General features: G+C 48.8%; 50 protein-coding genes, 7 pseudogenes and 1 riboswitch (1 of these 58 running past the window's edge). Of the genes and pseudogenes, 7 read left to right on the top strand and 50 right to left on the bottom strand.

The genetic code is table 11. The features are described 5' to 3' along the window. The 3 genes from JCM10914_RS16775 to JCM10914_RS16765 form a co-directional block, all read right to left on the bottom strand. A protein-coding gene (locus JCM10914_RS16775) for an ABC transporter substrate-binding protein (protein ID WP_231638686.1) crosses the window boundary here: on the bottom strand, positions 1 to 1,243 show its 5' portion. The gene continues 236 nt to the left of window position 1, outside the view; 1,243 of the gene's 1,479 nt are visible here — the first part of the coding sequence; the start codon lies at positions 1,241 to 1,243; the stop codon falls past the left edge of the window. 169 nt (positions 1,244 to 1,412) lie between these two features. Then, entirely contained in the window at positions 1,413 to 2,123 is a 711-nt protein-coding gene (locus JCM10914_RS16770; protein ID WP_023963145.1) for an HAD family hydrolase, read from the bottom strand. Positions 2,124 to 2,138: 15 nt separating this feature from the next. Then, positions 2,139 to 3,860, bottom strand: coding sequence for a CocE/NonD family hydrolase (locus JCM10914_RS16765; RefSeq protein WP_023963143.1), 1,722 nt, complete (start codon positions 3,858 to 3,860; stop codon positions 2,139 to 2,141). A gap of 379 nt (positions 3,861 to 4,239) precedes the next feature. Between JCM10914_RS16765 and JCM10914_RS16760 the strand changes: the two genes are divergently transcribed. Beyond that, on the top strand, positions 4,240 to 5,586 hold the full coding sequence (locus tag JCM10914_RS16760; protein WP_023963141.1) for an LLM class flavin-dependent oxidoreductase: 1,347 nt from the start codon (positions 4,240 to 4,242) through the stop codon (positions 5,584 to 5,586). A 141-nt stretch (positions 5,587 to 5,727) separates the two neighbouring features. Here JCM10914_RS16760 and JCM10914_RS16755 read toward each other — a convergent pair whose 3' ends face one another. The 23 genes and pseudogenes from JCM10914_RS16755 to JCM10914_RS16655 all read right to left on the bottom strand — a co-directional run bounded on the left by JCM10914_RS16755 (position 5,728) and on the right by JCM10914_RS16655 (position 29,386). Further along, positions 5,728 to 7,035, bottom strand: coding sequence for an O-acetylhomoserine aminocarboxypropyltransferase/cysteine synthase family protein (locus JCM10914_RS16755; RefSeq protein ID WP_036718694.1), 1,308 nt, complete (start codon positions 7,033 to 7,035; stop codon positions 5,728 to 5,730). 223 nt (positions 7,036 to 7,258) lie between these two features. Beyond that, positions 7,259 to 7,927, bottom strand: a complete 669-nt coding sequence (locus tag JCM10914_RS16750) for a hypothetical protein (RefSeq protein ID WP_023963137.1) — start codon at positions 7,925 to 7,927, stop codon at positions 7,259 to 7,261. 133 nt (positions 7,928 to 8,060) lie between these two features. Next, positions 8,061 to 9,271 (bottom strand): annotated as a pseudogene (locus tag JCM10914_RS16745) (acyl-CoA dehydrogenase family protein). Positions 9,272 to 9,346: 75 nt separating this feature from the next. After that, positions 9,347 to 10,120, bottom strand: coding sequence for an alpha/beta fold hydrolase (locus tag JCM10914_RS16740; RefSeq protein ID WP_023963131.1), 774 nt, complete (start codon positions 10,118 to 10,120; stop codon positions 9,347 to 9,349). 12 nt (positions 10,121 to 10,132) lie between these two features. Then, complete coding sequence (locus JCM10914_RS16735; RefSeq protein ID WP_023963129.1) at positions 10,133 to 10,726, bottom strand: TetR/AcrR family transcriptional regulator; 594 nt, start codon at positions 10,724 to 10,726, stop codon at positions 10,133 to 10,135. A gap of 223 nt (positions 10,727 to 10,949) precedes the next feature. After that, on the bottom strand, positions 10,950 to 11,447 hold the full coding sequence (locus JCM10914_RS16730) for a pyridoxamine 5'-phosphate oxidase family protein (protein WP_023963128.1): 498 nt from the start codon (positions 11,445 to 11,447) through the stop codon (positions 10,950 to 10,952). Positions 11,448 to 11,514: 67 nt separating this feature from the next. Continuing rightward, positions 11,515 to 12,366, bottom strand: coding sequence for a polysaccharide deacetylase family protein (locus JCM10914_RS16725; protein ID WP_231638685.1), 852 nt, complete (start codon positions 12,364 to 12,366; stop codon positions 11,515 to 11,517). A 361-nt stretch (positions 12,367 to 12,727) separates the two neighbouring features. Next, positions 12,728 to 13,759 (bottom strand): hypothetical protein, encoded by a 1,032-nt coding sequence (locus tag JCM10914_RS16720; protein ID WP_052019846.1) that lies wholly within the window; start codon positions 13,757 to 13,759, stop codon positions 12,728 to 12,730. Then, positions 13,708 to 15,402, bottom strand: a complete 1,695-nt coding sequence (locus tag JCM10914_RS16715) for a carbohydrate-binding protein (RefSeq protein WP_158442475.1) — start codon at positions 15,400 to 15,402, stop codon at positions 13,708 to 13,710. The genes JCM10914_RS16720 and JCM10914_RS16715 overlap by 52 nt, the downstream gene beginning before the upstream one ends. A 52-nt stretch (positions 15,403 to 15,454) precedes the next feature. Then, a complete protein-coding gene (locus JCM10914_RS16710; protein ID WP_023963120.1) occupies positions 15,455 to 16,435 on the bottom strand; it encodes a carbohydrate ABC transporter permease in 981 nt (326 codons plus the stop codon). A gap of 18 nt (positions 16,436 to 16,453) precedes the next feature. Next, positions 16,454 to 16,666 carry a hypothetical protein gene (locus tag JCM10914_RS31905; RefSeq protein WP_023963118.1) on the bottom strand — a complete coding sequence of 71 codons (213 nt, stop codon included), beginning with the start codon at positions 16,664 to 16,666 and terminating at the stop codon, positions 16,454 to 16,456. After that, a complete protein-coding gene (locus JCM10914_RS16705) occupies positions 16,663 to 17,301 on the bottom strand; it encodes a carbohydrate ABC transporter permease (RefSeq protein ID WP_023963116.1) in 639 nt (212 codons plus the stop codon). Before JCM10914_RS16705 ends, JCM10914_RS31905 begins: the two co-directional genes overlap by 4 nt. 46 nt (positions 17,302 to 17,347) lie before the next feature. Further along, the gene (locus tag JCM10914_RS16700; RefSeq protein ID WP_148300224.1) at positions 17,348 to 19,249 is read right to left on the bottom strand and encodes a DUF5696 domain-containing protein; all 1,902 of its coding nucleotides are present in this window, start codon (positions 19,247 to 19,249) and stop codon (positions 17,348 to 17,350) included. Further along, positions 19,189 to 19,926, bottom strand: coding sequence for a hypothetical protein (locus JCM10914_RS16695; RefSeq protein WP_023963112.1), 738 nt, complete (start codon positions 19,924 to 19,926; stop codon positions 19,189 to 19,191). The genes JCM10914_RS16700 and JCM10914_RS16695 overlap by 61 nt, the downstream gene beginning before the upstream one ends. A gap of 18 nt (positions 19,927 to 19,944) precedes the next feature. Continuing rightward, a complete protein-coding gene (locus JCM10914_RS16690; RefSeq protein ID WP_023963110.1) occupies positions 19,945 to 20,565 on the bottom strand; it encodes a Yip1 family protein in 621 nt (206 codons plus the stop codon). After that, a complete protein-coding gene (locus tag JCM10914_RS16685; RefSeq protein ID WP_052019844.1) occupies positions 20,555 to 22,003 on the bottom strand; it encodes a tetratricopeptide repeat protein in 1,449 nt (482 codons plus the stop codon). The genes JCM10914_RS16690 and JCM10914_RS16685 overlap by 11 nt, the downstream gene beginning before the upstream one ends. Before the next feature lie 18 nt (positions 22,004 to 22,021). After that, positions 22,022 to 22,890, bottom strand: a pseudogene (locus JCM10914_RS16680) (carbohydrate ABC transporter permease). A gap of 5 nt (positions 22,891 to 22,895) precedes the next feature. Beyond that, positions 22,896 to 23,810 carry a carbohydrate ABC transporter permease gene (locus tag JCM10914_RS16675; RefSeq protein ID WP_052019853.1) on the bottom strand — a complete coding sequence of 305 codons (915 nt, stop codon included), beginning with the start codon at positions 23,808 to 23,810 and terminating at the stop codon, positions 22,896 to 22,898. A 71-nt stretch (positions 23,811 to 23,881) separates the two neighbouring features. Continuing rightward, a complete protein-coding gene (locus JCM10914_RS16670; RefSeq protein WP_023963101.1) occupies positions 23,882 to 26,128 on the bottom strand; it encodes an extracellular solute-binding protein in 2,247 nt (748 codons plus the stop codon). Beyond that, a complete protein-coding gene (locus JCM10914_RS16665) occupies positions 26,125 to 26,607 on the bottom strand; it encodes an extracellular solute-binding protein family 1 (RefSeq protein WP_023963100.1) in 483 nt (160 codons plus the stop codon). The genes JCM10914_RS16670 and JCM10914_RS16665 overlap by 4 nt, the downstream gene beginning before the upstream one ends. Before the next feature lie 275 nt (positions 26,608 to 26,882). Then, positions 26,883 to 28,289 carry an ABC transporter substrate-binding protein gene (locus JCM10914_RS16660; protein WP_023963099.1) on the bottom strand — a complete coding sequence of 469 codons (1,407 nt, stop codon included), beginning with the start codon at positions 28,287 to 28,289 and terminating at the stop codon, positions 26,883 to 26,885. A gap of 72 nt (positions 28,290 to 28,361) precedes the next feature. Next, positions 28,362 to 28,508, bottom strand: coding sequence for a hypothetical protein (locus JCM10914_RS31430; RefSeq protein ID WP_269433901.1), 147 nt, complete (start codon positions 28,506 to 28,508; stop codon positions 28,362 to 28,364). Further along, a complete protein-coding gene (locus JCM10914_RS16655; RefSeq protein ID WP_023963098.1) occupies positions 28,505 to 29,386 on the bottom strand; it encodes a LacI family DNA-binding transcriptional regulator in 882 nt (293 codons plus the stop codon). The genes JCM10914_RS31430 and JCM10914_RS16655 overlap by 4 nt, the downstream gene beginning before the upstream one ends. Before the next feature lie 318 nt (positions 29,387 to 29,704). On the opposite strand from JCM10914_RS16655, the gene JCM10914_RS16650 reads away from it, so the two are divergent. Then, positions 29,705 to 31,828, top strand: a complete 2,124-nt coding sequence (locus JCM10914_RS16650) for an alpha-galactosidase (RefSeq protein ID WP_231638684.1) — start codon at positions 29,705 to 29,707, stop codon at positions 31,826 to 31,828. Positions 31,829 to 32,176: 348 nt separating this feature from the next. Here JCM10914_RS16650 and JCM10914_RS16645 read toward each other — a convergent pair whose 3' ends face one another. The 16 genes and pseudogenes from JCM10914_RS16645 to JCM10914_RS16570 form a co-directional block, all read right to left on the bottom strand. After that, positions 32,177 to 32,665 (bottom strand): small multi-drug export protein, encoded by a 489-nt coding sequence (locus JCM10914_RS16645; RefSeq protein ID WP_023963096.1) that lies wholly within the window; start codon positions 32,663 to 32,665, stop codon positions 32,177 to 32,179. Positions 32,666 to 32,694: 29 nt separating this feature from the next. Further along, a complete protein-coding gene (locus JCM10914_RS16640) occupies positions 32,695 to 34,002 on the bottom strand; it encodes an ABC transporter permease (RefSeq protein WP_023963095.1) in 1,308 nt (435 codons plus the stop codon). Next, a complete protein-coding gene (locus JCM10914_RS16635; RefSeq protein WP_023963094.1) occupies positions 33,995 to 34,897 on the bottom strand; it encodes an ABC transporter ATP-binding protein in 903 nt (300 codons plus the stop codon). The genes JCM10914_RS16640 and JCM10914_RS16635 overlap by 8 nt, the downstream gene beginning before the upstream one ends. An 18-nt stretch (positions 34,898 to 34,915) precedes the next feature. Beyond that, positions 34,916 to 35,817 (bottom strand): annotated as a pseudogene (locus JCM10914_RS16630) (ABC transporter ATP-binding protein). A gap of 5 nt (positions 35,818 to 35,822) precedes the next feature. After that, complete coding sequence (locus JCM10914_RS16625; protein WP_023963092.1) at positions 35,823 to 36,224, bottom strand: GntR family transcriptional regulator; 402 nt, start codon at positions 36,222 to 36,224, stop codon at positions 35,823 to 35,825. A 75-nt stretch (positions 36,225 to 36,299) separates the two neighbouring features. Then, positions 36,300 to 37,019: a hypothetical protein gene (locus JCM10914_RS16620; protein ID WP_023963091.1), complete on the bottom strand. Its 720-nt coding sequence runs from the start codon at positions 37,017 to 37,019 to the stop codon at positions 36,300 to 36,302. 303 nt (positions 37,020 to 37,322) lie between these two features. Beyond that, on the bottom strand, positions 37,323 to 37,574 hold the full coding sequence (locus tag JCM10914_RS16615; protein WP_036718649.1) for a hypothetical protein: 252 nt from the start codon (positions 37,572 to 37,574) through the stop codon (positions 37,323 to 37,325). Beyond that, positions 37,571 to 37,894, bottom strand: a complete 324-nt coding sequence (locus JCM10914_RS16610; protein ID WP_023963090.1) for a YbjQ family protein — start codon at positions 37,892 to 37,894, stop codon at positions 37,571 to 37,573. The genes JCM10914_RS16615 and JCM10914_RS16610 overlap by 4 nt, the downstream gene beginning before the upstream one ends. Positions 37,895 to 38,149: 255 nt before the next feature. Continuing rightward, positions 38,150 to 38,614 (bottom strand): DUF420 domain-containing protein, encoded by a 465-nt coding sequence (locus JCM10914_RS16605; RefSeq protein WP_023963089.1) that lies wholly within the window; start codon positions 38,612 to 38,614, stop codon positions 38,150 to 38,152. Positions 38,615 to 38,641: 27 nt separating this feature from the next. Then, a complete protein-coding gene (gene ctaG, locus JCM10914_RS16600; RefSeq protein ID WP_023963088.1) occupies positions 38,642 to 39,547 on the bottom strand; it encodes a cytochrome c oxidase assembly factor CtaG in 906 nt (301 codons plus the stop codon). A gap of 100 nt (positions 39,548 to 39,647) precedes the next feature. Further along, positions 39,648 to 39,971, bottom strand: a complete 324-nt coding sequence (locus JCM10914_RS16595; RefSeq protein WP_036718645.1) for a cytochrome C oxidase subunit IV family protein — start codon at positions 39,969 to 39,971, stop codon at positions 39,648 to 39,650. 3 nt (positions 39,972 to 39,974) lie between these two features. Then, positions 39,975 to 40,595: a cytochrome (ubi)quinol oxidase subunit III gene (locus tag JCM10914_RS16590; RefSeq protein ID WP_023963086.1), complete on the bottom strand. Its 621-nt coding sequence runs from the start codon at positions 40,593 to 40,595 to the stop codon at positions 39,975 to 39,977. Continuing rightward, positions 40,592 to 42,439: a cytochrome c oxidase subunit I gene (ctaD, locus tag JCM10914_RS16585; RefSeq protein ID WP_052019851.1), complete on the bottom strand. Its 1,848-nt coding sequence runs from the start codon at positions 42,437 to 42,439 to the stop codon at positions 40,592 to 40,594. Before ctaD ends, JCM10914_RS16590 begins: the two co-directional genes overlap by 4 nt. 83 nt (positions 42,440 to 42,522) lie before the next feature. Continuing rightward, complete coding sequence (gene coxB / locus JCM10914_RS16580) at positions 42,523 to 43,572, bottom strand: cytochrome c oxidase subunit II (RefSeq protein WP_023963083.1); 1,050 nt, start codon at positions 43,570 to 43,572, stop codon at positions 42,523 to 42,525. A 434-nt stretch (positions 43,573 to 44,006) separates the two neighbouring features. Next, positions 44,007 to 44,756: a type I methionyl aminopeptidase gene (map, locus tag JCM10914_RS16575; RefSeq protein ID WP_023963082.1), complete on the bottom strand. Its 750-nt coding sequence runs from the start codon at positions 44,754 to 44,756 to the stop codon at positions 44,007 to 44,009. Between the two features lie 227 nt (positions 44,757 to 44,983). Next, positions 44,984 to 45,172, bottom strand: a complete 189-nt coding sequence (locus tag JCM10914_RS16570) for a hypothetical protein (RefSeq protein WP_006208082.1) — start codon at positions 45,170 to 45,172, stop codon at positions 44,984 to 44,986. Positions 45,173 to 45,539: 367 nt separating this feature from the next. Here JCM10914_RS16570 and JCM10914_RS16565 point away from each other — a divergent pair, with 367 nt between their 5' ends. The 4 genes and pseudogenes from JCM10914_RS16565 to JCM10914_RS16550 all read left to right on the top strand — a co-directional run bounded on the left by JCM10914_RS16565 (position 45,540) and on the right by JCM10914_RS16550 (position 49,368). Continuing rightward, positions 45,540 to 46,571, top strand: coding sequence for a serine hydrolase (locus JCM10914_RS16565; RefSeq protein WP_036718642.1), 1,032 nt, complete (start codon positions 45,540 to 45,542; stop codon positions 46,569 to 46,571). 70 nt (positions 46,572 to 46,641) lie between these two features. Continuing rightward, positions 46,642 to 46,920 (top strand): hypothetical protein, encoded by a 279-nt coding sequence (locus tag JCM10914_RS16560; protein WP_023963077.1) that lies wholly within the window; start codon positions 46,642 to 46,644, stop codon positions 46,918 to 46,920. Between the two features lie 65 nt (positions 46,921 to 46,985). Then, positions 46,986 to 48,931 (top strand): annotated as a pseudogene (locus JCM10914_RS16555) (electron transport protein). A gap of 98 nt (positions 48,932 to 49,029) precedes the next feature. Then, positions 49,030 to 49,368: a DUF4870 domain-containing protein gene (locus JCM10914_RS16550; protein WP_023963073.1), complete on the top strand. Its 339-nt coding sequence runs from the start codon at positions 49,030 to 49,032 to the stop codon at positions 49,366 to 49,368. A 66-nt stretch (positions 49,369 to 49,434) separates the two neighbouring features. Here JCM10914_RS16550 and JCM10914_RS16545 read toward each other — a convergent pair. The 6 genes and pseudogenes from JCM10914_RS16545 to JCM10914_RS16520 all read right to left on the bottom strand — a co-directional run bounded on the left by JCM10914_RS16545 (position 49,435) and on the right by JCM10914_RS16520 (position 55,525). Beyond that, positions 49,435 to 50,801: pseudogene (locus JCM10914_RS16545) on the bottom strand (nucleobase:cation symporter-2 family protein). Between the two features lie 42 nt (positions 50,802 to 50,843). Continuing rightward, positions 50,844 to 51,413: a xanthine phosphoribosyltransferase gene (locus JCM10914_RS16540; protein WP_023963068.1), complete on the bottom strand. Its 570-nt coding sequence runs from the start codon at positions 51,411 to 51,413 to the stop codon at positions 50,844 to 50,846. 154 nt (positions 51,414 to 51,567) lie between these two features. After that, positions 51,568 to 51,668: riboswitch (purine riboswitch) on the bottom strand. 331 nt (positions 51,669 to 51,999) lie between these two features. Further along, the gene (locus JCM10914_RS16535) at positions 52,000 to 53,100 is read right to left on the bottom strand and encodes a metallophosphoesterase (protein WP_036718677.1); all 1,101 of its coding nucleotides are present in this window, start codon (positions 53,098 to 53,100) and stop codon (positions 52,000 to 52,002) included. 91 nt (positions 53,101 to 53,191) lie between these two features. After that, positions 53,192 to 53,497: a hypothetical protein gene (locus JCM10914_RS16530; RefSeq protein WP_023963064.1), complete on the bottom strand. Its 306-nt coding sequence runs from the start codon at positions 53,495 to 53,497 to the stop codon at positions 53,192 to 53,194. A 229-nt stretch (positions 53,498 to 53,726) separates the two neighbouring features. After that, positions 53,727 to 54,622: pseudogene (locus tag JCM10914_RS16525) on the bottom strand (TrmB family transcriptional regulator). 63 nt (positions 54,623 to 54,685) lie between these two features. Beyond that, positions 54,686 to 55,525 carry a zinc ribbon domain-containing protein gene (locus tag JCM10914_RS16520; protein WP_023963058.1) on the bottom strand — a complete coding sequence of 280 codons (840 nt, stop codon included), beginning with the start codon at positions 55,523 to 55,525 and terminating at the stop codon, positions 54,686 to 54,688. 347 nt (positions 55,526 to 55,872) lie between these two features. On the opposite strand from JCM10914_RS16520, the gene JCM10914_RS16515 reads away from it, so the two are divergent. Then, positions 55,873 to 56,241: a hypothetical protein gene (locus tag JCM10914_RS16515; RefSeq protein ID WP_023963056.1), complete on the top strand. Its 369-nt coding sequence runs from the start codon at positions 55,873 to 55,875 to the stop codon at positions 56,239 to 56,241. Between the two features lie 164 nt (positions 56,242 to 56,405). Here the strand turns inward: JCM10914_RS16515 and JCM10914_RS16510 are convergent, their stop codons facing one another. Next, entirely contained in the window at positions 56,406 to 57,266 is an 861-nt protein-coding gene (locus tag JCM10914_RS16510; protein ID WP_036718675.1) for a M15 family metallopeptidase, read from the bottom strand. A gap of 197 nt (positions 57,267 to 57,463) precedes the next feature. Continuing rightward, positions 57,464 to 57,671: pseudogene (locus tag JCM10914_RS30565) on the bottom strand (hypothetical protein); the annotation flags it as partial.

Genomic DNA, 57,671 nt, shown 5'->3' with positions numbered 1-57,671 from the left:
AGTTATTCCCGGCGTCAGAGAGGTACTTATTCAGAATCTGGTAAGGATCCAGCTTGCCGTCCAGACCGATGATGGTCAACTCGTAGTCTCGTCCTTTGTAGATCCGTTCCAGCCATACGGCCCACTCCACCGGTTCGATTTTGACCTTAACGCCGATCTGCTCCAGTTGCGCGGCGACTACCTGTGCCGTATCAACATGAAACTGGTAATTGGATGGCACCGACAGTTTCGTCTCGAACCCGTTTGGATAGCCTGCCTCCGTCAACAAGGCTTTCGCTTTATCCAAATCGGTAGCATATTGATCTTCCAAGCCCTCCTGATAATATTTCGCAAGCACTGGGCTTAGGTTGGATCCGATCTTCGTACCGTAACCGAACGCAACGCCTTGGATAATCTCATCCTTGTTAATCGCATAATTAAGCGCTTGGCGCACTTTAATGTCATTAAAGGGTTCCTTCGCGTTATTAAGAGCTACAAGCTGCACCAAATTTTGCGGCGCACTTAACGTTGTATACTCATTGGCTATTTCTTCAAGACGCTCCGTACCGATCCGCGGATACACATCCACTTCTCCCGATTTCAATGCCAGCAGTCCAGCTTCCCCATCGGTAATGATCCGGAATTCAACCTTATCCAATGAGGGAACCTCCTTTACATAGTAGTCGGGGAACTTCTCGACAACGAGCCGCTGACCCGGGAGATATTCCTTGAATTTGAATGGTCCGGTACCGATCGGATTCTTGTTGCTATCCTCGTATCTCTTCGGGATGACCGCTGAGGTTAATGCCGTCAGGAAGGACGAGCTATTCTGCTTCAACCGGATCACAACAGTGGAAGCATCCTGGGATTCAACCGCCTGCACATCCTCAAAGGCAGATTGCAGCGGTTTCCCTGTATCGAGTCCTGCCAGGCGCGAATAGGAATACACCACGTCGTCCGCGGTAAGCGGATTTCCATTATGGAATTTGACACCGTTGCGCAGTTTAAACGTATAGGTCAGCCCATCCTCCGACACGTCATAGGATTCCGCTATGGCTGGATTCAGCGCCCCCTCCTCGTCCGGCTTCAGCAGGCCTTCAAACACATTGAACAGCACCTCGTTCGTTCCTGCCGCAACGGCAAGATGCGGATCAAGATAATCCAGGTCCTGCAAAATAATAACGACCACATCCCCGCCTTCCACTTTTTCTCCTTGGGACTGCTCGGATTTGATCTCAGGTGCGGGTGAAGTTGATGTATTCACCGTACCGTCGCTTTTCCCCGCATTAGCCGCGCCTGCGGGCTGCCAGATGGAGATGCGCTATTGTTGCCGCAGGCTGATACAAGCATAAGCAACAAAGCTATAATGAGGATGCTAAGCGGGTGGTGAATATTCCGATTTTTGTTCATGGTAATGACCCTTCCTTTCTTATTTAAGAGATAATTTTGGATGATGCCGATAACAGTTGCGGAAGCTCTTGTATGGATAAAATCACATGTACGGACTCCAGTTCTTCGATGCCCAGGCTGCCGAACCGATTAATCAAGCAGCTTTGCATGCCGGCACGCTCACTCCCGATCACATCATCATAATAGTTGTCGCCGACGTACAGACACTCTTCCGGGGTCGTCCCGGCACGTTCGAGCGCCAACTGGAATATCGCCTGATCCGGCTTCTCGATCCCGACTTCAGACGAGATGACGATCTGATCCAGCAGAGGCAGTATCCCGTTTCGCTCCAGCACATCTCTTGCCGTATGATCCCAATTGCTAATCAGACCCACCCGATAGGAACGTTCTCTTAAACTCTTCAGCACCGCATGCGTAAATGGGAAGGGCTGCCACCCCCCAACCAGCTCCTGCTGGATTTCCAATATCCGGTTGCACTGCTCCGTTAAAGGGAAATGCTGACCCAATGAGTGATTGAGCACTCCGAGATACCAAGCAAAAAAAGTGTCACGTTCCTTGGCAAGCACCCCTGGATATTCCCGCATGAAGTATTTATCCGCGAGATGGTAAGCTTCTTCGATCCGTTCCCTTGCCACATCGATTCCTTGTTCCTTCAAATATCGGGCGTAGACCTGTTCCCGATCCTGATAGACAAGGGTATAACCGAGATCAAACCATATGTAATTGATAGACACATCCACTTACCTCCTCTATCTTTCATGAATCACCGGCAACCAAACCTTCGAAGGATACCGCTCATCATGGTAAATGCACTGGGTCGCCGTCACAAAATCAGCCTCTGTTACCTCGCCCGGACTCACCCATCGGTTCGGGTTACGGTCGAAGGTAGGGAACAACGAGCTGCTGACATGAAGCCGAATCCGATGTCCCTGACGGAATACGGCGGATGTGGGTCCGAGGGAGAACTCATATCGAATCACCTCGCCCGGCACGACCGGCTCAGGCTCGGACAGACTATTGCGGAAGCTAGCCCGTAAGATTCCTTCGGCAATATTGTAGGAACGTCCATCGGGATACACATCCACCAGCTTCGCTACGAAATCCGTATCCTCGGCTGAAGTGGACGCATACAGTTCAACTTTCGCTTCACCCGCAAGCGCAAGATCGTTACCGAGCGGTGCCGATGAATACACCAGCACATCATTTCGAATTTCCACCGAAATCTGGTTGCGCGGACCCATCGGTGTCAAATCCGGTACCGCACCGGATCGGCCTCCCAGTGCCGGTACCGCAATTGATGGATGGTACACGTAGGTGTCCGCATATTCTTCTGCTGGAGGAAGTATGTCTAGCGTGCCGTCTCCGTTGATCGAATTAGCCTTGGAGGTACTATGCAGATAATAGGCGGTATTCACGGTTCCAGCCGGTGGCCATTGCTGCTCTTCGTGCCAAGTATTGGTGCCCATCCGGAAGTAAGTGACCGGCGCGAGCTCGACGCTGGGCTCAACCCCCTTAAGCCAGCGATCAAACCATGCGAGCTGCAGCTCATCGATCCGGTTGGCCGCCTCAGGACCAAAATCCAATTCACCGACGTATCTTGACCAAGGCATGTGAAACCACGGCTCAATGAATAAATATTGGTGCTCCCTTGCCTTCTGTGTCGCTCCCCGTCTCCGTATCTCCGTGAAATTCTCGATCGTTCCGTCGATAAAAATGTCATACCACCCGCCGATATGTAGAGCAGGCACTTCTACCAACTCATATCGTTCCCTTAGAGATGTGGAATGCCAGTAATCGTCCCGGCTCCGATGCTGAAGCCAATCCAAATAGTAGGGAGCCAGCTTCTTAACCGATTCTGGTGGATCAGACAGCGGCAAGCGTTTGTAATAAGCATGGACATCCGCATACAACGCAGACAGCTCCTGCACCCAATCACTTCTGCCTTGGCGAAGTGCAGTATCCTGTGCTGCGAACAAAATCCAGGATTGCTGGAGAGCAAGGTTTAGCGCTCCGTTCCTGTACGCCTTGCCCTGATAAGAATCCGAGCCGATCATCCCGGGAGCGATGCAGGATAAATGCGGCGGCCGGCTCAATGCTGCAAGCCACTGAACGGCACCCGCATAGGAGAAGCCGTACAGCCCTACTCGCGGAATAACTTGCGGGAGCGATGCCGCCCATTCAATGGTGTCATAACCATCTTCCTCCTCATGCAGGTAGGGGTGAAAATCTCCTTCCGAGGACCACCTTCCTCTAGTGTCCTGTATGACTACCACATACCCGTGCCGAGCATACCAGCTGGGATGCGCGTAATTCATCGTTTGTGCATCTTCCTTGTTGTAGGGAGTTCTCAGTAACAATACAGGATAGGGCAAATCGTCATTCGGGCGATAAATATCCGCATGGAGGCGCACACCATCCCGCATGGGGACTGCCACCCCTCGTTCAATCCGAATCGAAGCATGAATGGACATGAAGATTACACCTTTCTGACTGAAAATAAGATAACCGTCGATTGAGAAAGCAAAAAGGAGATGCCGCGCTGACTCTAATCAGCAGCAGACATCTCCAGTTGACTGGTAAATGGCATTATTCCGATGGTTACAATTGGTATTGTGTGATATCGTAACGCAGTTTGTACGCTTCGTCAATATGGTATTTAAAACGTCTCCAGTGTCTAAATTTACGGGTTGACAATGATGTAATCCCTGATTAACATTCAGATAAGCTGAATCATTTATAATTCCGATCAGAATATATAACTATGATCTACCAGTCAACTGGAGACATCTTCTCTTCGTCTTACGAAGGGGAGGTGTCTTTCTTTTTTAGATTGAATGAAGGAGTGATATCATGACTCGAGCAAGAGAAATGAAATTGTCAGCTTATCTTGTCGGCACCGGTATGCATGCCTCTTCCTGGAAGCTCGCTGACGCTTATCCCGGCGCCAGCATTGACATTGACTATTACCGGCAGCTTGCCCAGACCGCAGAACGCGGTAAATTTGACATGGTATTCTTAGCCGACAGCCTGGCCATCAACGAGGAATCGCACCCCAATATTCTGAACCGCTTCGAGCCGATCACGCTCATCTCTGCACTTGCTGGAGCAACCTCGCGGATCGGACTGGTGGCTACAGCCTCGACCTCTTACGTGGAGCCCTTTAATCTTGCCCGTCAACTGATGTCAGTCGATCAGATCAGCAAGGGCCGGGTCGGCTGGAATATCGTCACGACCCGTGATTTATCCGGCAATACCGCAAGGAATTTCGGTGCGGCGGAACATTATGAGTTAGAACACCGCTATCTCAGAGCCACCGAATTTGTGGAGGTCGTCCGTGGTTTATGGGATTCATGGGAGGATGACGCCTTTATCTTCGACAAGACATCCGGCCGCTTCTTCGACCCTACGAAACTGCATCGTATCAGCCATCAGGGTGAATTTTTCTCGGTTGAGGGCCCGCTAAACATCGCTCGCTCTCCTCAAGGGCAGCCGGTGCTGGTTCAAGCCGGAAATTCCAGCGCTGGGCAACAATTTGCCGCACAAGTGGGTGAAGTAATATTCGCAATCAAATTCAACTTCGAGGATGCACGGGAATACTATCAGTCCTTCAAACGAAGAGTTGCCGATTCCGGCAGAAATCCGGATGAGGTCCATATTATTCTTGGTATATCACCGATTATCGGAATAACGGAGGACGACGCTAAGCAAAAACGCAGGCAGTTCGAGGAGCTGTTGACCGATGAGACCATCCTCGGCTTCTTGGCGGATTATTTCAAAGAGGTGGATTTCAGCGGATACACTCCCCAAACTACAGCCAGAGAGGCCGGTCTCGATGTGCTGCAAGCGAAGAATCCGGACTATCCCAAGCATCAGCCCGTCATTGCAAGAGAGAATCCCACGCTGCGGGAAATCTATTCGCTCATTATCGGCTCCTTCAGCGGTGACCATCTCGTAGGCACGCCGGAGAAGATTGCCGATACGTTAGAGTTATGGTTCAATGGGGGGGCAACTGACGGCTTCATGCTCATGGCTCCGGGATTGCCTGGAGGATTGGAGGATTTCGTGGACAGCGTCGTGCCGATCCTGCAAGAGCGGGGATTATTCAGGCTGGATTACACGGGAAGCACGCTGCGCGAACATATCGGCCTAAGTGTCCCTCCTAATCGCTTCACTGCAACAGAACAAGCTGTTTTATAATTCGCTTCCGCGTTGATGAATAAGCGACCAAAATTAAGAAACCGCAGTATGTTGTCAGATAGGACATCACTCGCGGTTTTTCGTTATGTGTTAGAAAAGGAAGCCAGCCCGTCTTGCGGGTTGGCCTCCTATAGGGCAGCTTTACAGCGCGCTCGCTGTGTTATTCATTGAACTTCTAGCCTTCAACAACGCTTGCTCCAGATCCTCGATCAGATCGAGCGGATCCTCAATGCCGATCGATAGACGGATCAAATCCGGGGTAATCCCCCCGGCAAGCTGCTGTTCCGGTGAGAGCTGAGCGTGGGTTGTGCTGGCAGGATGAATCACCAACGATTTTGCATCGGCTACGTTGGCCAAATGTGAAAATAGCTCCAAGTTATCGATAAAATGGTTGGCCGCCTCGAATCCTCCTTTCAACCCGAAAGTGAAGATGGAGCCGGCGCCTTTGGGAAAGTATCGCTGGGCAAGAGAATAATAAGGACTTGCAGCAAGCGCCGGGTAATTGACCCAAGCGACGTCAGGATGGTCATTAAGATAGTGTACGATACGAACGGTATTAGCCAGATGTTTCTCCAGTCGAAGGGACAAGGTCTCTAGACCCTGCAGCAGCAGGAAGGAGTTGAACGGGCTAATTGCCGCTCCGATGTCTCGCAGAAATTGAACGCGCAGCTTCGTAATATAAGCGGTATCTCCGAATTTCTCTACATAACGAATACCGTTATAACTGGGATCCGGCTCGGTTAATCCCGGAAACTTACCGCTGTCCCAATCAAACGTTCCTCCATCCACGATTAATCCGCCGATGGTCGTGCCATGGCCTCCAATGTATTTGGTTGCAGAATGGATAACGATATCTGCTCCGTGCTCGAAGGGTCTAATCAAATACGGTGTACCGAAAGTGTTATCCACGATCAGAGGAATCCCGTGTTCATGTGCGATATCCGCAATACGCTGAATATCGGGCACATTCAGTCCAGGATTACCGATGGACTCGATGAACACGGCCTTCGTGCGATCATTGATGGCCTCTTCAAAATGTTGAGGATCATCCGGATTAACAAACGACGTGATAATGCCAAGCTTCGGCAGCGTAACTGCGAGCAGGTTATACGTACCACCATACAGTGTATTGGCTGCAACAATCTCATCTCCCGCACCCGCGATGTTGAAGATGGAATAGGTTACTGCGGTGGAGCCCGAAGCAACGGCTAGAGCACCTGTACCACCTTCAAGCGCAGCGATTCGCAGTTCCAGCACTTCATTCGTTGGATTACTGATTCGTGTGTACGTATTGCCTGGCTCTTCAAAATTCAGCACCGCCTTAGCGTGCTCCGTATTCTTAAATACAAACGAAGAGCTTTGATAGATCGGCACCGCCCTTGCACCTGTGACCGGGTCTGCTTGTTGTCCTGCATGTACCTGTAATGTATCGAATCTCCATCTCTTCACACGATCCTGCTCCTCTGTCAATGCGCTCAGCTCCTTTGCCTGTTGTAACAAATAAAAAAGGAGACTGAAGGAATCGTTCTGCTAGGAACGCCTTCAGTCTCCAGTGTATCTGGTCAACTTCGCATATACGTTATATCCAATTAAACCCACTGATTTAGTAGTCTTATTGTACGTCCATCATTGGGTTATGTCAATGCGTGAACGCGACTCTTGGTTTAACCTATTAGGGTAAAGATACCGTGCGAGAAAATGTCAGTTTACGGATGGTCAGCCACAACGATACTAACAATAGCAGTTCAAATACGTTCGTAACCGCGGAGCTTTCTATGGGGATTGGAAAAGCGCTTCCCAGTGCCATGAGTATGGTGCCGATCAGCAGCAAGGGTGATTTATTTCTCCGCCAGGCCGTTATACCGGCTGCAAGCAGCGGTACCAGAATGACAATGACCATCAACGGCGGACCGGAAGCTTCCACAGGTACATAACGCAGCGCTCCATATTCCAAGGATGGCTCGACTACAAGCGGCAATGTTTCCGTTATCAGCTCTACCACGATCAGCGCGGCCGTGAACAGCCAGGCTCCCACTGCCGCAGCTTTCTTCCTTGCCCATGGACTGCCGGCTTGACGGATTAAATCATAGGATACGATAGCCAGCAGCGGCGTTGCTACTGCATGTATCCAGTATCTGGTTACATTTAACTGCTCCAGCAGCGGTCCTTCTCCAATGAATATACCTGCACCTATGATGGCGTTATCCCACACCAATCCGGCAGTCACGAACAGGAGCAAGTAACGCAGTCCCGGCCTGGAATCCAGCTTCATCAGAATGAATCCATATGCGAACAATATCATATACACAGCAGCCAAAATCAAAAATAGTACCGAATCCATCGCTTCGTCTCCCTTCGGAATCAAGCCTCAATTCCAATTAATACCCGTTTCGCAAGGAAGCTAACCGGACCGGATATCGACCTGTATCTCAATACGAAATAACCGCTGGATGAAATCATCCGGCGGTTATTCGTTAGTGTTGATTCCCAAGGCTCGTTCTGGTCTCCTCCGATTCTCGTATGGCACGGTCGGCCAGATTCATCAGGACGATATCATCCATTGGCGGGTTATGCAGCCCTGCACGGACATCCCGGTACATTCGCTCCAGTGGAAGCGCGCGTGAGAGACTGAGGCCACCCACGATGCGCATTGCCCGATCAACGATACGAAGGGCTGCATTGGTTACGATATATTTGGCCAGGCCCAATTCCGGTTTCAGCAGAGAACGCTGTTCCGGCGCTTGGTCCCAGCGGTCCGCTACTTGGTACAAGTAACTGCGCGCGGTAATCAGGTCGACTTCTATCTCTGCGATCTGGCGTTTAATATTGGGCAGTTCTGCAATCGGAACCTGCAATGAATTCGGTTGATGGTGTCTCGCAAAATCAATCGCATAATGCCGGGCAGCATAAGCTATCCCCATATAACATGCCGGGATATGAAGCAATATACCTTCCGTCGGTACGGGATTCATCGGTTTCTCATCATCCACACCACGAATGACTTCGTCATCCGGCACAAACACGTCATCCAAAATGACATCGTGGCTCCCGGTCGCTCGCATCCCCATCGTATTCCAGGTCTCTTCCACCTTCACGCCTGGTCCGCTATGGACCAGAAAGGCCCCTACCTTCTCACTGTCTGCAATACCTGCCGTCACCACGAACTGCTTCAGAATCGGACTTAATGTACTAAAGGTCTTGCGGCCCGTTATCCTCCAGCCCCCTTCTGCTCGGACCGCCGTCGTCTCCGGACGACGCCCCGGCTGGGACTTCCGGTTGCGGGCTCACTCGCAAGTTCATTAATGACGATGCCCTCTGCGACGACGTCCTTGCACAGTCTCTCAAATAATGGCGTTGGCCAAGCTCCCGAAGTACGAAGCTGCAGGATTTGTCCGATATGCCAACCGACAGCGAGCGCTGTCGAGCCATCCCCTCGCGCAAGTCTTTCCTGAGACAGTACCATCTCGTATACTGAGGCCTCTTCTCCCCCATGGAATTGAGGGACCGTTAACTTCAGATAGCCGGATTCCTTTAAATCTTCAAAATTCTCGTACGGAAACGACCCCTCCAAATCATGCTTAGGAGCTCTTTCCGCAAATATGGCCCCGAGCCTGTCGGCCCGGGCAGCGATCGTCGCTTCGCGTTCATTACGTATGAATGGATCTGCGGCATCGTATGGATTCAAATTCGTCCCTCCCTTTGTAAGCCTTGTATTCCGATGGTTATATACTTAAAATTGTAGCAACCTCATTTTGGGGTGTCAACGAAGGCTCAAAAATGCAGCGATAGCTTCATTCACGTCAAGCGGATTATCTAGATTAGTTGCATGATGGGCGTTCTTGATGAGCTGCAATCGAGAGTTCGAAATCTTCTCCTGCATATACACCTGTTGCCTGCGGATCATCGTGTCATGCTCACCCTGAAGGAGCAATGTTGGACATTGTATCTTTGCCAAGTCGTGCTTACTTTCCATGCGGGTAATCGCATCCCACAGACGAACCCAGTTGGAATGTGGAATGGAACAGAAGGCCTCTTCTATGTATGCTTGATTGCTCTTATTGAACTTGGATAGCATCCTGCCTTGAATTTTCCCCGATAACTTCATCGGCATCATGTAACTCGACCAACGATTCAAGGGCACGAACATTCGCTCGAACCCATTGAACGCATTAGTAAATGGAGTGCCTATGAGCACCAAAGATTCCACCCTTTCAGGATAGCGAACAGCGGTTTGCAGCGAGATATGTCCCCCTAGAGATAATCCGCATAAAGTCGCCTTGCCTATATCCAGATGATCAAGAAGATCCACTAAATCCCTGCTGAAATCCTCTGAATCCACTTTTCCGTCCGGCAAGGAGGATAGACCGTGTCCCCGAATGTCCCACACGATGGTTTTATATTTTGGCGAGAAATCATCAACTTGTGGCTGCCATTGTTTATGGTTCCACGAAGCCCCATGCGTAAAGAGAAGCGGGGCCCCCTCTCCCTGCACCTCGTAATACAGGTCAATTTCTCTTCCATTAAAAAGGGGCATATCATGTCCTCCTCAGTCTATGTCGGAATTCATTAACGAAGCAAAAATCATCTCAAAGCATTCATCAAACAATTCGTCCAATGTCCGGTCTGATTCTTTAATCCAGATCAACATCGCACCGCCGATCGCCGATTGCAGCACCCTGCTCACCTTGGCTACGTCGCACGGAATAATCTCTTGGCTGGCAATAGCCTGCTCTAGCATGTGCTGCGTATGGTCATCGATCAGTCGCAGTCTGGACCTCGTGCGCTCCAGCAAATCCGGATCAGCCGTTCCTTCTAAATAGAAGGACGTATGGTTCGCTAACTCCACAGGATCTTTCATTCGTCCCGTTGAGTGCTTGAATACGGCTTTTAACGCCTCGACCCTCGATAAATTCGATTGGCTGGCATCTTGAAAAGCTTGTCGCGTTAATTCCAGGACATAATCGCCGTACGCCAGAAACAAGTTCTTCTTCGAACCGAATCGCTTCATCAAAGCCGCCGGTGAGATACTCACTTCTTCGGTTATATCCGTTAATGCTACTTGCCCATAACCTTTTTTGCATAAAGCCTGGTATACGCCATGAAAGATCACTTCATCTTGAAAAGCTCGTGGTCTAGCCATGATTCAGATCCTCCGCGATAATTAGTAAATGAATATTTACTAATTATTATTTCATACCTTTTGCCATGTGTAAACCAGATACCTGAATTTTGTAAAAGTAAAAAAGACCTTGATGTCCAAGGCCTTGTGCATTCGGTGAACTGGTTGTGCATTATTGCATAAAAAGAACGTGCATCGGGGAATACCCCATACACGTTCAGACTGACAGATAGCATATCTCTCACTAATCGAGGTCAACCGTTTGGTTCAGCTCCGATTTGCCTTTCACCTCTTTTTGCCCCACCAATTGCTTGAAGAAAGCTTTCACCGTTTTGGTCTTATTGCCCGTCTCCCAATATTCTGCGGTATCGGTATCGACCTTAATCAGAATCACATTAGGATCGTCGTACGTGGTATGCAGGAACTTGCCATATGCGGCATTCCACATGTCTTTCTTCTTCGCCAGATCTTCTACCACCTCGGCTCGACCACGAATGGATACATAGGATTTACCGACATAAGCAACGTTCACGTTCGGATTTGCCAGAATCTCTTGATATTTGCTCGTATCCCGCATCGTCAGGAACCACAGGTCTCCATCGAACTCGATCTCTTGGGTCTGCATCGGTCTGGAATTAATACCGCCTTCCGATATCGTAGCGAACATGGCTGTTTCCACGTCTTTGATTATTTCCTTCACGGTTTCTACTGCTTCTGTATTCACAACCGTTTCTTTTGACAAGAGAATCACCTCGATTTCATAATTTAGTCTGTAATTACACGCGTAGCGTTAATATTAAACGAGAGGGTTATGGAAACAGCGTTGATGCTTGATCCTCCAACCCTAACATTTCCGTATCGGTTACCAGTCTATACCCATCGCTTCTAAGCTTGCTAATGATATTCGGGAGGGCCTGCACCGTCCCCGACAAATCCCCGCCAGTGCCTGTCGCGGCATGTTGCAGGACAATCGCTCCCGGAGTGACGGTCGACAGAATGTTATGTTCCACTTCCTCAGGTGTTAGTCCTTCCCAGTCTAAAGAATCGACATTCCAGTTAATAACCTTCTTGTTCTGGCTCGCCAGCCATTTGATCTGTTCCTCGCTGATGTTTCCGTACGGAGGTCGAATAATGTTCGGGATTTTGCCCGTAAATTGACTGATAAGCAGGTCTGTTGTAATTACCTGATCGCGGAATTCTGCATCACTCAGCTTCGGCAAATTGGCATGATTGTAAGAATGGTTGCCTATCACATGCCCCTCTTGCACGATCCGCTTAAAAATGTGAGGATACGCCTCAATCCGATTACCCACCACGTAGAAAGTCGCCTTAACCCCTTCACGCTTCAATGCATCCAATATCTGCGGCGTGAATGTTTCGTCCGGCGCATCATCAAAGGTCAAGGCCACTTCACGCTTATTCCCTGGTCCTCGGAGGATAAGTGTGCTCCTGTATTCCTTGGCAAGCTCAGCTAAAGAAAGAGTTTCCAGCTTCTCTGTCGTATCCTTGTTTCCGATGAGCTCGGTATCCAAATCTGTCGATTGCTGTGTTATCCGAGGCGGTTCCGCTTCCGATTGATGCTCCGCATTTTTCTGAGCACAGCTCGTTACCATACATAAACTTACAACCAGCATTAACGATATAACACGATGCGATTTCAAAATGATATCCCCTCCTTGTTCCAATCCCCGGCTCTTTCCTTCCTTAAATTGTTTGCTGAATTGCAGCAAATCATGCGTTTATTTCAATCAAGCGCATCTGATTAACCCCTCTATTGAAACTCTTATGTCTCTTCAGAACGAAATCATTTCATTTATTGAAGTAAAAATAAATAAAAATAGATTTCTATACGTGGCATCATAACAATACAAAAAACAGTGGGTAACCAGTACTCACTGTTTTTTTGTTGCTATGATATGGCACCTTTTTTAGCATCTATTTTCTGTTTTATAACGACTGTAATTATTCAAATTTTCAAACTATCATTTTCTTAAAAACAGATTTCTCAATACAAGAGCCTACTCAGGAGGGCGTAAATTGATACAGCTTCGACTCCCTGGCCGTCAGAGACAGCCCCAGCTTACCGTCAGTAGCCTTGACTTCCTTGTTTGTCCACATATCTGTTATTTTATAGTCACCAGGTATGCCGGCTCTAGCCAGATCTACGTTCTTTGCGGCATCATTGGTGGCGAAGTTGAAGACAGCCAGGTAATAAACCCCATCGTTCTCCATCACAAATATATCCGATGACCCCGCTCCTGTATTGCCCTCAACCGTACGGAAGGCTTTCCCGCTCACAGCCAGCTCATTGATCCGCGGATTTGTGAGCAGCTGCTGCATTAGCTTCTGAACCTCCGGTTTAGTAACATCGTCAGAGTTCAGGAACATCGTTCCGGAAATAGCCGCCGCGTTAACTCTCGTTCGGGCCCCTTCCAGCGTCTCTCCCTTTTCCAATGTCATGTAATCCGGGTCCGTATAATGATAGATCGTGCCGTTCTGCCACCAGCCATAAGTTAAATTGTTCAGCTGGTATTCCGTTGAGCCAACCGAACCGTCAATATCACAGGATATCCGGCGGGCATGCGCATACTGGCTCGGGAATATCGGTGCAATAGAGGTATTCACAAACATCGTTCCCTCCAGCTTTTCAATCAGATACGCCATCCCTTGATTAAAGGCTTGAATACCTGTTTTCACATTCTTGTCGTAGTGGTCGCCCTCCAGAGCTGCATGGGTAATGAAGTCAAGCTTGAGAAATTCATAGCCGGCTTTCTTAAACCGCTCAATATCGTAGTCCATCTTCATCTTTGTGCCCGGGTGGGTAGGATCGAGCGCATATCCCATGAGAGCGGGAACGATGATGCCATTTTTGTCCTTGAGCACAATATCGCCATACGTATATTTGCCATCTGTCCCTTCAACCTCCTGGAGCATATTTTTGCCCCAATAGACAAACGGAGTATGGTAAGAGCCTGGCCGCTGGTTATTCTTGCGAATTTTATCTACCAGCTCAAGCCGCTTCTCCTCCGGGATATTGTCCCAGAAGGAATCCATGTTAATATAAATATCACCCTTGTTGTTAAAGGATTTATTCTGAATATGGTCATGGAAGAAATCCGAGACAGCAACCATCTTGTTATAGGACAGCTTATCGACATACGCCCCCCAGCTGTTCCAGCCGACTGGGACTCCTTGCGGGATATTCGGCCCGAAGCTGAGCGGGGGAGCAACCGCTGCATTCGCACGGCCATAAGCTCCATCCCGTCCCGGTAATCACTATAGAAGCCTACAAAGATCTGCGGGGATTTCAGCGTGGTGCCAGAGATCGCCCCATGCTCCATCCGGTCATAAGTGACATTACGGGAGGTGAAGCCCCCGTAAACCTTAAGCTCATTTAGCCGGTTATCCGACCCGCCCCAGTAAACCCCAGTCTTCCAGGTATCATGGGTGACCGATCCGACCACAAGTCCGTTACGGCTGACATTATCAAAGATAGCCGTTACTTCCGAACTGATATACTTATCGTTATTCAGGCTTGTATTCATTGTTTTGGACACATACCTGGACCAGGCGTCATTATCGAACGGCACTAATAGCACACGATTATCCCCATATTGGCCTAGATCAACACCGCCTGCTGTGTTGAGCACTACAGGCGCCATATAATTGGAGCTCAGCTCGCTGCTGCCGCTAATTTCCTGCTCGGTTATGAAATAATCCACACCTTCATAAAAGTAATAGATTTGATCAAATGTGGGCAGTCCCGGCTTCTCATTGCGGACCGTCAACTTAATGCCCTTCCCGTGGCCGTCCTGTACAGGGACGATCTGGTCCGCCAGTAGCTGATGCGTATCCAGTTCGAGGCTACGCACAAGCTGATCTCCCAGCTTCACGCTGCCATAGACGCCCTTCGCAATCATGCTGCCTTGCCAGGAATAGCCGGCAAGCCCCGTCTCTGTATTATAGAGAACTTCATAGGCACTGCTACCAATCACGAAGCCCTTCTCATGTTGAGTCACCCGAATGGAGCCATAATTCGACGTATTCAGCTCCCCGCCGATATTGCCCGATTCGCCCCACATTGCGGCAGGGTCCTGGACAGCATCTGCTGCAGGCGCCTTGCGGATCACAATTTTGTCCAGATTCGGAGAATACCAGCCCCCGTCCGAAAATAACAGCTTATTGTTTCCTGCTACCAATTCAACAGCAAATTCATAGGTTCCGACCGATTCCCAATCGTTTTTGCCGACTTCCGGTAAATCATATTTTTCCGCTTCACCGGTTCCATTTACTTGAACGAAGAAGGAGCGCGGGTCTCCGGAGGTGTAATACACCTTCACAATATAAGAGCCTGCTTCAGGCACCTCGATATGGTTGAACTGGACAGAACTGCCTTCGAAGAGACCTCCGACCTGCTGTCCATTCTCACAATACTTGCAATCCGCAATTTCTGTATGAGGACCCTCCAGTATATTGCTAGGATCGTTTGCTTCATAGGTATATTCAACAATTGCTTCCTCCACCGGGAGACCACCTTCCTCTTCTGTGTTCTTCTCCATCTCTGCTGCGCTATTCTCTGCTATAGCCGGTTGAACTTGCTCTCCCTCCTTCGTAGCAGCTACCCGATAAATAATGAATACGATTCCAATAACAAGGACCAGAGCAGCAATAAGTCCAGCCGTCCTTCCCTTTTTCAATGACATCACCAACCTTTAGGCCAGAGGGATACCCTTTTAGCCCTTTATAAAATTATCCAACGAGACCACTCCGCTCCATGCTCTCTACGAAATGCCGTTGTACAAACAGATACATAATAATCAACGGCAAAATCGCCATTAAGATTGCCGTATTCTGAATCATGGACAAATACAACGGGTCCGGCTGCACATCTTGTCCCGGCGGCGTAAGGAAGAATAGAATCTGCGCACCCGCAGTAGAAAGCATGGATGACATGACCTTCGCCTCATTCAGGATCATCCCGGTGTAGAAGGAATCGTTCCATTGCCATACGAAGGAAAACAGCATCACCGTAACGACAGATGGAATGGCGTTCGGCAAAACAATTTTCCAAAACGTCCCGAAGGTACCAGTACCGTCAACGAGCGCTGCCTCCTCGATTTCATTCGGCATTCCTCTGAAGAACTGGCGGAAAATATAAACGAACAAGCCGGTTTTCAAGCCTATGCCGAGAATGGAGGAAATAATAAACGGCCAGTAGGTATCGATCATGTTTAAGCTTTTATATTGCAAATAGGTTGGAATCATGATCGTCTGCGGCGGCACCAGAATCGTAAAAATGACGCAGCCGAACAACAGGCCGCTCCCGCGAAACTTCATGCGCGAGAAGCCATAGCCAGCCAGCACACAACAAAAGGTTTGCAGCACCATGACCGTGCCGGACAGCATCACGGTGTTCAATAAAACCTTAGGAAAATTCAGTGCTTTGATTACAAGCACGAAGTTATCTAGTGTGAAGTGCTTCGGTATCCAGACAACCGTCGCATCATACATATCAACCGGATCTTTGATTGCAATTATGATCTTAATCATAATCGGGTAGAGAATAATAAATGAAATCCCGCATATCAGCACCGACCGGATAAATATCCACAGCCACTTCTTTAGCTTGTTCAACCAGAAGCTTCCTTTGGCCATTCGCTGCCACAATTGGCTCAACAGCCCCTGCGACGGTTGCGACGGTTGCGACGGTTGTGTCGTTTCTGTCTTCATGCTGCCCCTCCTTGGCGGTTAGTCATAGTAGAATACTTTCCTTGAAATCAATGCGGCCACAATCCACAGGAAAATGGAAATGACCAAGAAGTAGATCCAGGCCATCGATGCGCTAAGTCCAAACTGAAAGCTCTTGAAAGCCGTATCTCGTATTTGACGGGTTGTCGGGCTGCTCAGCAAATTATCGATGATGGAATAGATAACATTCGTCAAAATCAGCGGGCTAATCATCGGAAACGTAATTTTCCAAAACGATTCATATGCCGTAGCGCCTTCAATCTTGGAGCTTCATACAGCGAGCCCGAAATAGACTGCAGTCCCGCCAAGAAAATAAGAATCTGTACACCGGACGAGGTAATAATCTGATAAATTCGGTTCACCGCGTCGACCAAATATTCAACAATGTAATGATTGACCCCGGAGCGGTATAAGAACCGTGCAAGCTCAAGGTTTTGGAACATAGCGGACTCGCCGCTAGTGGACTGAGTGGCTCCCCGGATGACTCCCTGCATGTAGTCTCCGCTCTCAAGCGAAGCGATCACGCCGGAAGCCAAAATGACCGGTAGGAAAAAGATTGCCCTTGCAAGGCCTCTTCCCTTGAACTTCTGGTTAAGCAGCACCGCAGCGAATAAGCTGAAAATAACGATTAAGGGCACGTTAATGACCATGTTCAGCATCGATTCGGTTAATGTTCTGACATAGCTCTCATTTTCAAACAGCGCATTTTTATAGTTCGCCCAGCCTGCGCCAATAATCGCGAGCCCGTTCTCATCCACCTTCAAGGTGCTGAAGCTGTAACGCAAAGAGTTAATCATCGGAATTAAAAACAGTAAGATAAACCTGCAAACCACGGGAGGACGAACCATACCCCTTTATACTTCTGCTTCTGATGTAGCGTCATTCTGGGTAGCTTCACTTGCGCTCGCCTCCAATAAGGTATCCCAACGGTTCGACGGTATCTCCTTCTACGTTGATGGCATAGTCGTTGTAATTGACGACCACCGTTGTTCCATCTTCATATGTGGTGCGGTATACGCCTTTCTCCAGCATTTCATGATCCTTAATCGTCTGGGTTCGGACCTTGCCCAGCACCGCATCCACTTCGTTATAGGCCGCAGTCGCCTCGTTAATCCAATTTTTGTACTGCGCCGAATATAAGTAGTCGAACTCCGTCTCCTTCACCGAGGATGACTTGGCATAGAACCATTTGAAATTCAGATTCGAGCCGGTCTCCATCGCCTTCAGCATATTCGAGCGAATGTCCTGGTCGTCGCCCAGATTAAGCGCCGTACCGGCATAATCAACATAGCCGTGAAGCGCAATCTCATAGAACGGAACACTCTGATCGGTAATGTTGTAGCCGCTGCTCGAAACCGGTGCGTTGATGACGCTGTCGGCGTAAGGAATTGCGTAGCTGTTGCCGCCTGAAACCATCAACTTGGTATTTGCCCCCAGCTTGGCTAATTGTTCTTGCACAATCTGTTTTGCGCCCTCTCTGGTCACCATATGCTTGGGATTATAGTCGGAATTGAGAGTATTCCCCATGTCATTCAAGGAAAGAGCAGACAGGTCCAGCTTCTTGAAGTCGCTGTAAAAATCATCCACGATACCTTCAAGCTTGAGCGGTGACAGCACATAAGCCGGGTCAAGCCAGGTTTGCTTGAAATAGCCAGCCAGATCATAAGGATAGATGCTCGCAATCGAATTGGTAATGGTTCTCGACGCTTGCTTTCTCGGACTGAACCCCCATGTTTCCCGCAGCACATTCGTGAAGGATGCATCCGGATACAGCTCCACCCCATTGTTATTGCTATAGGTAATCAGCTTGTTTAAAGCCTTCTTCCCGCCGAGTTCCCCGTCAACGGAGATGGAGGTAGGGATGGAATGATGAATACCGCCATTGAACCAGCCGGTATAACGCAGCTTGATACTTCCTAAGCCTCCACCTTTCAGCTCCTTCAGAATTTCTTGAGCTTGCTCGAATGTTGTCAGCGGCTCATAGGAGGTATAAGGAATACCAAGGAAAAACTTTTGCTTCGGCACACCGCCAATCAATTCAACGAAGAACGGAGATTGTGCTTTGGATTCCAATTTTGCCAGCTTGTATTTGTCAGCCAGGTATGAGCGGTACAAGGATGCCATACCGACATAGCTTGCTTGTTCGCCATTAAGAAACCCGTACCTGATGGTCAGGTTTCCATGATAGGATTCAGCTTGAAATTTCGATACCGTCTGTGTCGTCCAGTTGCCGCTTAATGTGAGCGGCTCGGATATGTTAATTGCGTAGCTGCTGTAAACCGAGTTATACGAATTCGCTCTGCCGCTAATATCAGCCTCAACTCGGCCGATTCCATCCCCGTCCTCAATGATGGCGAGGTATGCCTGATCATTCTTCTTCATCCCGAATACAGGCAGTCGCGCCGGGTCGCCGTTTAGTGGTTTAAACTTATTCTCACGGGTCAAATCAATGCCATACAGCTCCTCATTATAGGGAGCCGCGTCCAGCTTGCCATTATTGAGCCGAATAAGCGAGCCCGACCCGTCCGGTACGAACATATATCCGTCTTCATTCGTTCCAGCAGCACCGAAATACGGAAGTACCGAAAGATTCTGCAAGTAATAGCCCTTGGTATCAACCTCCTCGGTGGACACCTGTACGACGAACTGATCGCCCACGAGCCGGTAAGTAATAGGAAGGACAAATAGTGCGTGACTCGCGATTTCACCGTCTGCAAAGGTCTGACGGTCGATGTTCATTTCTTCCTCGGTATAACCCACCTCTTTAAATACTTCGAGCGTGCGCGTAAGCCCCATCCGTTCAAAGCCTTGTCACGGCGTTCGTACGCTTTCTTCTTTTCATTCAGCTTGAAGCGGTTGAGCATATCGCTCTTCACCTTTTCATCCTGGATCTTGTCAAGAATCAGCATCTGGAACCGTTCCTCGCCTATGAAGGGCGGAACCTGCTCCACTCCGCGCAGCTTCTCGCCGACGGTATACGTAATTTTAATCCCGTCTTCCAGCTTTTCATGCACAAATTGCTGGTACTGCACGCTTTGGCTGAAGTTGTTATACTGTTGCGGCTTGCCGCTGCTGTCAGAGTAGGATAGCAGCAGTTGGCTCGACAGCATGGCTTTGTTAAAGCCCGATGCCTTGCCATCCTGCTCGCGGGCTTGCGGATTTGAGAACCACACCGAACCGTCTTTTTTAATTCTTACAGCAATTTCTGTCGTCTCAGGATTGAAGTACAGCGCCAGAAATTCATTCTCCGCTGCCAGATCCATCTTGATCTCATCTTGGGCAGAGGTCTGATTTGCCCCCTGTCCGGCATGACCCGCTGCTGTCCCGCTTGACGTCTGGAACGGCTGCTCGTCGGATACCTGGGATGACGATGCATCCGGCACCGGATCGGCCGAGACTTGATAAATGCTCGCCCCAGCCAGCATAGTTAGGACAGTTGCACTAATTAGAGTTATTTTCCACTTGCTGTTCATCAGTATCTGCCTCCTTTCCTAGATGCGCAATGAAATCTCGGTATAGATTGAGAGCACAAAGCCCAGCATTTCCTGCAACAAACTGAAGAAGAGGAGCCCCAGAAACGTGATGATGCCCATTACCAGGATGGTGAGCAGCATCGTTACGATCGTCTTCGTAACCGTGTACTGATGCACCGTCATGATACCGATGAACAGCAGCCAGACAAACCACAGCACCGCAATCGTATCGAGCATATAGTAAAATGCGGACTCACGCAGCGTGATGACATTGCTGATCAGTGTATTGCTGAAGCGAATCAGCACGAGCGGCAGCAGTGCATATCCGCTCGCCATCACGATTTCCTTGAATTTCCCTTCCCCGTCCATCAACGTTGTCAGCGACCAGTTCGCAACACACCAAAGGAAAAATGGCAGTACAATATTTTGCAACTCATAAATGCTGTTCAGATCATAGGGGTAATTAAAGTTGACGACAAAGCCTGCAAATTGACGCAGTACAATCGTCGACACCGTCAAGAGCAACAAAATCACGAGCGCAACCCGAAGCTTTCCTTTATTCTCATATTTTAAATCCCAGAACCCTTGGAACGGATGAAGCAGGACATAAAACGGATGTTTGGTCATCTCACGTAACATTCGCCTTCACCTTTCCTTTCAACCGTCTTTTTAGAAAGCTTATGCCCCAAATTGTTGCAATCAAGACGACAAGTCCAGTCATGCCCACTCCAAAATATTCCCGTACTATTTCCTTGCGGTATTTGCCCAAAGCTTTGGAGTAATACACCCTGTCGTAGCCAAGATGGAGGTTTTCCATAGCCAACTTGCTCTCTCCTTGGCGAAGCAACGCTTTGCCAATCCCGACGTAAGCGATTTCATTATTCGCATTCAATGTCAGGAGCTCCTTCCACTTGTTTGACGCCTCCGTATATTTGCCCGAGATGAGCAACTCATTGGCTTCATTGACCAGCTTGCCGTACCGTGTCGGTTTGAAGATGGTAATCCGGTTCATCTCCTGGTCCAGAACGAAGAACTGATCCCCTCTGCTCTCAAGCGCAACAGGCGTTTTGAACGTCCCTTCCTGCTCACCCATCCGGCCGAAAATGTACATCAGACTTCCGTCCTCGTTGTAGGTAAAGATGCGGCCTTTTCTGGAATCAAGCGCGCTGTAGGTCCCGTTCTCGCCTACCTTGATATCAACAAGAATGGAGCTAGCCGCTGGATTTTGAGAATATGCGTCACCCATTGGAGGGATATATCCTTCACGGCGGAGTACGTCATCCCCGGTTGGATTGAGCCGCTTAATCGGCACAGTAGAGCCAACTTCTGCAGTCGTGGTAAAGATGAAATTTTCCCCGTCTACATCCAGGTTATTGAATTCAAGCGGCACGAACTGGGCCAGCTTATTGCGCTGCTCCTTCGTGGACAGCTGTTTCCAGATGTAATCCATGAAATTGAAGGAGACTTTATTGGTCCCCATGAAGCCGGTGAATTTCCCATCGGAATCCATTTCCATAATGCCGTCGAATACACCTCTACCGATAACGTAAATGCGACCGGCTTTATCCACCGCAATTTTTCTTGGAAAGTATTCGAAGTCATCCAGGATGACTTCGGACTTTGGAGCACCAATCACCCTGACGAGCTTCCCGTCGGACTCAAGCTCAATGACCCTGCTGTTATCGGTATCGGCTATATAGATGCGGCCCTTGTCTGTTACGAATATCCCTTGCGGGTTAGCAAATTGCTCCTGTTTCGCTCCATCCTTGAATCCATAGATTTGTCGAATAGCCTTCCATTGCTGATCGAAGACTACGATCCGCCCGTTGCCGGCATCCAGCACATAGACTAGTCCGTCGCTTGCTACAAACATATCTGTCGGCCCTTTAAGCTTGCCCACGCCTTGCTCCGCGCCGTCGATAACACCATCCGGTAAATAGGCATTCGGGGTGCTCGACGAATCCCCCCAGTAGTAATACGAATATCCTTCATAGGGCGCCGCCTGAAGCGGGGATGCGAACAAGGTGAGCGAAGCGAGCACTAAAGCTGCTTTACACATTGACTTGATGAGTTTCAACTTACCTCTCCTCCCGCCTTATTCCTTAATTCCGGAAGATGCCATCGTCTGAATGATCTGGCTCTGGGTAATGACGAACAAAACCACCGGAACAATCATCAACAGCAGTGCTACTGCTGCTGCCACACCTGCACGGGCAATACCGCCTTGTATGATCTGTCCCATGGCAAAGTGCATCGTCTTCAGCTCCTCGCTATAGATGAAGCTGCCGCCGTCTGTCGCCCACAGCATCTGGAACAGTAGAATGATGAGCGTAAACCAGGCTGGCTTCACAAGCGGCATTACAATCGACCAGAAGATGCGATATTCATTGGCCCCGTCGATTTTGGCCGATTCGATCAGAGCCATCGGAATCTGCTCAATAAATTGCTTCATTAGGTACAGGCCCAGCGGATAAGCAAATGCCGGGAGAATAATCGCCCAATACGTATCGATCCATCCGAGCCACGACATGATGATGTAATTCGGAATCGCTGTCACTTGCGTAGAGAACATCAAAGACAAGACGACGATGCTAAACAGCATCTTCGAGCCGCCGAACTTGTATTTCGCCAGCGGATAGCTGCCGCCGAAGCCAGAATAACGTGTCCGACCGTTCCCGCCAGCGTAATGAACACCGTATTGAAAATATAGCGGGAAAATGGCACCCAGGACTTCGCCATCAGATGGAACAAGTCCGGGAAGTTGTTGAGCGTCGGGTTGCGCACGAAAATTCTCGGCGGGAACAGGAACAGCTCATCCAGTGGTTTAAAAGCGTTGTTAATGATGTAAACCAAAGGAATCGCCATGAATGCCCCAAACAGGCCAAGCAACAGAAACAGCAGGAGGTCGACTTGCCAGGAACGGTTGATTCTTTTTTCGCCGCTTAATCTAAATGCAAGCTTCACGGACCCTAGTCACCTACCTTCCTGAGCAACTTCTGGATAATCAAGTTGGAGCCAAGCATCATAATGAATAACACCATCGCAATGGCAGAGGCATAGCCCATCTCAAAGCGAATCGTACCGTAGTCGATCAAATGCGTGACGACCGTATGCGCCGAGTACTGCACACTTGGGAAGCCGGCGAGGTTCATCGCCACATCCGCTACCGCGAAGGAGGATGTTATCTGGATCACGGCCCCGAACATGAGCTGCGGACGCATCGACGGCAGGGTAATGTACCACAGCTCCTGCCAGCGATTGCGGATCCCGTCTACTGCCCCGGCTTCGAACAGCGTTCTGTCAACGGTCTGCAAACCTGCAATGAACGCCAGGAAACTGGTACCCAGACTGAGCCACAATTGAACGATTATAATGATGGTCAGCGTATATTTCGGATCTTGGAACCACAGAATCGGCTCATTAATAAATCCGGTTTTCATTAGAAAGCCGTTAACGATCCCGTAGGCATCGCCGGAGAACATAATTTGCCAGACGAAATAGACGTTCCCGGAGATGGACGGGGCATAGAAGACCAGTGTCATAAATGCCCTTACCTTCGGCCGCAGCTCATTAATGAGCCAGGCGAAGATGAAACAGGCCACATAGCTGATCGGACCTGTGACAACAGCAAAAATCAACGTATTTTTGAGCGCGATCAGAAAGATGTCATCATCCAAAAACAGGCGTGAATAGTTCGACCAGCCCGCCCATCGCGGGAATTCCAGCAAGTTGAAATAGGTCAGGCTGATCAGAATGGAGATCGCCACCGGCAATACAGTAAAAATGAAGAACAGCAGCATATAGGGGGTGATTAGCACGTAGAGATGCTTGTCGCGCTTGAAATCCAACTTGATATGCTTCCATTTGCCCGGCTTTGTCTGCATTGTCTGTTGCGAAGATCCCTTCACTTTTGCGGGTAATGCATCTGATTGTTGCAATTCGGTCACCTCGAGCTCTATTTCAAATTGATTTCTTTTTGTTTAAATTCAATCTCACGGTTGATTTCTTCCACATAATCGTACAGCGCATCTCTCGGGTGGGTATTGTTATTGATGACCTCCCTGAATGCATTATCCAGGTTCCGTCCTGTATAGTAACCGCCCGGAACTTCCGGGATCCCCTGTACCCAATGCCATTGCTGCTCCAGGTTCTGATAATCCTGGCTCGGCCAAGGCAGCTCCTTGAGCGCCTCGATGTTCGCTGTCGGATAGCGGGCCGCAGCCCCCATCAAACCTTCCATTTCCCGGCCGAAGCGGACCTGGGTATCCTTACTCGTCCACCACTTCATAAACTCCCAAGCGGCTTCCTTATCCTTCGACTGGTCCATCATAATGACAGAAGTGCCGCCACTTGAGACATCACGCCGGATCGTGCCGTCCGCTTGCGGAATTCCCGGTACGGTGACAAAATCCCAGAGACCACGAATTTCCGGCGCCGAAACAGACAGTGTATTATAGAAGGTATAATCCGTAATTGCCATCGGAATTTCACCTGTTCTAAAGCGGGTAATCAGGTCGAACTGAAGCGGAAGCTTGTAATTGGCGAAGAAGTCCGTCCATTTCTTGAAGGCCTGCATCGACTGCTCGGAATCCAGGTTGCTCTTCTCCCCGTCATCCTTATAGAAGGAACCGTTCTGCTGGTATAGCATCATCGCGAACGCCTTGCTTGGTTCGAGGGTTGACACGCCGTTCGTCTCGGCAAGCGGCAGCGCAAAATCCAGATGATGCTTCTTGAGCACCGGAATGACCTCATAGACATCATCCCAGGTTTGCGGCACCTTCAAGCCCAACTCCTCGATAATATCCTTGCGGTAAAACAGCATCGGGAACACCTGCTGCTCCGGCAGAGCGAATACGGATCCTTGAAATTTATAAGGCGTTACCGCACTGTCACGGAACCGTGATGCAACCTCATTAAAATCCTTAAATTGAGTCAAATCGACAATCGCCTTCCGCATCCCGTAGTTAACCGGAATATCGTTAGCAATCTGCATGGCGACATCAGGCCCCTGCCCGGATAATGTCGCAGGCATGAGAACGGTTGGGTTGACCAGCTTCAGATCTACGCTGATGCCCGTCTGCTGGGTGAATGAATCGTCGGCCATCGCCTTGACGACCTGTGCCTGGTCACGGCCGGTTCCAATCCAGACGGTCACGGAACGCTCATTCTCACTAGAATTACCAATACTGTTGTAATCGACAAAGAAGGAGCTGAACAGCATATTTACCTCATGCTTAACATTGCTCAAGAAGGAGGCGTCCGCACTCGGCAGCTTCTGGTCGGGTGAAGCCACAACCAAATAATCAATTTCAAGCGGTTGCTCTCTTACTTGCAAAATCCAGGTACCGAGGCCGCCGACATTCACTTCAAATGAATCCAGACGGGTCTGGAGCGTCTCCGGCTTAGCAGCTAGGTCCTGCAATTGGTAAGCCATCTTGGTCAGAATCGCGACCCGGTCGCTTTTTTCCCCGGTGATTCCTACCAACTGATCGGATACTTTATACAGAATCTCGCTCTGCTTGCTGAATACTTCTGTCATTTCCGGAATTTTCTTATCCAGATTATAGTCACGGAATGTGTCAGGAACTCCGCCTGTAATCATCAATACTTTCCGGTAAACCGCATTCAATTCCAAGATGCTTGCTTGCACCTGACGAATAAGCGGGGCTATCGAGCCGAGACTGACTTCAAGCTTCAGCTCGTGTGTGCCCTTGGTCAAATAGAACAAGTAAGGCTCGTCATCATTGCCGATCGTGACCATCTGCCAGTCGCGCGAATAATTAAACGGAATTTCTCTCAATTCGCGGAATGGAATCTCATTGTCTATCCATAGCGTTCTGGTTGAGTAGACACCACGCTGCAGTTCCTGCCTGCTCTTAAGGGCTATTTTATAAAGCCCATCCTGCGGAACATCGATTTTCCACGTTATGGTGTCCCCCGGCATTCTCCAGTTATTTCCGCCTATTGTATTAATGCGGATCTGTGAGATCGATTGGGGTTCGGTATTCGGGTTAGAACGGTCCGTGATCGGATATAGCGTTGGGGATGATTTGTATATGGCATCTTCACCCTGAATTTTGACCATTTCGCCGCTTGTTTCTTTCAGTCCCTTGTCCTTATACTGCTGCTTCAACTGCTCATATGTAGGAAGCGTCTCAAACTGGCGAATTTCAATCGCGTCAATAATAACCGGCTCTTTCAACGAAACAAGTGTAATGGTATGCTTGCCTGCCGAAAAATAAAAGGAATACGGCTCTTCATAATAGCTTCAGAATCGCGGAAAGGCATCTCCTGCCATCCGTAAACCTCAACCTGGCGGGGCCTGATATCATTTCCCCGGTTATCCTGCTCAATCTTGTCCTTCTCGTTCATCCATATTCTCGGGAATAAAAAGCTTCTCGCCCCAGCGAACGGCAACTCACCGTCAACTTGTAGGAGCCTTTCAATCGATGAAGCCTTGCCTTCAACGGTGTAATAACAGATCGACATGTTGTACAATCCGTCCTCCGGAACCGTGATATCCCAGCTGATCGACCCAGTATCGCCTGTTTCCACAAAATTGCCCTGTCTGCCGCCTGCCTCATTGACCTTTTTCGGCTGCATGCCCTCGGAATGAGTATAAGAACCGCCCTCAATGACGATTTTCTTGTCCGGTCTCGCTGCATTCTGATACTTTTTCAAATAGCTGTCATAGCTGTTTTCTTCAACCGTATCGACCTGAAAGGCTCATCATTTTGGCTTGATTCCGCCTTTACATAACTGGTCCTTGGCCAGCCGCTTTCCAAGGGAATGATGAGGGAGCACAGGACCACTGCTATGAGTCCAATGCGCAATACCTTAGGCATTTTCAATACTATCCCCTGCCTTGCTTAAAATTTTAGTCTAACTGAATGTATGTAGGAGGTTAGCCAAATCTCTGAGTAGCTCCCCGACAAGAATTTGACTAACCCTCACCTTCACTCGTTTTCTAAAACTTTATCCACTTTTGCCTGCATAGCTGGCAGCACTTTGGCAACGCCTGAAGCTGGCGTAACCTTGGAATCTGAAATATCTCTTACCAGGTCCCACACGTTTGATTCGAAGTCAAATGCGCCATAACGCCCGAATTTCGTAATTTTGAATGTATTCAGCGCATTTTCTACCGATGCTTCATCAGTGAAGCTGGACTCGGCAGATGTGCGGTTATTTTCATCAACATGGTCGATGTCCTGCAGATCTTCCCAAATTTTATAAACCATTTTAGGGTCTTTAACGCCCTTGGGAATCATATAAACATGCAGTTGTGTTTGACCCATAATAAAGTCGCTTGCTTTCGGTCCTTTTGGAAATGGTACGAAAGCGTACTCATCTACCATCTGGTTTTGGAAACGGTTTGGAATTTCCCACATACCGCCCGGATACATAGCAACCTTACCTTCTCTAAAGTACCTTGCAGGGTCCTCCCAACTGTTGCCCTCATCCCTTTTAATAACCTTGTACTCATTGTAAAGTTTGTTCAGCATATCAAGAGCTTCAATTGCGTTCGGTGAATCGAGCGTAACTTTTTTAGCCGTTTCATCATAAATCATGGCGTCATTAGAGTGAATCAAGTGTTTTGCGATTTCAAATTGCGATCCTGTAAGGCCCCATTGATCAATTTTGCCGCTTCCGCTTTTGCTGATTGTGAGCTTTTTAGCAGCATCAACAAACGCATCCCAGTCCCATTTCCCTTGCTCCTGCAGCTCAGTTGGCGTTGGCAGGTTAGCATCCTGGAAAATCCGCTTATTGTAAAACAGGCCAGTCTGATCAAACAGAGGAATGCCAGACAGGAAGCCATAAGTTTTTCCGGTGCCGTAGCTTCCCGAATTAATAATCAGATCGGAAAGTTTAGTTTCTTTCTTCACGTCCATGAAATCATCAAGAGCTAGGACATATCCGCCTTTGATCAAGACTTCAGGGAATACGTGAGCCGTAAAAACGATATCAGCATAAGGCTCTCCTGCCATTACTGTGGAGGAAAGCTTCTCAGCCGTTTCCCAAAGGTCCTGGGCTATGTATTTGATCTTAACGTTATATTTCTCCTCTACCCTTTTCTGAATCTCCAGTGCGTTCTCCCCTTCAGGTGTTTCCGGATTCGGGGTGCCATCCCACCAGTGGGAAATTTTGATTTCTCTGCCGCCCAGATCGTATTTTTCTTCAGTAGCCGGATCATCTTCCTCCTGTTTATTTACATTACTTCCTTTGTCAGCGCTATCATTACTTTCAGTGACAGTATCGCTGCCTTTGTTCGTTGGTTCTGTTTTTGACGAATTGCTGCAAGCAGCAAGAGAGAAAATGAATGCGAATACCAAAAAAATAATTGAAAGCGTTTTCATTTTATTCATTTTTTTAAACGCACCTCTCGTTAAGTTTTAATTACTTTTGACCCTTTATTTTTCAGCTTTATCAAACCAACCTTACATAGGACTCACCTCCTTTGTTGAAGCCAGTTGGGACCCGCAGCTGCTGCGCACAATCAGCTTGGCAGGCACTGTCACTTCAATCGGAATATCTCTTCCTTCCATCTGGTCAATGAGCAGCGTCACAGCCATTCTGCCCATCATCTCTGCTTGGATCCGGATGGTTGTGAGCGGCGGGCTCGTAAATTCGGAAATGGCAATATCATTAAAGCTACTATAGCTACATCTTCGGGAACACGAATGCCCGCTTCCTTCAGAGCATGGATAGCTCCGATTGCCAGCGGATCACTGGCTATGAAGAAGGCCGTTGGAAGATTTCCTTTCGCAATCGCTTCATTCATTAATCGGTTGCCTTCAGGGGTCCCCCATCCGCCTATGAAGATGTAATCCGGATTGTAAAGTTCCTTTTCCTTCATCAAGCGCTCAAAATAATATTCCCGCTGATCCTTGCCGTATGTCCTAAAGCCTCCGATGTAACCAATTTTGCTATGTCCAAGACTGACCAAATGCTCCAGCGCCAGCCTGGTTACACGTTCAAAATCAATGACCACCGAATCGAAGGTTTCAACATCAGGCGAATAGTCTACGAACACCACATTCTTGACCTGCTTCGCTTGCTCTACCGTAAAATCGAATGATCGGTCAATGAATATTAGCCCGTCTGCATCCCCAAAATCCATCTCCGGATTGCTGAGCAGGGACATTCTAATAATATTGGTGGAACTGATACCGAGCTTCATGCATTCCTTCTCAATGCCCTGCCGGATAGATAAAAAATAGGTGTCCACCTCTTCCTGATCTTCCGTCAGAAACATGACCGTTCCAATCTTGATGCTCGATAAATCCTTCTTGCCTGATGCCTTGCGGTTACGCGGTGTTTTATAGTTTAATTCCTCTGCAATGGATATGATACGCTGCCTAGTCTCATCGGAGACGGAAAGCGTGCTGTCCTTGTTCAATACCCGTGAAACAGTCACGTTGGATACCCCCGCCAGCTTTGCAATATCACGAATTGTTGCCATGCTTTTCACCCTGTCTATAGTTGAATAAATACGGTTATATTTTAGTTTATTTTAGGGGCTTTGACAAAAGCAGAGCAATTTCCTCCGAGAACATTTAGTGAATTTTCAGTGATACTATAGTTTGCGTTTTGGCAATTTCATCATAACAAAAGCGCTTTCATTTGACAATAACAATTTACAACTCCTTATTTTTACCTGTTTACACCCTGTTATCAAGGTTAAATTCAGTATTGCCTAAGTATCCGTTTCTTTTTTCACTTAAATATCATATACTCTTAAAGTGAAATTCACTAAATTAATGAGATGGGGCGAATCAGATTGGCAATATTGTTTGATAAGCAAACATCCCGATGGCTGCTTCAAGGCAAAAATGTGTCTTACGGTCTGGGGGTAGATAAGAACGGAACGTTGCAGCACCTGTATTTCGGTTCAAAACTTCCTTTTGTATCTGACCTGCCGGATGTAAATACAGCTATCTATCACTCTTCCTTCGAGCCGTCAGGCGGTATTACCCAGCCTGAATATCCAGCATGGGGCGGCATGTACTATTATGAGCCTTGCCTGAAAGCAACGTTTTCCGATCACGTAAGGGATACCAGATTGGTATATAAGGAGCATCAAATTACTGAGAACGAGCAAGTAGATGAGCTTGTCATCGTATTACAGGATACCGTTTATCCGCTATTTGTTCATTTGCATTACCGGTTGTTCCCTGAGCATGATGTCATTGAACGGTATGCCGTTATTGAAAATACCGGCACAACTCCGATTACACTTGAGCAAGCGCTCTCTGGATCCTGGCATACGCCAAGAGGCGACCGTTATCGCTTGACCCATCTTGGGGGCAAGTGGATCGAAGAGACACAAATTTATCAGGATGAAATTACGCCAGGCAAGAAAACCTTGGAAAGCAGGCGCGGCAACACGGGCGCTCAAGCCAATCCTTGGTTTGCTATTGACCGCGGAACAGCCGATGAGGATCAAGGCGAAGTATGGTTCGGCGCGCTAGGCTGGAGCGGCAACTGGAAAATTACCGTGGAATATAACCCATTCAAGCTGCTTCAGGTTTCCGGAGGCATTCATGACTTCGATTTTGCTTGGCATCTTGAGGGAGGCAAGTCCTTCCAGACACCGGCTTTCGTAGGCGGCTATACACGCCTAGGCTTTGGCCAGGCGAGCCGTAATTTCCACGACTACCAGCGCAACCACGTGCTGCCTAAGCCGATTGCAGAGCAAGTAAGACCTGTCTTGTACAATTCCTGGGAGGCTACTTATTTCGACGTAACCGAGCAGGGCCAGATGGCGCTTGCAGAGCGTGCGGCAGCTATCGGTGTCGAATTGTTCGTTGTCGATGACGGCTGGTTTGGGGAGCGCCATCACGACCGTGCCGGTCTCGGCGACTGGACCGTAAACCCGGTGAAATTCCCGAATGGCCTGAAGCCGCTGATCGATAAAGTCGAATCGCTCGGCATGAGGTTCGGCATCTGGGTCGAGCCTGAGATGGTCAACCCGGACAGCGATCTATACAGGAAAAATCCGGACTGGATCTATCATTTCCCGAATCGTCCGCGTACGGAGAGCCGCAACCAGTGTGTCTTGAACGTCAGCAAGCCTGAGGTTCAGGAGTTCATCTTCAAGATGCTTGATGATCTATTAAGTGAAAATAACATTGATTTCATCAAATGGGACATGAACCGCTCCTTCAGTGAGCCGGGTTGGCCGGATGCACCTCAAGCAATTCAAAAAGAGATCTGGGTCCGCCATGTGCAAGGTCTGTACGACATTCTTGCACGTCTCCGTGCGAAGCATCCGAAGGTTGCCTTCGAATCCTGCTCCGGCGGCGGCGCACGTATCGACCTGGGCATTATGAGGCTGACAGACGAAGTTTGGACTAGCGACAATACGGAGCCTTACGAAAGATTGTTCATCCAGGAGGGCTATTCGCTCGCCTACAACGCGCAAACGATGATGTGCTGGGTAGCAGATTCGGCCAAATGGGTGAAGAACCGTCCGGCTCCCGTTGCCTACCGTTTCCACTCGTCCATGATGGGCTCCCTTGGCATCGGCGGCAACCTGACGCAATGGAGCGAAGAGGAGCTTGCCGAATCCACGCAGCTGATCGAGGAATACAAATCGATCCGCCATATCGTTCAGAAGGGCAATCAATACCGCCTGCTGTCACCTAGAAAAGGCAATACAACAGCCGTTCAGTATGTGACTCATGATCAGAGCGAGTCCGTGCTGTTCGCCCTAATGCACCCGCAAAAGTTCCAGAACCCGTCTCCAAGAATTTATCTGCGCGGCCTGAAGAGCGACTCGCTCTACAAGGTTACGGATATCGAGGAGCCGATTAGCGGCAGCGCCCTGATGAACAGAGGGATCGATGTCAATCTGCATGCGGATTTGGCCAGCAAGCTGCTGAAAATCAGGGAAGTCAAGTAAGTTTTATAACATGTTTGAGTGAAACAGATAAATGCTATAGTAGAGAGGCTGCGGCCTCTCTTTTCTTATTTAGACTTTAGCCAGTTGATAATTGTTGCTATACCGCTCACTATACATTGCTGATTTTTACGATACGATAATAAGAAGATCATTACGTTGATTCCCGAACAGACCCGCTAATATCGCAACAGGCTTGCCTTCAATAAGCTTATTCACTTCGCTTCCTTCACATTCCCATCCGCGTGATATACGCCTCGATCAAGGGTAGGATAGAGACTATGCCTAATATCCGTTGACAAAAAAAAGAAGAAGCGCGCCAATACAGGCCCGCTTCTCCCTCGATTATGATTAAGGTTTAATAAGATTGAGCCCCAGCAAGACTAGCACTCCCATCACGATAGACCATACAACGATGCTAATGGTTTGCCATATAACCACGTATCGTTTAGATGCTCCGGCTGCGATACATATCAAGGCCGCAAGATGACCGCCGATCAGCAGCGGACCTATGAGAGACACCCCCGGTACTCCATATTTATGGAACAACTGTTGCCCCCGTTGCATTCGCTTACTTTGTTTCTCCTGCTTTTGGTCACTCTTTCTTCGTCCTTGAAACCACTGCTTCAATCGGTCACTTGCCAGAATCGCGACCATCACGGATAACCAGTTGCCGACAATAGCTGCAATGATCGTCAACAACACTGGAAAACCAATGGCAATCCCCACCGGCACGGCGAAGTAACCTTCCACAAAAGGAACCATAGCGACGATCATAACCCCGATAAATTGAAACAGCGGATTCGAATCTCTGATCTGTTCTAAGAATTGTTCAAACAACTGCACTCCCCCTATCTATATCGCAAACCTTACATCTTATAAGCTTTCATAGCTTTTCTAAGTTCCTTCAATGTCGGACGTTTGCCGTACATCAGGACACCGGTACGATAGATTTTAGCTGCCAGCCAGCCGAAGATCAGGATGGATACGATCAGGATGGCGAGCGAGGCCAGTATTTCCCACATCGGTGCATCGCCGATTCCGATTCGTACTAGAATGGTCGTTGGCGACAAGAACGGAATGTAAGAAGATACTTTGAGTATGGTCGCATCTGGTGTGCCCAGCGTAAAGATCGCAATATAGAATGCCACCAGCGACAGCATCGTGATCGGCATAACCGCTTGACCCAGATCCTCGGTCCGACTCACGATCGAACCTACCGCTGCGAACAAGACTGCATACAAGAAGTAACCAAGGATGTAGAAGATCAAACCAAAGATCAATAACATCGGATCAACCGCTGTAATGTCCAAATTCAAATCCTGCAATGCGCCTACATTGTGTGGCAGCATAACATTGACGCCAATGACAACACCGAATACGAGGATCTGCGACAATCCGAGCAGGAACATGCCGATGACTTTACCGAACATTTGACTCAGCGGTGATACGCTGGTAATCAGAATCTCCATGATTCGGGAACTCTTTTCGGTGGTTACTTCGGAAGCAATCATATTTCCTGTACTCATCAAGGTAAAGAAGAAGAGAATGATTAACGCATACACTACGATGTAATTGGCGACGGTGGATGCAGCTTCTGCTTCTGTCACAGGTCCGTTGTCAGCACCAGTATCCGATGGATCGATGCTGCGCGCATTAATTTGCACCGGTGTATTCAGCTCATTCACCTGGGCATCGGTCAGTTCTACTCCCTCTAACACACTACGAATCTTCAAAGATTGGAGGGCTGCTTGCAAACCAGCCTGCAGCTCAGGCTGAATGACGTCATTTTCGGAGCTGTAGATGACAGCAGGGAACGCCGCGCCTTCTTGTGCTTCAAACTGTACATATCCTTCAATGGCACCACTCTCAATGGCTTGATTCAATTCAGTTTCATCAGCTGTTTCATACTTCACCAACTCGTAATTGGTTGTCGGTTGGCTGTTCCAATTAGTTTCTAATTGCTCTGCCAACGCCTGCTCCTGCTGATATACAAGACCGATGCGGGTTGGTTCATCCGAAGATTTGCTGTCATCCCCCATAAACATTTGAATCAGAAACGGAATATTAATCCCGATCGTGATGATCAGCGCAAAAATCAAAGTTGAGATCAGAAAGGATTTCGTCCTTGCTTTGTTCATAAAAGTAAATCGAATTACGGTCCACATATTATTCATTGGATTCACCTACCGCCTTTATGAAGATTTGGTTGAGTGTCGGCTCTTTGACTTCAAATCGATGAATGGTGCTTTGCGACATGGCCGCATTTAGAATTTGCTGAGCAACCTCCACGTCAGAGATACGTATGGAATAGCCATCCTCCGTACGTTGAACAGAGGTAACACCTGCGATCGAATCCAGGCCCTGCACATCGTTGGAGGTGCCCAGCACAACCTCTTCGCGCGGATATCTGGACTTCACTTCCTTCAGATTGCCCTTGACAACCGTATTCGAACGATGCAGGATCGTTATGTTCTTACACAGTTCCTCGACGTGCTCCATGCGGTGCGTGGAGAACAGGATGCTCGTTCCACTATCACGCAATTCTTTGACTGTAGACTTGAGCAATTCCACGTTTACCGGATCCAGGCCGCTGAACGCCTCATCCAGGATCAAAATTTGCGGTCTATGAACGACTGCGGCGATAAAGCCCATTTTTTGCTGATTACCCTTGGACAGCTCTTCAATTTTCTTATCGTAATAATCCGGTACTTCAAAACGCTCCAACCAATATTTCAGGCTCTTGTCGGCATCCTTTGCTGACATCCCACGCAACTGGGCAAGATATGAAATCTGCTCGCTAACCTTAATCTTCGGATACAATCCTCGTTCCTCAGGCAAGTACCCCATAATATGGCGGAGTTCTTTGTTATACGGCTTGCCGTTATATAGAATGGACCCTTCATCTGGATAAATCAGTCCCAGCACCATCCGCATCGTTGTTGTTTTACCTGCACCATTGGCGCCAAGCAATCCATAGATCTCGCCTTCCTCCACTTGGAGCGAAATCTGATTTACCGCTCGTTTGTCCCCATAAATTTTCACTACATTGTCTAATTGCAATCGTTGCATGATATAAAAACTCCTCTCCTAGTTCTGCACACCGGCAGGAATGTGTCCATCAATCCATAATCCAAGCACTTCATCCAATTCCAAGGAACGGGTCTGGATAAATGGTATCCCGCAGACGCCAGAATTTTCTCTACTTCCAAGCATTCGGTAGTTATAAAAGATATTGAGTGCGCGGATTCCTGCTTACTGCTGATAATTCCCGGAAGCTCATTCACGATCGAAGCGTCTCCTTGAATCCAGCATTCCTTCCAGTTATCCAATAGCGAGTCTTTCTCGACCATGCCGAGCAGCTTCCCATGATGTATAAGCACCACATAGTCAGCCAATCGTCTGATCTCATCCACCACATGGGTGGAGAGTATAATCGTCGTATCCATTGACTTCATGATTTTGTGTAACTGCTCAATCAACAGCTTCCATGCAAATGGGTCCAATCCGGAAGATGGTTCATCCAAGATGAGAAGCTTGGGCCTGGGGGCTAGCGCTGCCGCAATCTCGAACTTACGCCGTTCCCCCTTTGACATTTTGTTGAGCCTTAAACCTCGCGGAACATCGAATCTAGACAACAATTCATCAAAAAAATATCCGTCCCACTTATCGTACCACTGGGCCCGGAAAGCTGCCGCCGCTTCCACGGTCATCTGCAATTCCTCCGTGCTAAGCTGCTCCGGCACAAACCCCATGTTCTGCCGAATGGCGACCGGAAGCTCCTTCGGATAGGCATTTCCGAACCAGGCAACCTCTCCTTCATCCGGTTGCACGATCTGCATCATCATGTTCAGCAGGGTGCTTTTGCCGGAACCATTGGGGCCAACCAGCGCGATAATGTAACCTTGAGGTAAGGTCAGGTTGATCGGCCCGATCGTCTTGGTTCGTCGGCGTTTATGAACATTACGAAATTCAATAACGGATGGTTCCATGATGATTAAAGACCTCCCTGCGATTTATATTTCTCTCGTATCACTTCCATGAACAAGACCGTTAACTCTTCCTCGCTTACCTGAACGGCAAGTCCTTTATCTACAGCCGTCCGAAGCGCATCCACCACCGCATCCCGCTTGTATTGCTCGCGCGCTAGATCTCCCACACCGGCTACAAACGTTCCCGTACCTTGTCTGGTTCGAAGTAAACCCTCACCCTCAAGATCTTGATATACCCGGCGAACGGTAATGACGCTGCAATTCAGGTTTCCGGCAAATTCTCTGATCGATGGCAACAAGGTCCCCTCCTCAATCTGACCGCTGATGATCAGCGAGCGTAGCTGTGATTCAATCTGGTGATACAGTGGCTCCGCACTATTTTCGTTGATCTGAATCGGAATTCGCACCGTAAATCACCTCGCTTTGTATCATCGTTCGGACTGGCTTGTGAAGAACCGGATTCCGGTATTGCTCTAACCTGTTCATGACAAGTCCCTGCTTTGCTGTCGTCGATATGTGAAATGGCACATAAGCGCCAGAAAAACGAGTCCGAGAATCAATAATCCCCACATCACTGGAGATAACAAATGCCACTTCATAGCAGCATCAACGATAAATTGACTCGTGCTATAACCAGCCAGGCTAAGCGCAAAGCAACTTGCTACCACGATGACCGTAAGGATGGTGTAATTTCTCAAGTACGCCTTGCCATTCACCATATTCTCCCAATAAACATAAAATCCGGTTAAGAATAATCCAATTCCAATCCAACTGAATGCGACAGCCACATAACTTGTAAGTTCCACACTGCTTCGCAATTGTGGGGCGAGCAAGTACACGATTGTGAAGAAAATAACCGAATTGATAGCAAAAGCCGTAACGGCCAAGATCATTCGACTGGCGAATATCGCTGCCGCTGGTACAGGGATCGTTCGGTAGAATACCAACATCCGTGTGTAAGTATCATTGTTAATGTAGTGAAATGATCTTCGATTAAATATGAAACCGAGCATCGGTGCCACTATCACCATCAGGAAATCAAGAACTTTTGCGGATCGCTCCGGGTTGGCCCAATCCACATTGAAAGCCGTGCTGGCTGCAAATCCCATATAAGTCATGAATATTAAATTCCATATCCACTGTAATTTATCTCCACTTAAGTCCTTCCTGACGATCTTCATCGCATAATGGAATAACTGCAACCTCTACCACCCTTTCTAACTAACTTTCTATACAATTTATATAACTGTGCTTAGTGTGATTACTGTGATTACTGTGATTACTGTGATTACTGTGTATATCTTTATATACAGTATATAGTGTGTGTATAAACAGTGTCAATAGTGTTTTAAAAATATATGAACCACCGGTATCTTGCTACTGCCAGATACTTCACCATCAAAAAAGACGTGCCTGGCCATGATCGTTCACAACGATCACAGATGCCAGCGCACGCCCATGATATTCTATGGCTTGCTCCAAAACTTAGTCCCTTATACAATGCCCTATTGCTCCACATACTCCCTTTCCCCGGTCCGCTCATTATAATAAACGCGATACTTCTTGCCATCCTTCGGATCGATGAATACCTCCGCTGTTGGAACAAACTCAGGGGCCAGCATCGTGTTACGCTGATCATCCTTCTTTCGACGGCGATACCTTTGATCGTAGTATTTTATGCTAATCCAGAGAATCACGAGAAAGGCAATAATGCAAAGTCCATAGTAACCAACTACCCATCCTAAGGCTGTACTCATTGAAGCCGCTGCACTTTGACCGCTGTGCCGTATGCGACAATCTCGCTCATGTTGCTCCCCACGTCGCCGCTGTCAAAACGCATCATGATGATGGCATTCGCGCCCATCTCATGCGCATTCTGTACCATTCGGTCCAGCGCTTGACGACGCGCATCCTCGATCATTTGCGTGTACTGCTTGACCTCTCCGCCAACAAGCCCCTTCAGGGAAGCCATAATATCTCCACCTAACCCTCTTGCCCTTACAACTACGCCAAAGGTAGCCCCTAACACCTCTGTCACTTCATACCCTGAAATATGTTCTGTCGTTACGATGATCACTTGAATCCCCTCTTCTATTATTCAACTGATGTTTCTTAATGCGTGAATAAAACATGCTGTGTCCACGTGCTCATTCTTATTAATTTTACTTTAGTATGGTCTCGTAAGCCATTAAAAACTCAACACAAAAATGGATCCTTCGGAGGTTTCAACAGCGACCGGAGCAGCTACAATCCCCCAACCATCCCACAAACTATCAAATAAGCTGCATCACAAGCAAAAACACCCGCCAGACTTCGCTGACGGGTGTCCCCATTATAATCCAAGTATAACTCTCCACACCGGTTCGGTATGACCACCCGGATAGAGCAGATATAGCAACGTATATACCGCTACGCCTGTGATGGCGGTGAAAAACCAGATCACCGCCGTGGTTCTACCCCACTTCCGGTGCTTGGCGTACTTTTCCTTGAAGCCAAGTGTAAGTGTCGTAATGCCAAATACCGCTGCGACCGTAGCCAGCACGATGTGGAAGATCAGGAATACTTGATAATACATCTTCAGATCATCCGGACCGCCCCATGTGGTGTTACCTACAAAAATCGTGCGTGAAGAGTAAATGATGAAGAAGATGATCGCCGCGATCGCAGCCCAGATCATGACCTTCTTATGAGCCTCGCGCTTCCCTTTTATAATCAAACCCCAACCGATGGCGACCAGTATGGCACTGATCACAATAAAGGTGGTGCTAACCGTAGGGAAGATAAAATACCAATCCATGTGGAACCCCCTTAACAATAATCCAGATTAAGCTTGATTCAATTTGCCTGGCAACTCCGTCGGCATAGGATCATCTTCCTTATTCTCCCGCTTATACCAGTGGAAGAAGACGTAAGCCAACATGGAGGCAAAAATGATCTCTTGGAAGAACTTCATAATAATCCCGCCTACGCGTTGATCAATCGTCGGCTCCAAATAACCAAAGAACTCGGGCCCTCCGAATTCCGTAAGCAGGAATGAAGTATCTCCCGATATGCAATATCCCATCGCTTGAGCCCATACCACAGGGTCACTGTAGGTGGCGTACATCGGTTGAGCGGAGAAAATAATTAACGCACAAGCTGGTGTAAGCAGCACCATGTTCATGAAGATGTAACCCATCTTGGCAAGCCCTGTCGTCTTGTCCTTCTCAGGAATCGGGCTCAGAATCGACCACCACATCAAGGCAGACGTGATGAATAAGATAAGATAATACAGACGGTGTACCCAGAAATTAAGCATGACAAAATCATGGATCACAGGTATATGATAGAACGAAAATAAACCGTTGAACACAACCGCTGACACGATGGGGTGAACAAGAAAGCCAAGCTTCTTAAATGGATTTACCCTGTCTAACGAACGCCACAGCCATACAGGTATGCCCAACATCAGCAGAGGCACGGCGACCAGATAAGACATGGCCATGCTGACCATATGGAACGAGAACATCATGTGTCCCAGCAAGTTAATGGGACCGCCTTGCGCGATATACAGCGTAAGCATACCGGCCACAAACAGCGTCTTTCGTCCAGCGGATACATGAGCACTTCCTTGGAATCGCTCGCTAAGCGGACCCGTTATTAAGAAATACCCGGCAGTGACAAGTAGCATAAACGCCAGAAACATGGGACTCCATTTATCTGCAAACTCGAAATACTCTAAGCCCAGCATTCAAAAAACCTCCCCATTACGGGTTAAATTCTGTCGAAATTGTGACAGCGACCTACGATTTAAAAAAAGAGGGGGCTATAAAGCCCTCCTCTTTTTCATTTTACCACCAAACCCAGAACAGTGCCATGATGATGCAGGTACTTGCTACGAAGAACCCACCGATCATGAACAGGATTGGCATCAGATGCCCCTTATCTTTCAAGTGCATCCAGTAACCCATCTGTACGAATACTTGAAGCACAGCCATAACCAGCAAGATGATGATGGTAAACGCTGTATTGATGCCGCCTGCCGCAACTGCAGCAAAGGCGATAGCAGTCAGTACGATGGAAAAGATAAATACGACAATATGTTTCTCGGGACCTTCCACACGGTGGCGGCGTTTAACCACAGGGCCCTCATTAGATTGTTGATTTGCTGTCATTCCTTAGCCCACCTTTCCAAGAAGGTATACGACCGAGAAGATGAACACCCAGACAACGTCGATAAAGTGCCAGTACATAGCAGACACATAGACTTTAGGTGCAGTAACTACAGTTAAGCCTTTTTTGTACAATTGAGCGATCAGAATTGAAATCCATACAACCCCGAAAGCAACGTGCGCACCGTGGAATCCTACAAGCGTGTAGAATGCAGATGAGAATGCACTTGTCTTCATATCGAAGGCAGAGTGCGCGATATACTCATAGAACTCGTAAATCTCTAATCCCAAGAATCCAAGACCGAGAATAACGGTAACGATCAACCACAACTTCAACTTCTCAACGTTATGGCGATGCATCGCCTGAATGGCGAATACACTGGTCAAAGAACTGACAAGCAGGATGAGGGTTGCCACTGCCGTGATCGGCAGTGAGAACAACTCCATTCCACTCGGTCCTTCATTCGTCTGATTTCTCAGCGCGAGAAATGATGCGAACAATGTACCGAAGAGTACAGCCTCGCCGCCAAGAAATAACCAGAAGCCAAGAACTTTATTACGGCCTTCAAGCGTTGCTTTTTCCGGCTCGTGAGGAAGTTCGCCGTTTACATGCTCTGCGTGGCTCATGCTTTCCCCTCCCCTTCAAGTTCTTCGACTTCAATGTGATATCCAGGGTCATCGTTCAAGGAGCGTGCGATCATAGCCGCGAACGTAATCAGAAGACCGACACTCATGACGATATACTTATTGAAGATAAAGCCCATAAACGCATTTGAGAAATCATCCGTACTGAACATAAATCCAAGACCGGCAATGAACAAGCCTACCGACATAATGAACGGAATGATCGTTGGCGACGGCATATGAATCGGTCCTACCGGTTCGGAAGGCGTCATCTCTTTATTACCTGCCATCTTCTCTTTCCAGTAAGCATCAAGACCGCGAACCAGCGGAATTTGCTTAAAGTTGTACTCTGGCGGAGGTGAAGGAATGCTCCACTCCAATGTACGACCATCTTCCCAAGGATCTGCTGCTACGCCCGAAGGTTTTCTGGTAGTCATAATCACGTTTGCCAGGAACAGCAATACGCCGACACCCATCAATAGCGCACCGATGGTACTGATAAAGTTCAATTCATCGAAATTCTGATTCGGCAGATAGGATACAATCCGTCGCTGCATACCTAGGAGTCCCAGGAAATGCTGTACAAAGAACGTCAGATGGAATCCGATAGCGAATAGCCAGAACGTCAATTTACCCAACTTCTCATCCAGAATCCGGCCGAACATTTTTGGCCACCAGTAGTGGAGACCTGAGAACAGACCGAACACCAGACCGCCTACGATAACGTAGTGGAAGTGAGCGACAACGAAGTACGTGTCATGGAACTGGAAGTCTGCCGGAGCAGATGCCAGCATAACGCCGGTTACGCCACCCATAACGAAGGTTGGAATGAAACCGATGGCGTACAGATTCGCACTCGTAAAGCGGATCTGACCGCCCCACATCGTAAAGAGCCAGTTAAAGATTTTGATACCCGTAGGAACCGCGATCAGCATCGTTGCGATGGAGAAGAGCGCATTCGCTACCGGGCCAAGTCCTGTCGTAAACATGTGGTGAGCCCAAACCATGAAGCCCAAGAAGGCGATCAGGATGGTTGCGAACACCATGGAACTATATCCAAACAGACGTTTACGCGAGAATGCCGGGATAACTTCTGAAATGATACCGAACGCCGGCAGGATCAGAATATATACTTCAGGGTGACCGAAAATCCAGAAAATATGCTGCCACAATACGGGATTACCGCCGGATGCTACATCGAAGAAATTCGCTCCGAGCAGTCGGTCAAAACTTAGCAATACCAGACCTACCGTAATCGCAGGGAATGCGAACAGGATCATAGCCGAAGTGATGAACACGGTCCATGTAAACATCGGCATTCTCATGAACGACATACCTGGTGCACGCATGGTAATGATCGTTGCCAGGAAGTTAATCCCCCCGATCAACGTACCAATACCGGCTATCTGCAAGCCGATCGTGTAGAAGTCGACGCCGTGCGTAGGCGAATATTCATTAGAAGACAGCGGCGGATAGGATGTCCATCCTGCATCAGGTGCTCCACCCATAATCCAGCTCAGGTTAAGCAACAATCCACCGAATAAAAATGTCCAAAATCCAAGTGAGTTCAGGAACGGGAACGCAACGTCGCGCGCCCCGATCTGCAATGGAACTACCGCATTCATCAGTGCGAAGATGATCGGCATGACGCCCAGGAAGATCATCGTGGTTCCATGCATTGTAATCAATTCATTAAATACTTGAGCCGATACCAAGTCGTTCATCGGTTTAATCAGTTGAAGACGAATCAGTATCGCTTCAATACCACCGATCCCGAAGAAGAAGCCGCCCGCTATCAGGTATAATATCCCGATCTTCTTATGGTCCACGGTTGTTAACCAATCCATGATCCCTGAATAGCGTTTGACGCTATGGCTATTAGCATGAGCATGAGCCAAGGTTTGTACCCCCTTTTAAAGTTCTTGCTGTATTAATAATCCAACTTATAATTGGCTAAGTAATCGGCAAGTTGCTCGATTTCCTCGTCACTGAAACCAAGATCCTTCGGATTTGGCATCGTGTTTCCAGGTTTTACAGCCTGTGGCTCCATCAGCCATTCAATCATGTTGTCCTTAACTGGCTTCGTTCCTGGTTTGCCGCTTATATCGTTCAGCAAGATACTCGCTACAGTCTCACGCGATCCCATACCCGTCAGGTTAGGACCCGCACTTCCGCCCTGATCGCCTACAGCGTGGCAAGAGAGACAGTTGGTCTTGAACTTCTCAGCAAGGGCATTATCCGCAGGAAGTACAGCAGGCGCTTTCATTGCTGTTACCCATCGGTCAAACGTTGCATCATCCACTGCTTTCACCCGGAATTCCATGAATCCGTGCGATTGTCCGCAGAGCTCGGCGCATTTACCAATGTATGTATCCGCTTTGTCAGCAACTAATGTCAAGTAGTTGACGCTGCCCTCTGCATTGGTATCCATTTTACCGCCAAGCGATGGTACCCAGAAGGAGTGAAGTACATCATTTGTTTTCAATTGGAACGATATTTTCTTGCCTACCGGAATGATCAGCTCTTGACCCGTTCTCACATCTTGGTCTGGATAATAGAACTCCCACCAGAATTGATGCGAAGTTACTTCCACCTTCAGAGCGTCTGGATTATTCCAGTCACTTTCACCATAAGCAAATACCTTTTGAATAGTAGGAACTGCAAGCACGAGTACGAGGAGCAACGGAATCGCTGTCCAGATGATCTCCAGCTTATGGTTACCTTCTACTTGCTCAGGAATTTCATTGTTTCCCTTTCTTCTGCGGAACTTAACAAGCACGTAAGCGGCAATTGCAAATACCACAACCATTACGACGATCATAATCGAAATGGAGAGCTTAATTAAATCCAGTTGACCTTGTGCTACCGGACCTTGTGGCCTCATGACCGACAGATCCTCTCGGCCGCAGCCGGATAACACCAAAGCAAACATGGCCATTAAAGGAAGAAGACGCTTTACAGCCTGCCACCGTTTCATCATTGATCTACCCCACTTTTCCGATTTTCGTAGACTACCATCCGGCGCAATCAGAGGTAATCTACCTGCACAATCACGGATGAAATAATCCTGTCAATTAAAGCAATCACTTATTAAATATAAGTTCATGGGTTGCTTTTGTCAATCATTCACAGGCAGTTCACAAATTGTTCGAAAAGTCGTCAAAGTCGCGCCGTTATTGATTTTGCAATCGCTTTCAAAGTCTATTTGCAACCGCGCATTCCATCATTCGACAATATTCACAACCTGTGTTTAACCGTGGTTCTACGCTATATATACAGTCAATTCCGCTATTTTGAATCGGCCAGCATTCTGCTTGTACATCCAATACTCGCTCAGCTCAAAATAGGAGATATCCTTCCCTGACCTTTTCCAGAGAATATATCTCCTATTATTATGCGATATTTTTCTAAATCTTAATCCGTCAAAATTACAGGTCCGTTCTTGGTAATTGCAATCGTATGTTCATACTGGGCACCGATTGAACCGTCCGCGCTCGAGATGGTCCAGCCGTCGTCGCCCCAATAAACCGCTCCCGAGCTTCCAAGAGTGAACACCGGCTCAATCGTGATGACCATCCCTTCCTTCAGCTTCGGCCCTTTGCCAGCAATACCATAATTCGGCACATCTGGAGGCTCATGAATCGCACGTCCTATTCCATGCCCGACAAGCGGCCTGACAATGCCATACCCCTCGCGTTCAGCCACCTGTTCAATCGCATGACCGATATCCCCCAGTGACGCGCCAAGCTGTGCTGCCGCAATCCCCTTGAATAAAGCTTCGCGGGTATGCTTCATGAATCCGGCTACCTCTGGCGAGACATTCCCGACAGCATACGTCCAACCAGAATCCGCCAGCCACCCGTTCCGGTTGACGACCATATCAATCGTAACGATATCCCCTTCCTTGAGGGGACGATCATTCGGGAATCCGTGACAGACGATATCATTGACCGATGCGCATGTGGCGAATGGAAATCCCTTATACCCTTTTTGCTCCGGCGTGGCGCCTTTCTTTTCCAGAAAACGTTCTACCAGGGCATCAATTTGCATCGTTGTTATCCCCGGTTTGATCTTCTTGGCGATTTCTCGATGACATGTAGCCAGGATGTTTCCCGCCTCTCGAATGTAGCCGATTTCTTCTGTTCGTTTGAGCTGAGTTCTCATGCCTGCTAAGCCCCCTCACCCTTACCGTCTGCTACTAATATATGTGAGAGGATTTGAAAATACCCTGCATGAGCGCCCAAAACGCGACGATCCCTACATTAAAAAAACCGCTTCCGGGGAGTACCCGAAAACGGTGTTTAACCATATTATCTAAGATGGTTCATATCATTAATGATGAACAGGATTAACGTGCTTGGTTATATTTCTACGGATCAGGTGCAGAACAGTTACGAAACGGAGGAATTTAACTTCCCTAGTTCGTGTTCAACCACGAGTGTAAGTTCTTCCTCGTAGCCCCCCATAATATGGTACTTCCGGACATACTCCTTTACAAATTTTTTCGGATCTTTAGGCCGGAAAATTCGTGTCATTTCCCGCAGACTTTCCTTAACCTCATTGTGACCTTTCGTTGCCATGATGGATCCCTCCCAAAACGTGTGGAATATAAAACTCCGTTTAAAGAGAATGCCGAAAAGATCTACCTCATTAAGTTGAAGCCAAATTGCAGTTCTTACGGTGATGATTAGGTTGATATTCAGCAACTTACCAATGCACCTGACACTTTACATACCCATATAAGCACGTAACTGAAACATTCTTGATCATTCATATATTATATCATATTCTTCTGTTTGTTTCATCTTTCCCAAAAAATGTTTTTTTGTTTAGGTATCTTCATTTGATTTTGATGAACCGAAACTGCCGGCCCGCAAATGGTTAAGATATAAGCGTACCCTATTGACCTAACTGCTCTTGAATATAGAAAACAGGAGGTTTCTGTCCATGTCACACCAACAGTCGATCCTTCAATCTCCCACCGCCTCCAGTCCTTACATTCAGCGTGCTCGGCCCCTTGATTATGGCATAGATGCTTCTATTCTGGACCGGGTGGATCAAATCATACGCAAACAATATCCCAAAATGCGCAGCTTCCTGCTCGTCCATGACGGACAACTCCTATACGAACGTTATTATGGTGGACATACTGTCCAATCACTGAATGATCTGAGATCCGCAACCAAAAGTTTCACCTCCATGCTGCTCGGTATCGCCGTATCGCGCGGTGAAGTCCCCTCTGTTGATGCATCGGTCTATGACGTATTCCGTCAACTGATTCCTGCCCAAACCCATCCCGCACTGAAGAAGCTGTCCCTTCGACATTTGCTTACCATGACCTCGGGCTTTGCTTGGCAAACGGGAAAAAAGCTGGGCGAGCCGCTGATCCATCGCTTTCACAGAAACCGACAGTGGGTCCGTTATGCCCTCTCCCTGCCGATTGTCCAGCAGGATATCGGCACATTTCAATACCGCAGCACCGATTCGCATCTGCTCTCTGCTGCGATTAGTAAAGGAACCGGCATGGACGCGTATGCCTATGCACGCCTGCATCTCTTTGAACCGCTCGGCATTCAGCATACCGCATGGTCTCCAAGTCCCGAGGGACATAGTATGGGCCATGTCGGCCTCCATCTCACTTCTAGAGATATGGCTAAATTCGGACATTGCTGCATGAACGATGGGAACTGGCAGAACAGTAACATTATACCTACAGAATGGCTCAAAGAGGCGCTCCAACCGCAGGTAAAAGGCTATCCCGCTTTTGGCGATTACGGCTATCAGTGGTGGACAGGCAAGATTAATGAAACCACATACGCCCTTGCACATGGCCATGGAGGGCAGCAGATCTATCTTTTTCCGCAACTAAACTCCGTCATCGTATTTACGGCAGACAGCAAGGTGAGCCGCTGGAAGAGTCCCCGCGTCCTGCTGGAGCGACATATCTTGAATCACCTGAAATCCGTATTTCAGGGATAGAGCTTCAACCTTCTGGTTACTTTATGCGTTATGAATGATTTTTAAAGTATACCTGAGAGGAGCATGCAGCATGGCTGGAAAAGATAAGGATCTCCACCCCATTTCAAGTGAAGAGGTTGAAGTCGATGGGATTTATACCAATGAATGGGGACGCGAGGAATATTTGAAACGCGGTGAAGCCTTCCCCTTCGACCCCCAAAAAGGATCCACGGAGTGGCAATTGACGGAATATGATTTCGATAACCACCATCAAGGCAGAACGGATGAACGTCTTGTTCCAAAAGAGAAGGGGCCTGATAAACAAGTGAATGCCGAATCTCCCTTGCGCCATGACGTAGAGGTTGATTAGACGCTTGTCACTCGGTAACGAACAATAATGATGCATCAGATCTGTTTGTCAAAGGGTGAACCGATATGAAGAAATCAAGCTGGATCTTGCTGCTCGTTCCCCTGGCTCTCATCGGAACCGGCTGGCTCGCAGCATATATTGGCGAGCCGGAATACGCCTACACTCCGCCGGAGCATAAACTAGACAATGCCACGGCAATACGAGCTCAGCAGTTCAGTTCATTACGCCAGTACGATATTTGGGGGAAGACGTTAACCGTTCCTGGTGGCATGCAGCCGTTGAATGCCCGCCTCCAACCAGCCAATGGCGCTGTAGAGGTTACGGACGACATGCTTAAGTTAGGACGACGTACACTCTATGAGGAAACGTTTGGCAATGAGATATTTTTGTCCGATGTATTAGGTATTGCGAGCGGCCCCTTGAAGATCTCCAACATCATGGAGGCGATCGTTCGTCTCGAAGGAAAGGGTACCGACAACCTTCGGGTTGAACTGGATCACGATGTAACCGTCGGCGGCAGATTGTTTCATAAGGGCGAGATCATTGACACTGGACTTGACGTTGCTAAAGGCGCTTACGCTCCGATCGGCATGACGGTGAAATATGCGGAAGGTCGGGCCAAAATCGGGATCGGCTGCATGGCCTGCCATGCGACAGTCAACCGCGAAAGCGGCATGGTCGTTGAAGGAGCGCCGAACACAGATTTAAATTTAGGACTAATCATGGCTTTGGCCACTAACAGCGCAGCGTATTTCACGCATACCGATGTCACGAAGCTGGTTGATTATATCCAGGATGAGAATCGCTCCGTTACGAATTCGCAAGGGTCTGCGGAAGCACTGCCAGACCCGAAGCTGCTCGAGGACGCTGTCGACCGCAACCTGCTAAAGTGGGCGCCGGGTAATTTTGATACAACCGTCGACCTGGTCAGCGACATTACCCAGATTCCGGATATGTTCACCAAAGGTGGCCACCCCTATAGCTGGAGTGGTTTCGCTGCCGTAGGACCCTTCAAAGGTCTTAGCACCTTCAGCAACAACGTTCATGCTCAGAATACGGACACGCTTAGCCAGATGGATATCAGTGACAAGCTATGGGGCATCGACCGCGAAATATATCTGGGCACGATTCTGCAGAACGCTGCTAATCCCAAATTCCGCTACGATCCGAACAGCGGCATCAAGCCAACCGATTTCTTCAAGCTCCTGGATCCGAATCCAGATACGCCGGGCACCAATGAAGTCATTAAGGTTCCGAATTACCCGAAGGTATCTGCCATCGCGCCAGACGGGCTATACATTAGTTCTCCAGCTTTAAGGCCGGGGAACAAGTTAATGCCATGTCTGCCTATCAGAATACGATCAGACCCCCGGAAACCACTACAACGGACACCAAGCGTATGAGCATGGGGGCGGAGGTGTTCAAAAAAGCCCAGTGTATTACTTGTCACGCCGGAGATGCTTATACGAATAACCGAATCATGCGGGCGCAAGATATCGGGACAGAGCCTGCCCGAGCTAAAGCGTTTCGCCGAACCCAGCATTTGATGGGTGAACCAGAGTTCTATTCTCCTGACACCCCCGTTCCGCTTCCCCCTGACGCCAAGGCGGTTAAAGTACCCACGAATGGCATTGATGCGGAACAGATCAAATTGGGATTCGGCCATGAGCCAACGGCTGGAGGTTACAAAGTCAAAGGGCTGATTGGTCTTCGCTGGTCCGCACCTTATCTGCATGACGGCGGTGTTGCTGTTGGACCGAATGTGAGCCAAGCGGGCGTACCTGCTACGCTGATGAAGGGAATCCGTCCCGATCCCTATAACAGCTTGAAAGCCATGATCGACCGCAAATTAAGACAACAGGTCCTGGAGGCTAACCTCCAAGATAAGAGGATGAGAGATACTCACGTTACAGGACAGGGACATGAATTCTGGGTCGATGAGAGCAGCGGATTCACGCCAGAGCAGCAGGATGCACTCGTGCACTATCTGCTCAACCTGAAAATGAAGTAATACGGGGAATAACCATCATACTTTGTCCAAGCCGCTCATAAGGTAAGATATAGAGCCTGCAAGATCGAGATTCTGGTTTAGACAAGGAGTTGATGAGTTTGTCCCCGTTCAAATCATCTACAGGACTTCCCGAGAACCTGGCTGCCACACTCTGCTATTTGTTACCCATGGTAGGCGGGATTCTGTTTCTTTCGCTGGAAAAAAGAAGCCGTTACGTCATCTTTCATGCGCTACAGTCTCTACTGGCGTTCAGCCTCCTTGCCGCGGCCCATCTGCTGGCAGGAGCTGTGCCCATTATCGGGCTTCTAGCATCGGCACTGCTCGCACTCATCGGCGTTCTGATGTGGTTGGTGCTGATGGCGCAGGCCATTCAAGGAAAATGGTTCAAGCTCCCCTGGATCGGAACATTTGCCGAGAAGCAGATGCAGCGCATTTAAGCAGAACGCGAACAAGCTTGCCACCCTCACGGATGGCAAGCTTTTGTTATTTGAGGTCAGAGCATCCTAAGCGGCATGCTCTTCCCCTTGGTTATGATTCGTATGCTTAGGCTTCGTGTAATTCAGCCCATTAAAGATCAGATTCAGGATGATGGCCGTCAAGCTGCCTGCTACGATCCCGTTATCCATCAGAATACGAAGATTATCCGGCAGGCTTTCGAACAGTCCGGGCACCGTAGTTACGCCAAGACCAATACCCACGGAGCAAGCGATAATGAACAGGTTCTCGTGCCGGTTGAGGTCAACCTGAGCTCCCAACATTCTTATACCTGATGACACCACCATACCGAACAAAGCTACCATGCACCACCGAGTACCGAAGCCGGGACGAGTTGAGTCAGTGCCGCGATTTTGGGGATGAGACCGATTAGAATGAGCAAACCGCCTGCGACAACGATGACATCGCGAGTCTTCACGCGGCTCATCTGAACGAGTCCGACATTTTGAGAATAAGTGGTGTACGGGAACGAGTTGAAGATACCACCGACAACGATTGCAATCCCTTCGGCTCTATATCCGCGAGTGAGGTCCTTGGAAGTAATATCGCGATCCACGATTTTGCCAAGCGCCATAAATACACCCGTTGATTCAGCCACGCTGACGATAGCAACGAGAATCATCATGAGGATCGGCATCAGCTTAAATTCCGGCGTACCGAAGTAGAACGGCTGCGGAGCACGGAACCAGCCCGCTTCACGCAGCGGCGCCAGGTCCAATCCTCCGAATACAGCTGCAGCAAGTGTACCTAACACCAGGCCCGTGAGAACGGAGATGGAACGCCAAAAGCCTTTTGCAAACCGATTCATGAGGATGATAAATACGAGTACGCCAAACCCGAGGCTAAGATTGAGCACACTACCGAATTCACCGGCAGCCATTGCCTCGTTCCCACCGCCCAGATCCGTGAGAGCGACAGGAATCAAGGTCAAACCAATAATCGTAACAACAGAACCGGTAACGACCGGCGGAAATACCTTTATCAATTTACCGAACAAGCCTGAGAACAGGACAACAAACAACCCCGAGGCAATAATGGCCCCGTAGATGGCCGACATACCGTAATCCAGACCGATGATGATCATCGGGCCTACCGCCTGGAATGCGCAACCCAGCATGACCGGAAGCCCAATCCCGAAATATTTGTTGCCAAACACCTGCAGCAAGGTTGCTACCCCGCACGCCAGCAAATCGATAGCAATAAGATAGGTCAGTTGCTCTGTCGTTAACCCCAGAGCATTTCCAACGATCAGCGGCACGATAATTGCTCCTGCGTACATTGCCAATACATGCTGCAGACCTAAGGAAAAAGTTTTAGCTGGGTGCCGGCGCTTGTCAAAGATCGGCTCCACTCCCGCTTGTTTCTGTTGTTCCATGACCTCATGATTCCTCCCAAGTATTATTGTTGGCTTTGTTATTTATGCAAAAGTCACGATGCCATCATCAAGAGAAGCGATGCGTACCAGCGATTCCACCCGGTAACCCGCTTCAGCAAGCAACCGCCCCCCTGGCTGAAATGCTTTTTCAATTACAATCCCGATGCCCACTACTTCCGCGCCGGCTTGTTCCACGATCCGGGCGAGGCCGAATGCTGCTTCACCATTGGCAAGGAAATCATCCACAATCAACACCTTATCGCCGGGCTTAATGAACTTCTTGGCCACGGTAATCTCGTTGCTCTCCTGCTTCGTGAACGAATATACTTTCTCAACGAAGATATCTTCGCGGAGCGTCAACGATTTCTGCTTCCGGGCAAAGATCAGAGGCACTTCCATTTCCAGCGCGGTCATAATCCCAGGTGCGATGCCGGAGGATTCGATCGTTAACACACGGGTTACATGCTCTTCATTAAACCGCCGTGTAAACTCCTTGCCCACTTCCTTCATCAATACCGGATCCATCTGATGGTTCAGGAACGAATCCACCTTCAGAACTTGTCCACTCAGTACAATGCCTTCCTCTTTCACCTTGTTCTGCAGTAATTGCATGATGCTCCCCCTTAAATTTGTTCACATTCCAAGCCCAAAAAAGCCCACTTCCTCCTTTAACCGTATCGCCGGGAAAGGATGAAATGGGCATAAGCAGCTTGAACGCACGAAGAAAGCCTATCCAGGCCAATAGATTGGCCTAACCTGCTTGTCCGTGCCGACTGCCGTATCCCGTAGTCCAATCATTTCCGGTGATCGGGTAGAGACATGCAGGCCAATCCCTGCACATATACGAGAAAACATATGGTATGAAAATAGCTCTCAGAATCTGACGCATGAATGTTATATTTCCGAATGAAAGAAGTATACCGCATTCCCTATGAAAAAATAAAGTGAAAATTTACGGAAATTATTAAACAGTGGTCAAAAATATGAAGCCACCCTGATTCTTGCCCTGTTGCCCCTCATTCGATCCGCCGGTAACGGTCGTTGTTTGTCTAAGCGGTCTGCCTGTTGCATGCGTTTACACTTCTTTAACACCGTTTCGTATCGGTCTTTATACCATAAAAAAAACCAACATTTTTGAGAAAAGCATATAGATGCTCTTTCAAGAATGTTGGTTTATCTTAAGAGTTACGGATTTGCGTTACGGCTGAAACGTCACTTGGATCTGCACAATCTCCGAACGAGAACCCAGACGTATGGGCGGTCCCCAGAAGCCATACCCTGAGGAGACGATGGAGTGCATTTGCCCTTTCTGCAAATACCCCCAATCATTCTCGAATATCGCGCTTGTAATAAGATGGGCAGGGAATACCTGACCACGGTGCGTGTGGCCGGATACGATCAGATCAACCCCTGCTTGCTGCGCTTCATCCAGTGCGTTCGGCTGGTGATCGAGAGCTAGGATCGGCTTGTTCCGGTCCACTTCCTGCATGATCTCGGATAGGTCTGCGCGCTCCCGATCCTGCTTGTCCCTTCTTCCGACCAGCACCAGGTCCTCAACCTCCAGCGTCTCATCGTATAACACAGTCATCCCGCTATGTTCAAGAGCTTCAATCAGCTCTGAGATTTCGCCTTTGAATCGGTCATGATTCCCCAATGATGCGATAACGCCATAGGGTGCCTGAATGCCTGTTAAAATCTGATCAATGCCCTGATTCAGGTATGCATCCAGATCATCATCAATAATATCCCCTGGAAACAACACCAGATCCGGTTCCAGTGCATTAATCTCCTGTACCATGCGCTCGGCATGGGCCTTGCCTGACAGCACCCCGAAGTGCATGTCGGATGCCATCACAATATTCAGATGCTCCAGCGCACCGGCATTCTTCGGTATGTTGACGTCGTATGCCCGCACGGTTGGACTGTACGCGTTGAAAGAACCGACACCAATCAGAACCACCATTAAGATGAGCACGGCAGCGCCTGCCGTTTTTTCCGTACGGTCCCTGTTGAGGGTCGTTAATCGCAGCAGCCATAACATGACATGCATGAACGGCAGCAGCACGATCAACACGTAAAAGATAGCCATCCAATACGATCCGATAACATTCATTACGGTCCAGTTTCCGAGAAACCGTCCGGTAATGAATGATGTCGATACGACCGTCAAGACAACGATATATACGATTTTGAGCGCGATCGACGGACCTGGCCTCATCCAGCTCCATACGCTGCGGCCGATATAATAGACCAGTAATCCATAAACAAGTAACACAATGATTCCTACAAAAATAAACATCGCCATCCCCTTCCCTGCTTCCATTATAGCAAGCGGAGTTAGCAAATCCCAGCGGACACAACCGCAAGGGGACGGGCACGTTATGATTCAGTTACAAACCGGTCCGCTGCTTGGGCAGCAGCTCGTTCAAGAGCATCTTCAGATTCGTATCCTCCGTGTATCGCTCTTCACCAACATCCAATTCATTTACGCGAATATACGTATACGTTGCTGTGTTGCCGGTGGGGCGAAATAATAATGGATCGTGAGCATCCGGCACCACCTTGTATCCCATTCCCTCAAACATGCGCAGCAATTGTTCAGCATCCGGCTTCTCCCCGGCTTTTACAAAGATTAGTCCCCGTAACCGCTTGGGTGCTGCCCGATGTCCTACCGTAAAATGAACGATGCATTCCATATCCACTCATCCCCTTCGCTGACTGTAGCCTGCCTGCATCCATAATGTAAGGATGTCCCAACATGCGCTAGAACTATCCTCTGCGTAGCGCAGATGACCAAATAAACGCCAGACGCTTTCCGACGTTTCATAGCGGGTTGGCACACTTTAATTGTAACGAATGAAGTAGGTTGCTGCTGTGATATAAGTCACATTGTCGAATAGTTACATCTGCTCAAGGCCGCATATTTTACGCGGAGTTGCGGTCTCCCTCTGCTGGCTCGACCTCGTCCGAAGCGCCGACAACTTCCTCTACAACCCGCTCGGGATATTGTTCCTCGGCGTGCTCCAACTCATCATCCGAATGAAGATACTGGCTCTGAATCCAGCCGAAATGGCGCCCGTAGCGTTCTTCTAACTGCTCGCCCATATCCTGTTCAAGTTGAAATAACACCATCTCCTGGCTAAAATGATGCAGCAGCAGTTCCGCCATGACCGGATGTTCGGTTATAACCGCGCCGGTGTCATAGCTCCGCCGCGCATACCGAGCAGGCACCATTGCCGATCGATCACGAAAGAGAACTTGCGACCGCCTTGTCGGCGCTTCTCCAAGCCCTGCCAGCCTGGCCACGCCAGCGTTCTGGATAGTCCCTGCTCGGGTCCTTCGCAAGCCCATAACACCTTGACCCCCCGCGATTCAGCCTCTGCCAAAGGCTCGCGTAACAGAGCCGCTTCTTCGCGCCACACGTCGACTACAATTTCATGCTGCGCCCGCTTCAATTCCCGAACCAGCACATCCATTACGGCCTGATCACCCTCCATACTGAGAAACGGCGCGGCCGTGCCGCTGCTTCGCGGCAGGCTCTTCTCTACAAAAGCCAAAGAGGCTTCCACCCGGCCGGATATCATCCGCGTCAGCTCTTCCGGCTTCAGAGAGCGGTAGCGTACCGGCTCGCCTTCCATCTTCTCCAGCGCCCCATGCTTCTCCAGCCGCTGCATGGCCGCATACACATTGGAGCGCGAGGCGCCTAAGCGCTTAGCAACCTCGTAACCGCCAGCCGGACCATGCTGAGCAAGATCCACCATAATCTTGGATTCGATCTCGGTAAATCCTAAATTGCGCAAATGATGCAGCAATTGTTCCATATAATTCGTCCTCCCCTAGATGCCCGAACGCTCGCTTGCACTCTCATTCACGCCATCATTGTCTTATATCTGTTCAGCACCGCAACGTGGACACCATTTCGAGCCTTTTGGCAGGTCAACACTGCAAATCTGACACTTCACCATATCGCGCGGCGGTTCTTCATCGTCGCTTGCATAATCTGGGCTTTGATTATTCTCCTGCCAGAAACGGATGCGACGATCCAGTTCAAGCTGACGTTCCCGTTCGCGCTCCAGATCTTCCCAGTGACGCCGCTCTTTCTCCGGATCCTCCTGTTCGAGCTGTTGCTCAGTATCGGTGGTGATCGATTCCCTCACATCCATCTCTTCATGCTCCCGCTCATAGGCGTATGCAGACTCCGGCTCATATTCTGCCTCAGGATTATAAGCAGATCGCTCGGATTGATATTCGTATTCTTCGGTATCTTCACGCTTCTCATCCTGAAACTCGCCATAGAAGTATTCACGCTCATTCGTTGTCTTGCTCTCCTTCACGTTCAACTCCTGAGCAGCGGACTCTTCTGCCTGTGCAAGACCACCTAGCTTGTTCCCGCAATAAGGACAGAATACGGCATCCAGCGCAACGACGCGTCCGCATTGACAAAGCCGTTCGTTCTTGAGGACAGCAATCCGATTGCGGATCGAATCGATCTGTTCCTGAAGCCCGTCGCATGTCTTGGCAAGCTCCACCATTTCCTTCTCGGCGACCGACATATCCTTCGAGCGATATCCCTCATAGAACACTTTGCCCATCTGCAAATAGTACGTACCCTTCTGTTGTTCAATCTCTGAAATCTGACCGTTCAATTTATTGATTTCCACTACGTGTTGCGCTTTCTCCGTCGCACGGTTAGCTCCATCCTTGAGTTTCTGCAAAATATTCATCCATGAGTCCTCCTCTGTACCGTATACACCCCAGACACCTGCAGGTGCTTAGGTTCTATTACTTCATCATAGTTATAAACGATAATTAGTTAGCTATAAACGCACTTTCGCTGCCCCTAGTCCAATATATTATGGCTACGGTGATTCTATCATACCAAATTCCGTGTCTGATGTGAAAAAAGACAACCGGTTCCCCCTGGGCCAAGCGCTTGCAGGACCTGATTCATTCCAGTCCGCCTGGTGTATATGTTTAGGAAAATGCACAATTATCGTGTGAATCTCCACCGGCTCATACCATACGACATCTTACGGCAGTCTCGCCTGCCGACGTCAGGAGGAATTGCGACATGAACAGTGAAAAGAAAACCTACTATGTATCCGTCAATCATAATCTGATCCAGGAAGTACCAGACGACGCTAACGAATACGTTGTCCACCTGAACGATGAAGAGGTATCCAAGCTGCGCGGGCTGCTCCACGAAGTAAGCAGCAGCGACCGATATGCTTTCAAACGCACGTTCATTCCTTATAAATCCGCCGATCATGACGATGCCAACGAGGAATACGATGAGCGCACCATTAATCTGTACAACTTCCTCTATAATCATGGAGATGAAGCGACGCGACGCACCATTGAGGGCATGAATATCATCGGCAAATTAAAGGACACGGGTTATGACGACCCCGGTTACGAGGATTCCCCCCTCAATAAATAAACCGGCTTGAAGCACAATGAATCCCGGAGCCTGGGCTCCGGGATTCATTGTTATTCAAGAACAATCACCCGGTTTGGACAGGTCCTGTTCTACTGTATAGATTCATCCATCGGGTGACAAGGATAGAAAGTCCCGTTTCGGCTCCGACTTTGTACACAGGCGGATTACAATTTAATGTTAGCCTCGTCAAAATATTCCTCCAGCGTCAATCCGCTCTCGGCAATATCTGGTGCAAGATCAGTACCGATATAACGGATATGCCATGGCTCGTACACATAGCCCGTAATATCCTCAGCTCCATCGGGATAACGGATAATAAATCCGAACTCGGGACCCCGGCGATCCAGCCACTGGCCTTCCTCCGTATGCCCGAACACTTCCTCAAGCGCATTGCCCGCGCTTGGACTCGATACGTCGATGGTCAGCCCCGTCTGGTGTTCACTCGTCCCTGGAACAGCACTGACACGGTTCGCTTCGGCTTCACCCTTTGTTCGAACGTTGTTCTCATATATAGTCTTCTGTCGAGCATACGAACGGTATCCGGATACAGCACGTAGCTCAATCCCGTCTTCCTTCGCTGCAGCGAACAGTTTCTCTAAAGCGTCAGCCGCTTCTTTCCGCAAATGCCGTTTCTCATGCGGTTCATCAAAGGAGAAGGGAACATTCGGTTCCACCAGATCGCTCGGCTCATAACCATCCGGCAGGCTCCGCTGCTTGTTCACAATAACCGTCATCGCTTCCGCATTGGTCACAACTTGCTTGCCGTTCTGTTCCTGAACCGTAGCCTGCAGCGCATTCTCGCTCCGCTTCGCCATAACCGGGTCTGCTTCAACCCCATCCTCTGGTGTACCTTCGGGTAGGGTGCTGCCTTCCTGGCCATCCGCAGGCGATTGCAGGTCTTGTCCAACTCCCTGACCAGATCCAGTATCATTCGATTGACAGCCCGCAAGTACAGTCCCCGCCAAGAGCAGGGATGCCAGTGCAATGCTAATCAGTCGAAATCCTGTCCTTGTATATCCATTCATCTCTCGTTTCTCCCTTTCAACCATTGTCCTGCCCCCATTGTACCTTACGGGATACGTACAGGACAAACAGTTGTCATGCCATCAACCGCGATTATACCAGGTTAATCGCAGATTTACGGCAGCTACCCCCGTTTTACGGCTTGATCCATATTGCATTTCAGACATATAAGATCGGAAATGAACATGCCGCGACGGCTTTAGCCTTCCATACCGCGGCGCTTCTGCTCGGCTTGCTTCGCTGCTTCACGGGCAATCAAGCCGAGCGCTTTGGCAGCGCCGCTCACACCAGGCAGCAGACCCGCCCAGTCCCCGGCGGGACCGAGCTGCCCCGCTGGCGGTGGTGACAGCGCTAGCGCAAACTCGCCCAGCTGAGGGCCGGGCCGGTGCAGTCGGCCCTCAGCGGCG

Source organism: Paenibacillus sp. JCM 10914, assembly GCF_001315105.1.
Taxonomy (GTDB): Bacteria; Bacillota; Bacilli; order Paenibacillales; family Paenibacillaceae; genus Paenibacillus_AQ.
This window is presented reverse-complemented; position numbering and strand designations above follow the sequence as displayed.

Coding starts and splice junctions, on each gene's coding strand:
- JCM10914_RS31430 (WP_269433901.1), bottom strand. CDS start 28,508: ATGATGGGCAGAATGGCTGTGACGCTGCTCATTGACCAGATGGAAGGA.
- JCM10914_RS16760 (WP_023963141.1), top strand. CDS start 4,240: ATGACTCGAGCAAGAGAAATGAAATTGTCAGCTTATCTTGTCGGCACC.
- JCM10914_RS16605 (WP_023963089.1), bottom strand. CDS start 38,614: ATGGATTGGTATTTTATCTTCCCTACGGTTAGCACCACCTTTATTGTG.
- JCM10914_RS16750 (WP_023963137.1), bottom strand. CDS start 7,927: ATGGATTCGGTACTATTTTTGATTTTGGCTGCTGTGTATATGATATTG.
- JCM10914_RS16595 (WP_036718645.1), bottom strand. CDS start 39,971: ATGACAGCAAATCAACAATCTAATGAGGGCCCTGTGGTTAAACGCCGC.
- JCM10914_RS16705 (WP_023963116.1), bottom strand. CDS start 17,301: ATGGTTCGTCCTCCCGTGGTTTGCAGGTTTATCTTACTGTTTTTAATT.
- JCM10914_RS31905 (WP_023963118.1), bottom strand. CDS start 16,666: ATGATTAGCCCGCTGATTTTGACGAATGTTATCTATTCCATCATCGAT.
- JCM10914_RS16675 (WP_052019853.1), bottom strand. CDS start 23,810: ATGCAGACAAAGCCGGGCAAATGGAAGCATATCAAGTTGGATTTCAAG.
- JCM10914_RS16615 (WP_036718649.1), bottom strand. CDS start 37,574: ATGAGTACAGCCTTAGGATGGGTAGTTGGTTACTATGGACTTTGCATT.
- JCM10914_RS16695 (WP_023963112.1), bottom strand. CDS start 19,926: ATGAACAGCAAGTGGAAAATAACTCTAATTAGTGCAACTGTCCTAACT.
- JCM10914_RS16515 (WP_023963056.1), top strand. CDS start 55,873: ATGAACAGTGAAAAGAAAACCTACTATGTATCCGTCAATCATAATCTG.
- JCM10914_RS16510 (WP_036718675.1), bottom strand. CDS start 57,266: ATGAATGGATATACAAGGACAGGATTTCGACTGATTAGCATTGCACTG.
- JCM10914_RS16535 (WP_036718677.1), bottom strand. CDS start 53,100: ATGTTTATTTTTGTAGGAATCATTGTGTTACTTGTTTATGGATTACTG.
- coxB (WP_023963083.1), bottom strand. CDS start 43,572: ATGATGAAACGGTGGCAGGCTGTAAAGCGTCTTCTTCCTTTAATGGCC.
- JCM10914_RS16735 (WP_023963129.1), bottom strand. CDS start 10,726: ATGGCTAGACCACGAGCTTTTCAAGATGAAGTGATCTTTCATGGCGTA.
- JCM10914_RS16520 (WP_023963058.1), bottom strand. CDS start 55,525: ATGAATATTTTGCAGAAACTCAAGGATGGAGCTAACCGTGCGACGGAG.
- map (WP_023963082.1), bottom strand. CDS start 44,756: ATGAGAACTCAGCTCAAACGAACAGAAGAAATCGGCTACATTCGAGAG.
- JCM10914_RS16565 (WP_036718642.1), top strand. CDS start 45,540: ATGTCACACCAACAGTCGATCCTTCAATCTCCCACCGCCTCCAGTCCT.
- JCM10914_RS16640 (WP_023963095.1), bottom strand. CDS start 34,002: ATGAATAATATGTGGACCGTAATTCGATTTACTTTTATGAACAAAGCA.
- ctaG (WP_023963088.1), bottom strand. CDS start 39,547: ATGCTGGGCTTAGAGTATTTCGAGTTTGCAGATAAATGGAGTCCCATG.
- JCM10914_RS16590 (WP_023963086.1), bottom strand. CDS start 40,595: ATGAGCCACGCAGAGCATGTAAACGGCGAACTTCCTCACGAGCCGGAA.
- JCM10914_RS16690 (WP_023963110.1), bottom strand. CDS start 20,565: ATGTTACGTGAGATGACCAAACATCCGTTTTATGTCCTGCTTCATCCG.
- JCM10914_RS16765 (WP_023963143.1), bottom strand. CDS start 3,860: ATGTCCATTCATGCTTCGATTCGGATTGAACGAGGGGTGGCAGTCCCC.
- JCM10914_RS16710 (WP_023963120.1), bottom strand. CDS start 16,435: ATGAAGACAGAAACGACACAACCGTCGCAACCGTCGCAACCGTCGCAG.
- ctaD (WP_052019851.1), bottom strand. CDS start 42,439: ATGGATTGGTTAACAACCGTGGACCATAAGAAGATCGGGATATTATAC.
- JCM10914_RS16530 (WP_023963064.1), bottom strand. CDS start 53,497: ATGGAATGCATCGTTCATTTTACGGTAGGACATCGGGCAGCACCCAAG.
- JCM10914_RS16570 (WP_006208082.1), bottom strand. CDS start 45,172: ATGGCAACGAAAGGTCACAATGAGGTTAAGGAAAGTCTGCGGGAAATG.
- JCM10914_RS16560 (WP_023963077.1), top strand. CDS start 46,642: ATGGCTGGAAAAGATAAGGATCTCCACCCCATTTCAAGTGAAGAGGTT.
- JCM10914_RS16660 (WP_023963099.1), bottom strand. CDS start 28,289: ATGAATAAAATGAAAACGCTTTCAATTATTTTTTTGGTATTCGCATTC.
- JCM10914_RS16540 (WP_023963068.1), bottom strand. CDS start 51,413: ATGCAATTACTGCAGAACAAGGTGAAAGAGGAAGGCATTGTACTGAGT.
- JCM10914_RS16635 (WP_023963094.1), bottom strand. CDS start 34,897: ATGCAACGATTGCAATTAGACAATGTAGTGAAAATTTATGGGGACAAA.
- JCM10914_RS16740 (WP_023963131.1), bottom strand. CDS start 10,120: ATGCCCCTTTTTAATGGAAGAGAAATTGACCTGTATTACGAGGTGCAG.
- JCM10914_RS16700 (WP_148300224.1), bottom strand. CDS start 19,249: ATGGGGCTTACGCGCACGCTCGAAGTATTTAAAGAGGTGGGTTATACC.
- JCM10914_RS16720 (WP_052019846.1), bottom strand. CDS start 13,759: ATGGATTCCTTCTGGGACAATATCCCGGAGGAGAAGCGGCTTGAGCTG.
- JCM10914_RS16655 (WP_023963098.1), bottom strand. CDS start 29,386: ATGGCAACAATTCGTGATATTGCAAAGCTGGCGGGGGTATCCAACGTG.